The 55,415-nt window shown below is 62.9% G+C and carries 57 protein-coding genes, 2 tRNA genes and 1 pseudogene (1 of these 60 running past the window's edge); 32 read left to right on the forward strand and 28 right to left on the reverse strand.

Annotated features, from left to right (window positions below):
* From CHR90_RS03970 to CHR90_RS03985, 5 genes and pseudogenes are all read right to left on the reverse strand, one after another.
* Positions 1-1,369 (reverse strand): AAA family ATPase (locus CHR90_RS03970; protein WP_094407692.1); only part of this gene is annotated, 1,369 nt, incomplete at its 3' end.
* A 301-nt stretch (positions 1,370-1,670) separates the two neighbouring features.
* Positions 1,671-3,950, reverse strand: coding sequence for an NACHT domain-containing protein (locus tag CHR90_RS03975; RefSeq protein WP_094407693.1), 2,280 nt, complete (start codon positions 3,948-3,950; stop codon positions 1,671-1,673).
* 120 nt (positions 3,951-4,070) lie between these two features.
* A pseudogene (locus CHR90_RS19600) lies at positions 4,071-4,347 on the reverse strand (hypothetical protein); the annotation flags it as partial.
* Between the two features lie 78 nt (positions 4,348-4,425).
* Positions 4,426-4,501: transfer RNA gene (locus tag CHR90_RS03980), tRNA-Ala, on the reverse strand.
* A gap of 186 nt (positions 4,502-4,687) precedes the next feature.
* Positions 4,688-5,389: a glutathione S-transferase N-terminal domain-containing protein gene (locus CHR90_RS03985; protein WP_094407694.1), complete on the reverse strand. Its 702-nt coding sequence runs from the start codon at positions 5,387-5,389 to the stop codon at positions 4,688-4,690.
* A gap of 171 nt (positions 5,390-5,560) precedes the next feature.
* On the opposite strand from CHR90_RS03985, the gene CHR90_RS03990 reads away from it, so the two are divergent.
* From CHR90_RS03990 to CHR90_RS04025, 8 genes are all read left to right on the forward strand, one after another.
* Positions 5,561-5,857, forward strand: coding sequence for a YggT family protein (locus CHR90_RS03990; protein ID WP_094407695.1), 297 nt, complete (start codon positions 5,561-5,563; stop codon positions 5,855-5,857).
* Positions 5,854-6,180 (forward strand): DUF167 domain-containing protein, encoded by a 327-nt coding sequence (locus CHR90_RS03995; protein WP_212668606.1) that lies wholly within the window; start codon positions 5,854-5,856, stop codon positions 6,178-6,180. The genes CHR90_RS03990 and CHR90_RS03995 overlap by 4 nt, the downstream gene beginning before the upstream one ends.
* Positions 6,177-7,046: a bifunctional methylenetetrahydrofolate dehydrogenase/methenyltetrahydrofolate cyclohydrolase FolD gene (gene folD, locus CHR90_RS04000; protein WP_094407696.1), complete on the forward strand. Its 870-nt coding sequence runs from the start codon at positions 6,177-6,179 to the stop codon at positions 7,044-7,046. The genes CHR90_RS03995 and folD overlap by 4 nt, the downstream gene beginning before the upstream one ends.
* A gap of 35 nt (positions 7,047-7,081) precedes the next feature.
* Positions 7,082-7,951, forward strand: a complete 870-nt coding sequence (locus CHR90_RS04005; RefSeq protein ID WP_094407697.1) for a PfkB family carbohydrate kinase — start codon at positions 7,082-7,084, stop codon at positions 7,949-7,951.
* 1 nt (position 7,952) lies between these two features.
* Entirely contained in the window at positions 7,953-8,882 is a 930-nt protein-coding gene (locus tag CHR90_RS04010) for a pseudouridine-5'-phosphate glycosidase (protein ID WP_094407698.1), read from the forward strand.
* 80 nt (positions 8,883-8,962) lie between these two features.
* Positions 8,963-9,364 (forward strand): hypothetical protein, encoded by a 402-nt coding sequence (locus CHR90_RS04015; protein WP_094407699.1) that lies wholly within the window; start codon positions 8,963-8,965, stop codon positions 9,362-9,364.
* A gap of 87 nt (positions 9,365-9,451) precedes the next feature.
* Complete coding sequence (locus CHR90_RS04020; protein WP_094407700.1) at positions 9,452-10,180, forward strand: Bax inhibitor-1/YccA family protein; 729 nt, start codon at positions 9,452-9,454, stop codon at positions 10,178-10,180.
* 76 nt (positions 10,181-10,256) lie between these two features.
* A complete protein-coding gene (locus CHR90_RS04025) occupies positions 10,257-10,670 on the forward strand; it encodes a hypothetical protein (protein ID WP_094407701.1) in 414 nt (137 codons plus the stop codon).
* Between the two features lie 4 nt (positions 10,671-10,674).
* Here the strand turns inward: CHR90_RS04025 and CHR90_RS04030 are convergent, their stop codons facing one another.
* Positions 10,675-11,538, reverse strand: coding sequence for a LysR family transcriptional regulator (locus CHR90_RS04030; RefSeq protein WP_170941282.1), 864 nt, complete (start codon positions 11,536-11,538; stop codon positions 10,675-10,677).
* Positions 11,539-11,651: 113 nt separating this feature from the next.
* Between CHR90_RS04030 and CHR90_RS04035 the strand changes: the two genes are divergently transcribed.
* Entirely contained in the window at positions 11,652-12,617 is a 966-nt protein-coding gene (locus tag CHR90_RS04035) for a carbon-nitrogen hydrolase family protein (protein ID WP_094407703.1), read from the forward strand.
* Here CHR90_RS04035 and CHR90_RS04040 read toward each other — a convergent pair.
* On the reverse strand, positions 12,601-13,158 hold the full coding sequence (locus CHR90_RS04040; RefSeq protein ID WP_094407704.1) for a cysteine hydrolase family protein: 558 nt from the start codon (positions 13,156-13,158) through the stop codon (positions 12,601-12,603). The genes CHR90_RS04035 and CHR90_RS04040 overlap by 17 nt on opposite strands.
* A 99-nt stretch (positions 13,159-13,257) precedes the next feature.
* Between CHR90_RS04040 and CHR90_RS04045 the strand changes: the two genes are divergently transcribed.
* From CHR90_RS04045 to chrA, 7 genes are all read left to right on the forward strand, one after another.
* The gene (locus CHR90_RS04045; protein ID WP_094407705.1) at positions 13,258-14,187 is read left to right on the forward strand and encodes a GlxA family transcriptional regulator; all 930 of its coding nucleotides are present in this window, start codon (positions 13,258-13,260) and stop codon (positions 14,185-14,187) included.
* 120 nt (positions 14,188-14,307) lie between these two features.
* Positions 14,308-15,705: a surface lipoprotein assembly modifier gene (locus CHR90_RS04050; protein ID WP_141210863.1), complete on the forward strand. Its 1,398-nt coding sequence runs from the start codon at positions 14,308-14,310 to the stop codon at positions 15,703-15,705.
* Between the two features lie 27 nt (positions 15,706-15,732).
* Positions 15,733-16,572 carry a FecR family protein gene (locus CHR90_RS04055; RefSeq protein WP_094407707.1) on the forward strand — a complete coding sequence of 280 codons (840 nt, stop codon included), beginning with the start codon at positions 15,733-15,735 and terminating at the stop codon, positions 16,570-16,572.
* Between the two features lie 44 nt (positions 16,573-16,616).
* Entirely contained in the window at positions 16,617-17,648 is a 1,032-nt protein-coding gene (locus CHR90_RS04060; RefSeq protein ID WP_094407708.1) for a glycosyltransferase, read from the forward strand.
* Positions 17,635-18,624: a hypothetical protein gene (locus tag CHR90_RS04065; protein ID WP_094407709.1), complete on the forward strand. Its 990-nt coding sequence runs from the start codon at positions 17,635-17,637 to the stop codon at positions 18,622-18,624. The genes CHR90_RS04060 and CHR90_RS04065 overlap by 14 nt, the downstream gene beginning before the upstream one ends.
* A 124-nt stretch (positions 18,625-18,748) precedes the next feature.
* On the forward strand, positions 18,749-19,597 hold the full coding sequence (locus CHR90_RS04070) for a chromate resistance protein ChrB domain-containing protein (RefSeq protein WP_094407710.1): 849 nt from the start codon (positions 18,749-18,751) through the stop codon (positions 19,595-19,597).
* Positions 19,594-20,949, forward strand: coding sequence for a chromate efflux transporter (gene chrA / locus CHR90_RS04075; protein WP_094407711.1), 1,356 nt, complete (start codon positions 19,594-19,596; stop codon positions 20,947-20,949). The genes CHR90_RS04070 and chrA overlap by 4 nt, the downstream gene beginning before the upstream one ends.
* A gap of 3 nt (positions 20,950-20,952) precedes the next feature.
* On the opposite strand, the gene CHR90_RS04080 is transcribed toward chrA, so the two are convergent.
* The gene (locus tag CHR90_RS04080; RefSeq protein WP_094407801.1) at positions 20,953-21,390 is read right to left on the reverse strand and encodes an Lrp/AsnC family transcriptional regulator; all 438 of its coding nucleotides are present in this window, start codon (positions 21,388-21,390) and stop codon (positions 20,953-20,955) included.
* 122 nt (positions 21,391-21,512) lie between these two features.
* Here CHR90_RS04080 and CHR90_RS04085 point away from each other — a divergent pair, with 122 nt between their 5' ends.
* Together CHR90_RS04085 and CHR90_RS04090 are read left to right on the forward strand one after the other, a co-directional pair.
* Positions 21,513-22,739 (forward strand): MFS transporter, encoded by a 1,227-nt coding sequence (locus CHR90_RS04085; protein ID WP_094407712.1) that lies wholly within the window; start codon positions 21,513-21,515, stop codon positions 22,737-22,739.
* Positions 22,740-23,075: 336 nt separating this feature from the next.
* Positions 23,076-23,273, forward strand: coding sequence for a hypothetical protein (locus CHR90_RS04090; protein ID WP_094407713.1), 198 nt, complete (start codon positions 23,076-23,078; stop codon positions 23,271-23,273).
* 31 nt (positions 23,274-23,304) lie between these two features.
* Here CHR90_RS04090 and CHR90_RS04095 read toward each other — a convergent pair whose 3' ends face one another.
* Positions 23,305-23,973, reverse strand: a complete 669-nt coding sequence (locus CHR90_RS04095; protein WP_094407714.1) for a sulfite oxidase-like oxidoreductase — start codon at positions 23,971-23,973, stop codon at positions 23,305-23,307.
* Positions 23,974-24,035: 62 nt separating this feature from the next.
* Here CHR90_RS04095 and CHR90_RS04100 point away from each other — a divergent pair, with 62 nt between their 5' ends.
* Positions 24,036-24,707: a LysE family translocator gene (locus tag CHR90_RS04100; protein ID WP_170941283.1), complete on the forward strand. Its 672-nt coding sequence runs from the start codon at positions 24,036-24,038 to the stop codon at positions 24,705-24,707.
* Here CHR90_RS04100 and CHR90_RS04105 read toward each other — a convergent pair whose 3' ends face one another.
* Positions 24,708-25,439 (reverse strand): substrate-binding periplasmic protein, encoded by a 732-nt coding sequence (locus CHR90_RS04105; RefSeq protein ID WP_170941284.1) that lies wholly within the window; start codon positions 25,437-25,439, stop codon positions 24,708-24,710.
* Between the two features lie 106 nt (positions 25,440-25,545).
* Entirely contained in the window at positions 25,546-26,166 is a 621-nt protein-coding gene (locus tag CHR90_RS04110; protein ID WP_094407717.1) for a regulatory protein RecX, read from the reverse strand.
* On the opposite strand from CHR90_RS04110, the gene CHR90_RS04115 reads away from it, so the two are divergent.
* The 4 genes from CHR90_RS04115 to CHR90_RS04130 all read left to right on the forward strand — a co-directional run bounded on the left by CHR90_RS04115 (position 26,165) and on the right by CHR90_RS04130 (position 30,205).
* Positions 26,165-26,974, forward strand: a complete 810-nt coding sequence (locus tag CHR90_RS04115; protein WP_094407718.1) for an ABC transporter permease — start codon at positions 26,165-26,167, stop codon at positions 26,972-26,974. The genes CHR90_RS04110 and CHR90_RS04115 overlap by 2 nt on opposite strands.
* Positions 26,975-27,138: 164 nt before the next feature.
* On the forward strand, positions 27,139-28,317 hold the full coding sequence (locus CHR90_RS04120) for an aspartate aminotransferase family protein (protein ID WP_212668607.1): 1,179 nt from the start codon (positions 27,139-27,141) through the stop codon (positions 28,315-28,317).
* A 5-nt stretch (positions 28,318-28,322) separates the two neighbouring features.
* Positions 28,323-29,231: an ornithine carbamoyltransferase gene (argF, locus tag CHR90_RS04125; protein WP_094407720.1), complete on the forward strand. Its 909-nt coding sequence runs from the start codon at positions 28,323-28,325 to the stop codon at positions 29,229-29,231.
* Positions 29,228-30,205: an Hsp33 family molecular chaperone HslO gene (locus CHR90_RS04130; protein WP_094407721.1), complete on the forward strand. Its 978-nt coding sequence runs from the start codon at positions 29,228-29,230 to the stop codon at positions 30,203-30,205. Before argF ends, CHR90_RS04130 begins: the two co-directional genes overlap by 4 nt.
* 14 nt (positions 30,206-30,219) lie before the next feature.
* Here CHR90_RS04130 and CHR90_RS04135 read toward each other — a convergent pair whose 3' ends face one another.
* The gene (locus CHR90_RS04135; protein WP_212668608.1) at positions 30,220-30,804 is read right to left on the reverse strand and encodes an NAD(P)H-dependent oxidoreductase; all 585 of its coding nucleotides are present in this window, start codon (positions 30,802-30,804) and stop codon (positions 30,220-30,222) included.
* Between the two features lie 62 nt (positions 30,805-30,866).
* On the opposite strand from CHR90_RS04135, the gene CHR90_RS04140 reads away from it, so the two are divergent.
* Positions 30,867-31,559, forward strand: a complete 693-nt coding sequence (locus tag CHR90_RS04140) for a TetR/AcrR family transcriptional regulator (RefSeq protein WP_094407722.1) — start codon at positions 30,867-30,869, stop codon at positions 31,557-31,559.
* Here CHR90_RS04140 and CHR90_RS04145 read toward each other — a convergent pair.
* Both CHR90_RS04145 and CHR90_RS04150 read right to left on the reverse strand, forming a co-directional pair.
* A complete protein-coding gene (locus CHR90_RS04145) occupies positions 31,556-32,038 on the reverse strand; it encodes a peroxiredoxin (protein ID WP_094407803.1) in 483 nt (160 codons plus the stop codon). The genes CHR90_RS04140 and CHR90_RS04145 overlap by 4 nt on opposite strands.
* Positions 32,039-32,134: 96 nt before the next feature.
* Positions 32,135-34,195, reverse strand: a complete 2,061-nt coding sequence (locus tag CHR90_RS04150; RefSeq protein ID WP_094407723.1) for a protein-disulfide reductase DsbD family protein — start codon at positions 34,193-34,195, stop codon at positions 32,135-32,137.
* 49 nt (positions 34,196-34,244) lie between these two features.
* Between CHR90_RS04150 and CHR90_RS04155 the strand changes: the two genes are divergently transcribed.
* Positions 34,245-34,808: a YqgE/AlgH family protein gene (locus CHR90_RS04155; protein ID WP_094407724.1), complete on the forward strand. Its 564-nt coding sequence runs from the start codon at positions 34,245-34,247 to the stop codon at positions 34,806-34,808.
* A 21-nt stretch (positions 34,809-34,829) separates the two neighbouring features.
* Here CHR90_RS04155 and CHR90_RS04160 read toward each other — a convergent pair whose 3' ends face one another.
* A complete protein-coding gene (locus CHR90_RS04160; RefSeq protein WP_094407725.1) occupies positions 34,830-35,543 on the reverse strand; it encodes a ribonuclease activity regulator RraA in 714 nt (237 codons plus the stop codon).
* Between the two features lie 27 nt (positions 35,544-35,570).
* The gene (gene araD, locus CHR90_RS04165; RefSeq protein ID WP_094407726.1) at positions 35,571-37,304 is read right to left on the reverse strand and encodes an L-arabinonate dehydratase; all 1,734 of its coding nucleotides are present in this window, start codon (positions 37,302-37,304) and stop codon (positions 35,571-35,573) included.
* 243 nt (positions 37,305-37,547) lie between these two features.
* Here araD and CHR90_RS04170 point away from each other — a divergent pair, with 243 nt between their 5' ends.
* Entirely contained in the window at positions 37,548-38,513 is a 966-nt protein-coding gene (locus CHR90_RS04170) for a ketopantoate reductase family protein (protein ID WP_094407727.1), read from the forward strand.
* 3 nt (positions 38,514-38,516) lie between these two features.
* Here CHR90_RS04170 and CHR90_RS04175 read toward each other — a convergent pair whose 3' ends face one another.
* Together CHR90_RS04175 and CHR90_RS04180 are read right to left on the reverse strand one after the other, a co-directional pair.
* Positions 38,517-39,185, reverse strand: a complete 669-nt coding sequence (locus CHR90_RS04175) for a GNAT family N-acetyltransferase (RefSeq protein WP_094407728.1) — start codon at positions 39,183-39,185, stop codon at positions 38,517-38,519.
* 32 nt (positions 39,186-39,217) lie between these two features.
* A complete protein-coding gene (locus CHR90_RS04180) occupies positions 39,218-40,114 on the reverse strand; it encodes a LysR family transcriptional regulator (RefSeq protein WP_094407729.1) in 897 nt (298 codons plus the stop codon).
* Between the two features lie 150 nt (positions 40,115-40,264).
* Here CHR90_RS04180 and CHR90_RS04185 point away from each other — a divergent pair, with 150 nt between their 5' ends.
* The 4 genes from CHR90_RS04185 (at position 40,265) to CHR90_RS04200 (ending at position 44,593) form a co-directional block, all read left to right on the forward strand.
* Positions 40,265-41,548 (forward strand): NAD(P)/FAD-dependent oxidoreductase, encoded by a 1,284-nt coding sequence (locus CHR90_RS04185; RefSeq protein ID WP_094407730.1) that lies wholly within the window; start codon positions 40,265-40,267, stop codon positions 41,546-41,548.
* A 133-nt stretch (positions 41,549-41,681) separates the two neighbouring features.
* Entirely contained in the window at positions 41,682-43,223 is a 1,542-nt protein-coding gene (gene amaB / locus CHR90_RS04190; protein ID WP_094407731.1) for an L-piperidine-6-carboxylate dehydrogenase, read from the forward strand.
* Positions 43,224-43,367: 144 nt separating this feature from the next.
* Positions 43,368-44,135, forward strand: a complete 768-nt coding sequence (locus CHR90_RS04195; protein WP_170941285.1) for a PAAR domain-containing protein — start codon at positions 43,368-43,370, stop codon at positions 44,133-44,135.
* The gene (locus CHR90_RS04200) at positions 44,132-44,593 is read left to right on the forward strand and encodes a hypothetical protein (protein ID WP_094407733.1); all 462 of its coding nucleotides are present in this window, start codon (positions 44,132-44,134) and stop codon (positions 44,591-44,593) included. The genes CHR90_RS04195 and CHR90_RS04200 overlap by 4 nt, the downstream gene beginning before the upstream one ends.
* A 6-nt stretch (positions 44,594-44,599) precedes the next feature.
* On the opposite strand, the gene smc is transcribed toward CHR90_RS04200, so the two are convergent.
* Positions 44,600-48,136: a chromosome segregation protein SMC gene (smc, locus tag CHR90_RS04205; protein ID WP_094407734.1), complete on the reverse strand. Its 3,537-nt coding sequence runs from the start codon at positions 48,134-48,136 to the stop codon at positions 44,600-44,602.
* Between the two features lie 165 nt (positions 48,137-48,301).
* Here smc and glpD point away from each other — a divergent pair, with 165 nt between their 5' ends.
* On the forward strand, positions 48,302-49,840 hold the full coding sequence (gene glpD, locus CHR90_RS04210) for a glycerol-3-phosphate dehydrogenase (RefSeq protein WP_094407735.1): 1,539 nt from the start codon (positions 48,302-48,304) through the stop codon (positions 49,838-49,840).
* 2 nt (positions 49,841-49,842) lie between these two features.
* Here glpD and CHR90_RS04215 read toward each other — a convergent pair whose 3' ends face one another.
* Genes CHR90_RS04215 through trxA form a run of 4 tightly spaced genes read right to left on the reverse strand, consistent with a single transcriptional unit; the run spans position 49,843 to position 52,003 of the window.
* The gene (locus CHR90_RS04215) at positions 49,843-50,202 is read right to left on the reverse strand and encodes a gamma-butyrobetaine hydroxylase family protein (protein ID WP_094407736.1); all 360 of its coding nucleotides are present in this window, start codon (positions 50,200-50,202) and stop codon (positions 49,843-49,845) included.
* Positions 50,199-50,399 (reverse strand): Trm112 family protein, encoded by a 201-nt coding sequence (locus CHR90_RS04220; RefSeq protein ID WP_094407737.1) that lies wholly within the window; start codon positions 50,397-50,399, stop codon positions 50,199-50,201. The genes CHR90_RS04215 and CHR90_RS04220 overlap by 4 nt, the downstream gene beginning before the upstream one ends.
* Before the next feature lie 13 nt (positions 50,400-50,412).
* Positions 50,413-51,078 carry an LON peptidase substrate-binding domain-containing protein gene (locus tag CHR90_RS04225; protein ID WP_094407738.1) on the reverse strand — a complete coding sequence of 222 codons (666 nt, stop codon included), beginning with the start codon at positions 51,076-51,078 and terminating at the stop codon, positions 50,413-50,415.
* Between the two features lie 4 nt (positions 51,079-51,082).
* Positions 51,083-52,003, reverse strand: a complete 921-nt coding sequence (trxA, locus tag CHR90_RS04230) for a thioredoxin (RefSeq protein WP_094407739.1) — start codon at positions 52,001-52,003, stop codon at positions 51,083-51,085.
* A gap of 198 nt (positions 52,004-52,201) precedes the next feature.
* Here trxA and CHR90_RS04235 point away from each other — a divergent pair.
* Positions 52,202-52,276, forward strand: a tRNA-Gly gene (locus tag CHR90_RS04235).
* 54 nt (positions 52,277-52,330) lie between these two features.
* Here CHR90_RS04235 and CHR90_RS19900 read toward each other — a convergent pair.
* The 5 genes in view from CHR90_RS19900 to CHR90_RS04260 are tightly spaced (at most 53 nt apart) and all read right to left on the reverse strand, a layout consistent with a single transcriptional unit that may run on beyond the window.
* Positions 52,331-52,750 (reverse strand): PIN-like domain-containing protein, encoded by a 420-nt coding sequence (locus CHR90_RS19900; RefSeq protein WP_094407740.1) that lies wholly within the window; start codon positions 52,748-52,750, stop codon positions 52,331-52,333.
* Positions 52,747-53,442 (reverse strand): hypothetical protein, encoded by a 696-nt coding sequence (locus CHR90_RS04245; protein ID WP_094407741.1) that lies wholly within the window; start codon positions 53,440-53,442, stop codon positions 52,747-52,749. Before CHR90_RS04245 ends, CHR90_RS19900 begins: the two co-directional genes overlap by 4 nt.
* A gap of 53 nt (positions 53,443-53,495) precedes the next feature.
* Complete coding sequence (gene trhO, locus CHR90_RS04250; RefSeq protein ID WP_094407742.1) at positions 53,496-54,239, reverse strand: oxygen-dependent tRNA uridine(34) hydroxylase TrhO; 744 nt, start codon at positions 54,237-54,239, stop codon at positions 53,496-53,498.
* Positions 54,236-54,844: a TetR/AcrR family transcriptional regulator gene (locus tag CHR90_RS04255; protein ID WP_094407743.1), complete on the reverse strand. Its 609-nt coding sequence runs from the start codon at positions 54,842-54,844 to the stop codon at positions 54,236-54,238. The genes trhO and CHR90_RS04255 overlap by 4 nt, the downstream gene beginning before the upstream one ends.
* Positions 54,845-54,853: 9 nt before the next feature.
* On the reverse strand, positions 54,854-55,415 hold the 3' portion of the coding sequence (locus CHR90_RS04260) for an aldo/keto reductase (RefSeq protein ID WP_094407744.1). Its footprint extends 449 nt past the window's final position; 562 of the gene's 1,011 nt are visible here — the last part of the coding sequence; its start codon lies beyond the right edge, outside the window; its stop codon occupies positions 54,854-54,856.

The following is a 55,415-nucleotide window of genomic DNA, read 5'->3' on the forward strand; positions in this document are numbered from 1 at the left end:
TTCTCTCGCTACGGCAAAACGCACGGTAATTCGAGGTGACCATCTGATAGAGTGCCGCCTTATCGATGGAGTTAATCGTCGCGATCAGTCGCCAATGTGGGCCTGGCGCAAACTCATGCTCTCGCGACATTGGCTTGCTCTCCGGCAGGATCACATATTGCGGGCTTGCCTGGTCCTCGATATTCAACCGGTAGGGCAGTGTGGTTTGTTGCCCGCTCAGGACCGTGAACAATGGGCCGATCACCTTGTCAATGTCGCACCGGTTCAGCTCATCGATGATGAGGGGCCGGTCGAAGCGACGCAAGAGGACACCGGGAATGAAAGCGACCCCACCATTCCCCACCGGCTGATATCCCCCAATGATATCCTGCGAGCTCCAATCAGAAGAGCCTGTAACCAAGGTCCATTTGCCACCGGTCAGGATGGTTGCAATCCAGCGGGCGAGCGTCGTCTTACCCGTTCCAGGAGGACCATAAAGCATGATATGCCGCTTTCCAGACTTCAGAGCAGCATTGATCTGGCGATAGACTGTTGGATCGATCCCAAGAAGATCGATGTTCTCCGGAATCTCCAAGAACGCGGGTGGGATGATCTCTTCCTCATCGTCATTGTCCGCTTCATCCGCTACCGCCACAACTGCCTTAGCCTTTACCGGCCCTGCTGCCGCCCAGGCATCTGCGACCATCTTCTTCAGCCGGGCTAGTTCTGTTTGTTGCGTCAGGTCATAGACTGGGATCAGTCCCGCAGCCTGCCCTACAGGCGCGACCCTGATGTCCGCTGCAAGTGCATTAATTACCTCTCCATAGGTAATCGTACGCTCTATTCCTTCTTCCATAACTTTTATCTTCATTGCTCGTGGTTTAAGGCCGAGCAGCCCGCAACCGATATAGCCTAAGGCTTCGCCCTTGAACCGCATCGCGCCCGTCGACGGATCGAAGTTCAACGGTTCAGCTGAGGATCCTTGTGGAGTCGCGCCATGAAAGATGAACAGCGCATGAACCTCAAAGCTGTTGTTCTGGACGAAATCCCCTGGCGCCTGCCTGATTAGCGGCACCAGCCGGAAGACAACACCTGCCTTGTCTTGTTGCGCCGTATTGATCGCGCCTAGATTGGTAGCAAAGCCCGCAGGGTTTTGAGCGCGTAAGCCCTGTGGCCCCTGAATGATCTGGTAGAGCCATCGAGGAGGCTTGTTTGCTGAGTAATTCGGTTCTCTCCAGTATCCCGCCTCAAGATCGAAATCATGACGTGCACCAAGGCCGTCTTTCGTCTTGAAACCGCATTGTGAAAACTGAAGCCCCTTATCTTTCAGGAAAATCTTTAACCAACTAAAGAAGTCATCCTCAAAATTGCTCAAGCTATCACTGATCATAGGAACCTACTAGTTCTAGAGTTTCATTACTGACCAGCGAATGACATTATCGCTGTCGGGTGCCTGCGTCCATCCACTTGAAGTAGCAAACAAAGTTTTCAGAGCGAAATTTGACAGCATGCCGAGTCGGCTTCAGACGTAACTCATATGTAAAGTGGGTTATCGAGACTATTAAAGATCTACACCCCGCTCACCAACCAGAGTCCGCTGATAGCTGCCGTAGATACAACGGTACGTATTGGAACACCGCTTCAAGCCCAGCCAATAAAACTTGGCACCATTAAAAATAATTGCAAATATTTCATGATATTGTCGCCGCCTCTTTTAGAGCCCTCGATGATGAGGCTCCCATAGATTGAATAATTTCAACCGCCTCCCCTCTTTTTCCTCGGGCAGTAGAATATATAATTCTCCCTTTCCTTGAATTTGCAACAATAAATTGATGTCTTAACAATATATCTATAATATCTGGAACAATCATTTTTGATCTTTGGTCAAGACCCCGATAGAGAGCACTCTCTAACCTTCCTGCTCCACCTTGTAAAAATAACTTTCTTAAAGTCACAATGAGAACCCTCATTCCTATTGGCAGATCAGCCCCCATAACTTGATTATTAACCCTGTAATCATCATCATCATATTCCCCAACGTCACAATTTTTAAATTGCTCTAATTCTAACTCGGTGTCAGATCTGCGCCCTTCAATCCTTCCTATAATACAATTTGAGAATGAAATGTTTTTATTTGTGCTTTCTGCCATGGGTAAGTTAATTTTATTTATGATACTATCAGTAAATAGAATTTTGTGATTGCCCAATTCATTATCGGATAAATCAATTTCCGAGACTGAAACCCCACTGAAAGTAAGCGATTCAGTCAGTGGGCACAGATGCTGTGCAGCAGAAAAAATATCAAAAGCTAATTGACCATAACCAAGAGAGAGTGCCCGTTGAAGAGATGAAATTATGACGCCACAATGGATTTTTTCCCTTACAAAAAGTGCTGCCAATGCCTCTATTCCAATACTACTCATTGGGCTGCTTAAATACTCGAAGCCATACTGCTTCGTATAATCCTCAAAAGGCATCTTGGTATAGCTCAGAGTTGCAAATGAACTGCATACATTCATAAAATCATTATCAATAAAAGATCTATTTACCACGTTATCTTGAGCAACACCAAGACCAGGTAAGCGCAAAAGAAGATTTCTCTCATCCTCCATTACACTATATCCCGTTACATGAGAAAAAATCTCTTCCATTTTTTGCGGAGAGAAGCTGATCTGATTATCAGGAGCATGCCTAGCCTGAATGCTAAGTGCCCCTAGGAAAATAATTAATGCATCCTTATCCACACCCTCAAGCTGCTCACTCTCTCGCACAGCAATCATCTCAATCAATGATAACCACGCCGCGCCCCTTGGGAAGTCACCAGAATAATTGATATCTTCTACCGAAGAGAGCAATCCTTTCTTTTCCAAATATGTCAGTAACAAAGGGCGCGTTGGAAACCACTCGGGGATTACTCCGTTATATTTTTTCCGCTTAAGAAATTCTGTTGTTTGCTCTTCATCAAACGAATGCACACGTAGTATTGAAAATTGTGGATCTGCAACGCCAAGCGCTTCTCGAAGTTCAGATAAAGAATCAAAATACCCATCACGTCCAGAAATTATAATCCCACTACCCTTAGGTGTTTCCTTAATAAGTTTACGAACCACCGAATGGGCGGTTTTTCTATACTCTCTTAGGCGACGAATATCTCCGGTCCAACCACGAGTGGATAACTCGTCGAATCCATCAATAAGGAGATCAACATATCCAGCATTCCATGCCGCGACTAAATTTTGAGGAGATGTCGCATTGGCACGTGCATGCCTCTCTAATAATTCCACTGGGTCTATCTGCCCCAAATGCTCTCGCAGATTTATCGCAATTGGCGTTCTAAAATGCCTTTTACCTCTAACTTCAGCAACAAGACGATGAAAAAGATGACGAAGAATCATACTTTTTCCAACACCATATTCGGCCACCAAAACAAATCTCTCGCCACCTAATATTTTTGCGCTAAGGTCCTTAAAATCTATCAAACTGCCCCCCTCAACCAGTGATATTGTTGGCTCAACAAAATCCGATAAAGGTATATCATAATTATTATCGATATGATCGTAGACACTGCCAAATCTCTTCTTCTCCCTATTGTTAATATACAGCAATGAGTCAAATAGATATGATCTTAATTCGTCAAAACTGATTATTTTTGTTGTTTTATGATACTTTTTTTCTTTAATAATATTTTTTTGATCGGGAGTAGGCTCATGGAGAGTGACCAAAATACCCTGAGCTAAATGTCCCAAGCTTCTATATTTATTAACTAATTCGTGTGTCTTCTTTCCATCTTCCTCAGCTTTTTCTTTTTTTCTGAGTATCGTTGCCTCTATTACCGTATACACTTGGCCATTCCAAAACACACCGTCCCGCTCTCTGCCATCGATCAACTCACTACCATACCCCATACCATGCGAGTATAAGTTGCGCGCAATGTTGCGAACCTGATCTTCAAATTCTGGTCCCGTCACCATCGTTCAACTCCCGATAGGCCTCCCAACCACAAAAACGTGTCAGGGGATAAAATCTTCATATACTTACCACTAAATTAACTTCGCCATCAATGGCATCTTACGAGAGTCCGTTCGAGAATGTCATGGGTGGGTGATTCTTTGGATGATGAGGTTTCCCATGGCCAGAAAGATCATGGCCTCGGACACATCCAATCGCAGTTCGCAATCGCGGACCAAACGGCAGCATCCGGTTAACCAGACTATGCTCCGTTCCACGACCCCGCGTCGTATTACAGCGGTCGTACGCCCCATCGGCGAAGAGATGCTCAATCCGCGGCCAGCGCTTGCGGATAGCCTTAAGGATCGGTATGGCTCCGGCGCTGTCGGAAATAACCGATCCAGATGCACCAACCAGTATTTTAGCCTACCCTGTAGCTAAACTGTAGCTACAAAACAAAAACAGCCTAGCCATTCCTGGCTAAGCTGTTGAAATCTTTGGTGGAGCCGATGAGAGTCGAACTCACGACCTCTGCAGTGCGATTGCAGCGCTCTCCCAACTGAGCTACGGCCCCATTGGCGGGCGGTATGCCCGTTTAGGCGGGGGCTGTCAAGCCCTCTATCGTGCGGGGATTTCGAGGCCGCGCTGCACGGCGGGGCGGGCGAGACCGCGTTCCAGCCACGCCGGAACGGCCGNCCCAACTGAGCTACGGCCCCATTGGCGGGCGGTATGCCCGTTTAGGCGGGGGCTGTCAAGCCCTCTATCGTGCGGGGATTTCGAGGCCGCGCTGCACGGCGGGGCGGGCGAGACCGCGTTCCAGCCACGCCGGAACGGCCGTCAGTTTCGCGTAATGCACCAGCTCGCCCGCGCCATAGAAACCGATGAGATTGCGCACCCAGCCGAGCAGGGCGATATCGGCGATGGTATAATCGTCGCCCATGATCCAATCGCGCCCGGTCAAGCGGGTTTCGAGGACGCCGAGCAGCCGTTCGCTTTCGGCGCGGTAGCGTTCCAGCGGGCGCTTGTCTTCATACTCGCGGCCCGCAAACTTATGGAAAAAGCCGAGCTGGCCGAACATCGGGCCGACGGCGGCCATTTGGAAGAACACCCATTGCAGGGTTTCATAGCGCGCCACCGGGTCGGTCGAAAGGAACTGGCCGGTCTTTTCGGCCAGATAGACCAGAATCGCGCCCGATTCGAACAGCGCCAGCGGTTTGCTGCCCGGCCCGTTGGGATCGAGGATCGCCGGAATTTTGCCGTTGGGATTGAGGGATAGAAACTCCGGCCCCCAGGTTTCGTTCTGGCCGATATTAACGCTATGCGCCTCGTAAGGCAGGCCGGTTTCTTCGAGCAGGATCGAGACCTTCACGCCGTTCGGCGTCGGCCAAGAATAAAGTTGCAGCCGGTCGGGGTGCTGGGCGGGCCAACGCTGGGTGATCGGGAAGGCGGACAAATCGGCCATCGGGCGTTCCTCCAAAAACTGAACAGCGTTAAGGTAGGCAGAGGCCGGTCAATCTGCAATGGGCTTGTCGATCACCCCCCTGCACCACCTTGAAGGGCGGGCGGCGCATCGCTAGCTTCAGGGCATCGGACGGCCCGCCGTTCCCCGGATGCGCACAGGAGATGCGACAGGATGCATGTTTCCCCTTTTGCTTGGCTGATCAGCACGGCGATCAATCTTCTGTTCTGGGTCATTCTGATCAATGCGGTTTTAAGTTGGCTGATTGCCTTCAATGTGGTGAACACGCGCAATCAACTGGTCGCCACAATCTGGGATCTGACCAACCGGCTGATCAACCCGCTGCTGCGGCCCATCCGCTCGGTGCTGCCGACGTTCAACGGTGTCGATCTGTCGCCGCTGGTGCTGCTGGTCCTGCTGCAATTCGTTGAACGGTTGATGTTTGCCTACGTCTATCCGCTGCTGCCGTGAGCGGCGCGCTGCCGCTGACCCCAACCCCGGACGGGCTGGTGCTGACCGTCCGGGTCACGCCGAAATCGGCGAAAGAAGCGCTGGAGGCGGTGCGGATCGAAAGCGATGGCCGCCCGGTTTTGACCGTGCGGCTGACCGCCCCGCCGGTGGAAGGGGCGGCCAATGCCGCCCTGGTGGCCTTCCTCGCCAAACATTGGCGCATACCCAAACGCTCAATCCGGCTCTTGTCTGGCGAAACAGCGCGGGTAAAACGTCTCGCCATTGAGGCCGACGCGGCGCTGGCCCGGCGGATCACCGAGGAAATAGGAGCGCTCGCCCCATGACCGACACGCTTGCCCGCCGGATCGACGGCAAAGCCTTTGCCGCCGGATTGCGCGCCCGCTTGGCCGCCGAAATTCCCAGCCTGGGGTTCCAGCCCGGTCTTGCGGTGGTGCTGGTCGGGGAAGACCCGGCCAGTCAGGTCTATGTGCGCAACAAGGCGCAACAGACGGTCGAAGTCGGCATGCGCTCTTTCGAGCATAAACTACCCGCCGAGACGACCGAGGCCGAGGTGCTGGCCCTGGTCGCCACGCTGAACGCCGATCCCGCCGTTGATGGTATTCTGGTGCAACTGCCGCTGCCCAAGCATATCGACGCCGATAAGGTGCTGCTGACCATCGACCCGGCGAAGGATGTCGATGGCTTCCACCCGGTCAATGCCGGGCGGCTGGCGACAGGGGCGAATGCCCTGGTGCCCTGCACGCCGCTTGGGTGCTTGATGCTGCTGCAAGACCTGCACGGCAGCCTCGCCGGGATGGAGGCGGTGATCGTTGGCCGCTCCAACATCGTCGGCAAGCCGATGGCGCAACTGCTGTTAAAGGCCGATTGCACCGTCACTATCGCCCATTCGCGCAGCCGCGACCTGCCTGCGCTCTGCCGCCGCGCCGATATTCTGGTTGCCGCCGTCGGCCGCCCGGAGATGATTCGCGGCGATTGGATCAAGCCGGGCGCCACTGTTATCGACGTTGGCATCAACCGCCTGCCGCCCGACGCCTCGGGCAAAAGCCGTCTGGTCGGTGATGTCGCTTTTGCCGAGGCGGAAACGGTAGCGGGGGCGATTACGCCGGTCCCCGGCGGCGTCGGGCCGATGACGATTGCCTGTTTGCTTCACAATACCGTCACGGCGGCAAAGGCCCGGCGCGGGGTATAATCCCCCGCTTTTAAGCCAAATAAAGGATAGGCGGGATGGCGGAGCTTTTGTGCATCGGCGGGTTGGTCTGGGATACGATTGCCACCGCCCGGCAAGCCATCGTCTCCGGCACCTCGAACCCGGTAACGGCCAGCCATTCCGCCGGGGGCGTGGCGCGCAATGTCGCCGTTCTGGCGGCGCGGGCGGGCCTGCTGACGGAACTCGTCAGCCTGATCGGCCAGGATGCGGAGGGGGAAGCGCTACTGCGCGATCTCGCGGCCGACCATATCCAGACCCGGCTGATCACCCCGCACCGTAGCCTGCCGACCGCCAATTATGCCGCGCTGTTGAACTCGGACGGCAGCCTGCACGTCGCCTGGGCCGATATGGACGTGCTGGAAGCGATGGACGAAGCCTTCTTCGCGCCGCTGATGGTGGCGCTATCGGCCACGCCCCTATGGTTCGTCGATGCTAATTTGACCTCAACAGCCTTGAATTATCTTGCGACCCGCCGCCCAACGGGAACGCTGCTGGCGGCGGATGCCGTCTCGGTGGTGAAAGCCTCCCGGCTGAAACTCGCCATCCCCGCGCTTGATCTGCTGTTCTGTAACGGCGATGAAGCGCGGCTGCTCGCCGACCGCCCGACGACGACCGATCCGTTGCTGCTAGCCTGTGCCCTGCGCAACCGGGGCTGCCGGGCGGTGATCGTGACCGATGGTGCGCGGGGCGTTGCGCTGGCCGATGCGGATCACGAGCTTCAGATCCCGGCCCATCCCCTGCCCGGCCCCATCGTCGATGAAACCGGCGCGGGAGATTCGCTGGTGGCGGGCACGCTCGCCGGGCTGGTCCGGGGGTTGCCGCTGCCCGATGCCGTCGCCAATGGTCTGCGCCTCGCCGCCGAAACTTTGACCCATGTGGGAGTATAAGATGTCGTTACCCGCTGCTGTGCGCCTATTGCCCGAGGTTGCCGATGCCCTGGCCGATGGGCGGCCCGTCGTCGCCCTCGAAAGCACGATCATCGCGCACGGCATGCCCTATCCGCAGAATGTGGAAACGGCCCGCCGGGTTGAAGGCATCATCCGCGACGGCGGCGCCGTTCCGGCAACCATCGCCGTCATCGACGGCGCCCTTCAGGTGGGGCTCGATGCGCCCCTGCTGGAGCGGATCGGCACGGCACCGGACGTGCTGAAACTCTCGCGCCGCGACCTGCCGATTGCGCTCGCCACCCGCAAGCTGGGGGCGACGACCGTGGCGACCACGATGATCGGCGCGGCGTTGGCCGGGATTAAGATTTTCGTGACCGGCGGTATCGGCGGCGTCCATCGCGGGGCCGAGGATAGTTTCGATATTTCCGCCGATCTGACGGAACTCGGGCGCACCAACGTCGGCGTCGTCTGCGCCGGGGCCAAGTCGATCCTCGATCTGCCGAAAACGCTGGAAACCCTGGAAACCCTGGGCGTGCCGGTGATCGGCTATCAGACCGACCGGTTCCCGCCCTTCTACGCCCGGACCTCCGACCTGCCGGTCGATCATCGTGCCGAAACGGCACAGGAGATTGCGGCGATCTTGACGGCGAAATGGTCCCTGGGTCTCGACGGCGGCGCCGTCATCGCCAATCCGGCGCCGGAAGCGACGGCCCTGCCCCCCGCCGAGGTGGAGGCCTATATCGCCCAAGCCGTTGCCGAGGCGCGCGCCCAAGGCATCAAAGGCAAGGCCGAAACGCCCTTCTTGCTGAAGCGGATTGCCGAACTGTCCGGCGGGCGCTCGCTGGCGGCAAATATCGCTCTGGTTGAAAATAACGCGCGCCTGGGGGCCGCCGTCGCGGTCGCCTTGGCGGGACGCCGCGCTTTCGGGTAAGATAGCGGCGATATCTGCTGTCGTCGCAGCAGGCCGCCCCATCCCCCCGCATCAGCGGAGAGAAAGTTACCGTCGCCCGCATGTCCCCGCCCCCGACTGCCACGTCTGTTTCGACCCTAAGCGGCAATACGATCGCTATCGACCCGCAACTCGCCCTGTTCCTGCAACAGATGGCGAGCAAGGAGTTTGTGGCGGAAGATTTGGTTGCCTTGGCGCGAACGGTCTACGTGCATGTGCTGCTGCGGGCGCGCCAGTCGGCGGGCGGGCACCGGATGAGCCGGGAGTTGATCCTGGCCCTGACGGGGCGGGTGCTGACCCAGATGGTCGGTTTCTATCTGGATGCCGCCGATGTGTCGGATCTTCTCGACGAAGCTGACGGCACGGCCAGCGGGGGCGGGGAAGAAGAAGCCCCGTCCAACGACGATCCAATGGAGGCCCGGCGCAAGCGTTTGGCGGCGGCGAAGCAAAAATCTGGCGGCTGACGCTAGAAGACCATTGAATTTTCATAATTGCTTGCCAAAGTGGTGCTTGTCCCTGGCAGCTTTGCCAGGAATTTGACGGAGGGAACCATGTCTCAAGGTTGGCAAGCGCCGGGCTGGCAGTCGCCTTATGGCGCGCGGACGGTCGACCAGGCGGCGTATGACGCCGGCCTGCGCGCTTATATGCTGCGCATTTTCTCGTATATGGCGGGGGGTCTCGGTGTAACGGGCCTCGTGGCGCTGGCGGTTGCCAGCAGCCCGGCGCTGACCGCCGCAATCTTCGGCACCCCGCTGAAGTGGGTGGCCATGCTCGCCCCCATCGCGATGGTCTTCCTGTTCGCCGGGATGATCCACCGCATGTCGGCGGCGACGGCGCAACTGGTCTTCTGGGTCTATGCCGCGCTGATGGGCGTGTCGATGGCCAGCATCTTCCTGGTCTTCACCGGCCAGTCGATTGCCAAGGTCTTCTTCATCTCCGCCTCGGTCTTCCTGGCGGCGGCGCTTTACGGCTATACGACGAAAAAAGACCTCACCTCGATGGGCAGCTTCCTGTTCATGGGCGTGGTCGGCATCATGATCGCCGGTCTGGTGAATATCTTCCTCGCGTCCAGTGTGATGAGCATGATCATCTCGATGGTTGCCGTGGTGCTGTTCACCGGTCTGACCGCCTTCGACGCCCAGCGCCTGAAGGAAGAGTATGCCGAAGGCTATGGCCACGAGAGCGTGACGAAGATGGCGTTACTGGGGGCTTTGTCGCTCTACCTCAACTTCATCAACATCTTCACCTCGCTGCTCAATCTGATGGGCGACCGCGAGTAAGACGCGAAGGTTTCTTGACCTAACCGCAGCCCGGCGCGAGATTTCTCGCGCCGGGTTTTGTTTTTGGGGACAGGCGATGGGGGCAAGGGGCATTCTGATCGGGTTATTGGGGGCAGGGGTGGCGTTTAGCGCCCTCGCCCAAAACCCTGCGCAGAAGCCCACGCCCCCAAGCAAGGCCCCGCGCACCGCCGCTGACCAAAAGCCGCAGCCCTATCCGCTGAATAATTTTTACAAACCGCCCCCCACCCCTACCGAAGTGGGGCGGACGGTACGACCAACCGCCTACCGCTATGCCCCCTGCCTCGACGCCAAAGTGGCGCCGCTGGTCGGCCTGTCGCGGGAAGACGCGCTGAAAAAAGTGCGCGGTATGAACCTAATGCAGTTCCGCGTGCTCGCCCTCGAAAGCCCGGTCACTTACGAGCGGGTGCCGGAGCGGCTCACCCTGATCGTCACCGCCGCCGGAAAGGTTCAGCGCGCCTTCTGCCGCTAACCCCCTATTCCGCCGCCTGCTGGGCTGGCGCCGCCCGCGTGATAATTTCCCTAAGTGCCAATGCCACCGGGCCGAGTTCGGCGGGGTCATGGCAGAGCAGATGCAACCGGCGCCGCAGCGGCGGCATGATCCCCCGGCAGACGATCCCCGCCCGGTCGGACGCCACCGCCAGTTCCGGCATGATCGTCAGCCCCAGCCCGGCCCGCACCATGCTGAGCAGGGTCGCGTTATCGCGGACCATTGCCACAATCTCGGGCTGGCTGTTAGCCGCGACCAGCAGTTCTTGAATCAGGGTCTCGCAGCCCCCGCCGGAGAGGAGCATCCGCTGCCCTGTGAGACTGGCAAGGTCCAACCGCCCCGCCGCGACCAAAGGATGATCGGGCGGCAAGACCACTAAATACTCATCCTCGAAAATCGGTTCGGCGGTCAGATCGGGGTGCAGGCGGCTGGTAATGCCAAGATCGACCACGCCCGCCAGCAGCCAGCCCGTCACTTCCGGGTCGGTCCCCTCATACAGCGTCACGGTCACGCGCGGATGCGCCGCCCGCAACTCGCGTACCCAGCCTGGCAAAAGCTGAATCGCGGCACTCTGCACCACGCCTAAGCGCACGCTGCCCGTCAGCACCCGAACGCCTTGGCCGCATTGGGCCAACCGTTCGACGGCAGCGAGCATCAAACGGGCTTCGGCAAGCGCCGCTTCCCCCGCCGCCGTCAGCGTCACCCGCTCCCGCCCGCGCACCAGCAGACGGGCGCCGATCTGCTTCTCCAGCGCCGCCACCGCCTGACTAACCGCCGATTGCGACAGGCAGAGCGCCTCGGCCGCCGCCGTGAAGCCGCCAAGGTCGGCCACTGCTTGAAAGCAGCGCACTTGCGTCAGCCTGATATTAGGAAACATGATAGCCGACCATTATATTGATTAATTGGATCAATGATCGGTCTTTGCCTAGGCTCTCGCAAGTCCCTTTTTCTCAGGAGCCGCCGATGACCGCCCGCCCCGCCGATACGCTAACCGTTGGCCTTGCCCAGATCGCCCCGGTCTGGCTGAACCGCGACGCAACCACCGCCAAAATTGTCACCTGGATCGCCAAAGCGGCGGCGGCAGGCTGCGGGTTCGTGGTCTTCGGCGAAGCCCTGCTGCCCGGCTATCCCTTTTGGATCGAGCATACCGACGGCGCCGTTTTCGAATCCGATTTGCAGAAGGAATGCCACGCCCTCTACCTCGATCAAGCCGTCTGCATCGAGGCCGGGCACCTGCAACCGATCTGCGAGGCCGCCGCCCGCCACAAGATCGCGGTCATGGTCGGCACCATCGAACGGCCGCTCGATCGCGGCGGCCATAGCCTCTATTGCTCGCGGGTTCATATCGGGGCGGACGGCGCCATTGCCTCGGTCCATCGCAAACTGCAACCGACCTACGAGGAGCGGTTAAGCTGGTCGCCCGGCGATGGGCACGGGCTGCAAACCCATGCGGTCGGCCCCTTCACGGTCGGCGGGCTGAACTGCTGGGAAAATTGGATGCCGCTGTCGCGCGCCGCGCTCTATGCCTTGGGCGAGGATCTGCATGTCGCACTTTGGCCCGGCAATCAGCGCAATACCGATGTCACCAGCCCGTTTTTGGCGCGCGAAGGCCGATCTTATGTTCTGGCCGTTTCCGGCCTAATGCGGCGGGACGATGTGCCGAGCGATAGCCCCGTCGCCGCCATGCTGGCCCGCTGCCCGGACGTGATGGCGAACGGCGGCTCCTGCATCGCGGCGCCGGATGGTGGCTGGGTTATTCCCCCCGTCACGGATCGGGAAGAGCTGTTGGTCGCAACCCTCGACCATCGCCTCGTGCGGCGGGAGCGGCAGAACCTCGATCTTGCTGGGCATTACAGCCGCCCGGACGTGACCCGCCTGATCGTGAACCGCCGCCGTCAATCCCTCGCCGAGTTTACGGACGGGGCATAGCCAAAACCTCCGCCGCCGACACGACGCGCCCGAAGCCGAAGGCCAGCGCCGCCATATAGGCGGCCTGGACCTGCGCCGCTGGGATTGTTGTGCCGTTAAACGTCAGATCAAGCGTGGCGCAGGCGTCGTGAACGACCGTCACCCCGAAGCCAAGGTCGGCGGCGGCACGGGCGGTCGAATCGATGCAGTTCTGCGTCATCGACCCCAGAATAGTCAGCTCGCTAATCCCCTGCGCTGCCAGCAGCGCCTGCAAGCCGGTCTCGCGGAACGAATTGGCGAAATGCTTGACGATCACCGTCTCCTCCCCCACTGGCGCGACGCTGGGGTGAATGGCCGCGCCCGCGCTGCCGGGAACGAAGAACGGCGCGTTCGGGCGCAGAATTTCGTGCCGGATATGGATCACCGGCGCCCCATCGGCGCGAAAGGCGGCCAAAACTGCGGCAGCCCTCTCGGCGGCATCGGTCTGGCCGACCAGGGGCCAATTGCCGCCCGGGAAGTAATCATTCTGAATATCGACAATCAGTAACGCTTGGGTGCCCATCTGGCTCTCCTGTCCTTGGGGGTGAGGCTTGCCAGTCTATCGGCGGTCTGCCACGCTCGGAATTGGCGAAACCGACAGAATTCGGGCAAAATCCGACACATGACCGATCACATTACCGTGGGGCTGCTGGCCTATCCCGGCGCGCAGCAGGCTGCCTTGCTGGGGCTCAGCGATCTCTTTGCCCTCGCCAACCGCCGGGCGGATGCCCACGGCGCTACCGACCTGCCGCGCTTTGCTGTGAACGCCTGGGCCCCCGATAGCCCGCGCCCGGCCTATCTACTTGTGCCCCCCGCTTTAGGCGAGCCGCCGAGTGCTCAAGTCGCCGCCCCCTTGGTCGAACCGCTGCGCGCCCTGCACCGGGAGGGAACCGTGCTGGTCTCCGTCTGCGCCGGGGCGTTTTTGCTGGCGGAAACCGGGGTGCTGAACGGGCGGCGGGCGACGACCCATTGGGTCTATGATGCGCCCTTCGCCGCGCGCTTTCCCGCCGTGCGCCTCGATACCGGGAGGCTGCTGATCGACGACGGCGATGTGATCACGGCGGGCGGGCTGATGGCCTGGACTGACCTTGGCTTAACCCTGGTCGAACGCCACCTCGGCCCCGCGCTGATGCGGGAGGTGGCGCGCTACCTGCTGGTCGATCCACCAGGGCGGGAGCAGCGCACCTACGCCGCTTTTCTACCGCGCTTCGATCATGGCGACGCGGCGATTGTCAAAGCCCAGCATCAACTCCATCGCGATCCCGCCACACCCGGCCCAGCGCTGGCGACCGAAGCGGGGCTGGAAGACCGAACCTTCCTGCGCCGCTTCCGCCACGCAACCGGCCTAACCCCGACCGCCTACCGCCATGCGCTGCGGCTGGGCCAAGCCCAATTGTTGCTGGAGACGACCCGCCAGACGGTCGATCAGATTGCCTGGGCGATCGGGTATGACGATCCGGGGGCCTTCCGCCGGTTATTTCAAGCCCAATTGGGGCTTAGCCCGCGCGCCTACCGGCAAAAATTCGCGCGCCCCGCCGAAGGCAAAATGTAGAAAAACTAACTTGTCTAACCGCTTGCGGCAAAGCGCGAATGCCTCGTATAATGATAAAATATTTTTGACCTCCCGATTCCCTTCCGGGCGCGTCGCCCTACTGCCGAACAGGAACTGACCGTGCCCCGTCCTTCCTTTGACCCGCGCCGTTCGTCCTCTGCATCCGCAGCCCTCGCGGTTGGCGTTTTGGCGGGGCTCTGTGCCCTGCCCGCTTTGGCGCAAGCCCCCGATAATTCTGCTTTACAGCGGCAGATCGACGATGCGTTCCGGCAGGTTCTCAGCACGCCGGGGGATCTGCAGATCGGTCTTGCCTATGCGCGGCTGCAGGTCCAGGCGGGGAATTACGAGGGCGCTATCGCGGCGATGGAGCGTATGCTGCTTGTGCCGGACGCGCCCGCCTCGGTCCGATTGGAGCTGGGCATTCTTTATTTCCGGCTTGCCTCCTACGCGATGGCGGAAGCCTATCTGCGCCAAGCGGCGGCCGATCCGCGATTGCCGCCGGAGCAAAAAGATCTGGCCAATCGCATGTTGAAGGAAACCATCCGTCAGAATCAGCCAAACCGGCTGACGGGCTATGTCATGGCCGGGGTACGCGGGCAGACCAACCCAACCACCCGGACGGAAGAAGATTTTCTGAAGTCGGGCGGCGCCTTGGTGCCGCGCACGGCATCGCAAAAGCCGAAGAGCGATACGGATTTTCAGGTCATCGGGCGGCTCGAACATACCTGGGATCTGGAAACCCAGAATTCGGCGGAAATCGTTAGCACGCTGTTTGGCGTCGCCTCCCATTACTCGTCGGTATCCAGCTACACGCTGACGGCCAATCCGACCAAACCGCGCGATCTTCTGCTGGTTGAAGGCACGACCGGGCTGCGCTTTAAGCCCGCCCCCGCCGAAGCGTCGGGCTGGACGGTGCGCCCGCATCTGATCCTGGGGAATATTCTGCTCGACGGGCATCAATATGCCTATAGCGTCGGCGCGGGCCTTGAAACCAGCTATCAGGTGAGCGAGCGCTTGTTGCTGAATGCGGCCTATGAAGGCCGCAATTACACTTACGCCAGTCGGATCGACGTGAGCGAAGCCAAGGCCCAGGGCGGGTTCGAACATACGCTGCGGATGCGTGCCAGCTACGAACTTTTCCCCCGCAATATTTTGGTGGGCGAGCTGATTGGCCGCGACCATAATGCCGACCGGGATTATTTCGCCTACGTAAGTGGCGAGGCGCGCCTGTCCTATGTGGCGAGCTATGACAATCCCTTTGGCTGGGATAACCAATTGTGGACCAGCGTTCTATCGAGCGGGATTACGGAACGCCGCTATGATGGCGCTGACGCGAAGATCGACGCCGGTCGCCGCCGGAACGATACGGAATGGCGGACCAGTCTCAACACGACTATTCCGTTGAATGAGTCATGGTCGGTTTTGTTACAGGGGGAGTATACGAAAGCCTCCTCCAATCTACCGAATTATAACTATAGTAACACAAGCGGATTAGCGTCAATTATGTGGCGCTTTTGACGGATCGGGACAGGGGAGTTTAAGGTTATGACACCAGCAGATGCCAAGGATTGGTGGCTTGCCGCTGCGGCGCTGACCAGCACCCTGACTGCCGTTCCTAGCGCGCAGGCCGATACGACGCCGCCGACGGAAAAGGCCGGGGTGGTGAGCGGTTTGAAGCCCGACGTGCGCACCGCCAAGGGCGACCGGGTGCTCTATGTCGGCAGCGATATGTATCGCGGCGAAAAACTGGTCACGGGGCCGGAAGGGTCTTTGCACATTCTGTTCATGGACCAATCCTCCATCACCCTCGGCCCGAATTCGGAACTGACGATCGACGAGTTCGTCTACGATCCCAATGCGAAAAAGGGCAAAATCGGCGTCTCGCTTGCGGCCGGGCTGGCCCGTGTGGTCGGCGGCCATATCAGCAAAACCAATGAAACGACGGTTAAAACCGCCAGTGGTACGATTGGTATTCGCGGCGGGATTACGGTGGTCGAGACGCAAGGAAACCAGACGCAGTCCACTTTTCTGTTTGGTCAGCAGATGACCGCGACGAGCAACAACGGCACGACGACAACCGTGACCCGCCCAGGGTTTGGCATGTCCCTATCGGGCGGGAACCCACCATCGGCGCCGAACCGGTCAAACATCCAAACGCTGTCACGTACCATTTTGGGCGGAGACACGGGCTCATCAGGGTCCAACCCCAGCCCAGCCCCCGCGGGCAACCTCATCAGCACGGGCAACGGCGGTACGAGCCCCGGCGGACTATCGAATAACCGGCTTGTTGGCACCACTCAGAATCTCGGCATTGCTACGACAAGCGGCAGTAGCGAAGATAGCGTGAGGAACCTTTTGGTCACGCAAAATAACAACAACTCCTAACCGCCCCTCGTGCCGCACTGTTAGGATGGGTAGCGCTTAGGACCATGCGTATTCTCTTTGTTTCTACCTATCCTCATCTGCCCGATATTATTGGCGGCCTGCAAACTACCACCCATGACCTGTGCCGCGCGCTGGCGCTGATGGGGGCGGAGGCGGCGGTTCTGTGCGGGTTGAACGAACACCGCACGGCAGGTGCCGACCTGATCCCGCAGCGCGACGAGACGCTGGGCTATAGCGTTTTCCGCGTTGCCGATCCGGGCGAAGCCTTAGCAATGGTTGCCGCCCATTTCGATCCGACCGCCATTGTCGTGCAAAGCGGCACCGCGCTTGTGCCGATGGTCGTTCGCGCGCTGGAAACGGGCCGCCCGACCGCTGTTTACCTGCATAATGTGGAAACCCATCAGGTCGGCGGCATTTTGCAGCCCGATCCGGCGCTGCTCTATCTCGCCAATTCTGCCTTTACCGCCGCGCGCTGGAAAGCCCTTTATGGGATTGATTGCGCCGTCATTCCGCCTTTGGTCGAGGCCGATGACTATCGGGTGACCGAGACCGGCAATCAGGTGTTGTTCGTTAACCCGACCCCGATCAAGGGCGTCGAGATTCTGTTTGGCCTTGCCGCCGCCTGCCCGCAGTTCCGGTTTTTGGTCGCCGAAAGCTGGACGCTCGACCCGCGCTGGCGCACCCTCTGCCGTCGCCGCGCCGAGGCTTTGGGAAATATCGACTGGGTACCGCCCACGCGCGACATGCGCGCCCTATATCGCCGCGCCCGCTGCCTGCTGATGCCCAGCCTATGGGAGGAAGCTTTCGGCCGCACGGTGATCGAAGCACAAGTAAACGGCATTCCGGTTCTGGCCAGCAATCGCGGCGCCCTGCCCGATACGGTGGGCGCCGGGGGGCTGTTGGTCGATCCCCACGCGCCCATCGCCGTTTGGGCCGAGGCGCTGACCCGCATCATGGGCGACGATCATGCCGCCTTGTCCCAGGCCGCCGCCGAAAAAGCCTTTCTGGAAACCGCCGCAAATTCGGTAACGGTCGGCGATCTTCTGTCGCTGCTGGCGCGTCATGCCTTCCGATAGCCCGCCGCTGCGCCTACTGATTGCAACGCCGACCCGGCTGGGGACGCGGTTTACCGCCGCTCTCGCCGCGCTGTGCCCCAGCTTGGCCGAGCAGGGGATAACCGTCACCGTTCTAGAGGGCGGCACCGGCCCGATGCGGGCGGAGCGTACCGCCGCCCCCGGCTATACCCGCTATCGCAGCACCCAGCCCGCCGCCGATTGCGCCCTGCTGGCGGCGCTGGAAGCCCCGCACGCCGCGATCCTCTTGGGGGCGGACAGCCTATCGCTCGCCGCGCCCCTGCTGGCGGCGCATATCCCGGTTCTGTTACGGCAAGACGGCGATCAGCCGCCCGCGCTCGGTCCGCTGGCCGCCAATCGGCTGCTCGGCCTCGCAACAGGAACCGACTGGGAAGCGGAACGGCTGGCCGCCTCAACGCAAACCGCCGTCGCGGTTCTGCCGCTCGCGCTGCCGCCCCGGCTGCCCGTCGCCAAGGGCGGGCCTGCCGTGCTGATCCTTAGCGACCAAACCGCGACGGGCCTATACCTCGCGCTCGCCCTGGCCGCCGCACGCCCGGACATCCCCTTTCTGCTGCCCGAAACGGTCCCGGTTGTCGCGGCGACACTGCCCGACAATATTCGACTAGTGCGGGACGGCGAGACGCCGCCGCCGATCCGCTTAGCGCTTTTACCCCAGGGCAACGGCTGCCCGCCGTGGGCCGATCTCGCCGCCACTCTGTCGGCGGGGGTTCCAATTCTGGGGGGCGATGCCCCCTTGCTCGCTGCCGCTATCGGCCCGGCGGGCGTTAACCTTCCGCTGACCGCCGGGCTTCCCGCTTGGCTGGCCGCGCTCGATGGTCTGATGGGCCGGGCGCGCCCCACGGTTTCGGTCTGCCGCAGCCAGGGCGCCCGCCTGCTCCCCGACGCGGCGCCGCTCTGGGGCAAGGCGCTGCACGACGCCGTTCGCCGCAGCCGCGCGCTGATCGCCGGGACGCTCTAACCCGCCCCACAGGATTGACAGGGAAAGGCCGCCTATGGTTACTCTTGCGACAAGGGGTGTCGCGAGTACCCCGTGAGGCGGCAGCCGAAAGTCGCGTTTCTCCCTGACTTTCAAGGTGATTCCCATGCCGTCCACCACTGAAATCACCGCAGCCCAACTGGCGCGGTTGATTGGCCTTCCCAATGCCCCCATCCTGATCGACGTTCGCACGGACGAAGATTACGCCGCCGACCCGCGCCGGGTGCCGGGCAGTATCCGCCGCGCGCACCACAGCGTTGCCGACTGGGGCGGCGATTTTACCGGCCAATCGGTCGTCGTCATTTGCCAAAAGGGCCAAAAGCTGGCCCAAGGCACCGCTGCCTGGCTGCGCCACCAGGGCGCCACGGCGGAAACCCTGGAAGGCGGCTTCCTGGGGTGGCGCGACAGCGGGCAATTGCTGATTGATCCGCGCGCCTTGCCGCCCACCGATGCCGAGGGCCGTACCGTCTGGGTAACGCGCGCCCGCCCGAAGATCGACCGCATCGCCTGCCCCTGGCTGATCCGCCGCTTTATCGACCGCAACGCCGTCTTCCTCTTCGTCGGCGCTTCGGAGGTGGAAGCCGTGGCCGAACGGTTTAACGCCACGCCCTTTGATATCGAAAATAGCTTCTGGAGCCATCGCGGCGACCGTTGCACCTTCGATACGATGTTGGAGGAATTTGGCCTCACCTCCCCCGCCCTCGACCGGCTGGCGACCATCGTGCGCGGGGCGGATACCGCCGCGCTCGATCTGGCGCCGCAAGCCGCCGGACTGCTGGCCGCGTCCTTGGGGCTGTCGCGCATGTTCCGCGACGATCTGGCCCAACTCGACGCCAGCCTCATTCTCTATGACGCCTTTTACCGCTGGTGCCGCGACGCCGTGGGGGAAACCCATTCCTGGCCCAGCGACGCCCGCCCCTCCGCCCGCGCTACCTTGGAGTCTTCCGGTAAATGACCGCCGTTTCCTTCCGCGATGCCTTTTGGGTCTGGGCGCGCATCGCCGCGCTCAGCTTCGGCGGCCCGGCGGCGCAAATCGCCGTCATGCACCGTATTCTGGTCGACGAAAAACGCTGGATCGGCGAGACGCGGTTTCTGCACGCGCTGAACTACTGCATGTTGCTGCCGGGGCCGGAAGCCCAGCAGCTCGCCACCTATATCGGCTGGCTGATGCACCGCACCCCCGGCGGGCTGATGGCCGGGCTGCTGTTCATCTTCCCCGGCATGGTCGCCATTCTGGCCCTAAGCTGGCTCTATGTGCTGGCGGGCCATATCGGCGCGGTGGAAGGGCTGTTCTTCGGTCTGAAAGCCGCCGTGCTGGCCGTGGTGCTGCAAGCGGTGCAGCGGGTGGGTAAGAAAGCCCTGCGCAATCGCCCGCTCTGGGCGATGGCCGGGGCGTCGTTCATCGCCATTCATGCGTTCGACCTACCGTTTCCGCTGATCATCGTCGTCGCCGGGATCATCGGCTATCTCGGCGGCAAGCTGGGCTGGGCCGCCTTCGACCTGCACCAGTCCCACGGTTCGACTGGGCGCGGTCTGAGCGATGCCGACAGCCTGTTGGGCAACGGCGTACCCGATCACGCCAAACCCTCGCTGCGCTGGTCGCTGATCATCGCCGGGGCCTTCCTAACCCTTTGGCTGGGGCCGGTGCTGGCGCTGAATATCGTGCTGGGGCCGGATAATGTCTTCAGCACCATCGCCAGCTTCTTTTCGAAAATGGCCGTCGTCACCTTCGGCGGCGCCTATGCCGTGCTGGCCTATGTGGCGCAGGAAGCGGTGCAGACCTACGGTTGGCTTCAGCCCGGCGAAATGCTGGACGGGTTGGGCCTCGCCGAAACCACCCCTGGTCCGCTGATCATGGTAACGCAGTTCGTCGGCTTTCTGGGCGCCTGGCGCGCGCCGGGCAGCCTCGACCCACTGCTCGCCGCCACCCTGGGCGGGCTACTGACCACTTGGGTCACCTTCACCCCCTGCTTCCTGTGGATCTTCCTAGGCGCCCCCTATGTCGAAGCCCTGCGCGGTCAGAAAGCCCTGTCCGCCGCGCTGACTGCCATCACCGCCGCCGTCGTCGGCGTGATCCTAAACCTCGCCGTCTGGTTCGCCCTGCACGTGCTGTTCTGGAGCGTCCGCCCCTGGTCCGGCTACGGGCTGCACCTCGACCTGCCCGACCCCGGCAGCCTCGATCTGGGCGCCCTCGCCCTGACGCTGGCCGCCATCCTGCTGCTGTTCCGCTTCAAACGCGGCACGGGGGAAGTGCTGGCGGGCTGTGCAGTGGTGGGGGTTGTGGTGAAGCTGCTCGCCGGGATGTAAGGGTTACGGACTAATCCCCCGCTCCAGATACGTCCGCAGCACCACGAAACTCTCCGTCCGCCGCACCGCCCCGGTTTCGAACAGGCGGCGGAGGAGTTCTTCCAGCCCTGCCGCATCGCGGGTGCGGACTTTTAGAATGGCGGAGGAGGATCCGGCGACGCCGTGCATTTCTTCGACAGCCGGATCGGCCTCCGCCACGTCTTTCAGCACGTCCTTGGCATAGCCTTCGGTTTCGACATGAACGAAGGCGCAGAAGCTACGGTCCAGCGCCTCGGGGTCGAGATCGACTGTGGTGCGGCGGATCACCCCGCGCGCCTTTAGCTTCTTCACCCGGTCGTGCAGGGCCGGGGGCGAGAGGTGCAGGTGCGCCGCCATGTCGGCATAGGTGCGCGTCGCATCTTCGCGGAGAAAGCCGAGGATTTTTCGGTCGATGGGGTCCATAGCCGGTCCTTCCGAACGGGTTAGCCGAATGCCATTCGTATTTTGAATGCCATTCAGTTTATCCCTTTTCCAGCCGAATTTCATACGCCATCTTGAGTCTATTCCAGTTGGAGGAGACTTCCATGAGCAACGTCCTAGCGGCGGGCCTCGGCATCGCTTTGCCGTTTTTCAGCGGCGCGAAAACCCGGACGGGCCGCCCCGCCCCGTCGCTGAACCGCTCGGTCGCCGTGCTGATCGCCTGCGTCGCCCTGGTCGGGCTGCAAGCGCTGCTGGCCGCCCCGCTGGTGCCGGACATTGCCCAAGGCCTGGGGGCGAGCATCGCCGATATCGGTCAGGCGCTGGGTGCCTATGGCGCGATGGCCGCCCTATCCGCCTTATTCCTCGGGCCGCTGGCCGACCGGTTTAAGCGCGGGCAAGCCCTGGTGGCCGGGCTGATCGGCTTGATCGGCGGGCTGGCGCTCTGTGCGACTGCCGTCAATTGGATGATTTTTGCCGCCGGGCAAGCGCTGATGGGCGCGGCGGCGGGGGTGGTGCTGCCGACAGCCTATGCGTCGGCGGGCGATTTGGCCCCGGCTGAACGGCGTTCGGCGATTCTGGGGCGGGTGCTGCTCGGCTGGTCGGTGGCGCTGATCCTCGGCGTGCCGCTGGCGGGCCTGCTGGGGCAAGTGATCGGCTGGCGCGGGGTCTTCGCGGGTCTTGGGCTGCCGGTGCTGCTGGCGCTGCCGGTTGCTTTCGCTCTGCCCGACCCCCGCACCGAACGCGGCACGGGCCAGGGGCTAATGTCGCGCTTGGGAACCGCTGTGCGCGTGCCGGGCGTGCTGCCGATGCTGGCGGTTGGCTTCCTCAATATGACCGCCTTCTACGGCACCTATGCCTATCTGGGAACGGCGGTGCGCGCGGCGCTGCACGGCGGTTCGGCGGTCGGGGCGATCCCTGTGCTGGCCTATGGCACGGGCTTTACCATTACCGCCTTCATCAGCCCATTGATCGACCGGATCGGCCCGCGCCGGGTGCTGCCGGTCGCCGCGCTGGCGCTGATCGGCATCTTTCTAACCTTGCCGTCCGTCGTCGGCATTCTGCCCGCGCTAGTGGTGGTGATGGTCTGCTTCGGCTTCATTCAGCATCTGGTGCTGAACAGCTTCATCGGCTTGCTGTCGGTCCGCGGCGGGGCTCAGCGCGGCGTCGTCCTCGCCCTCAATACCGCAGGCACCTATATCGGCCTGATGATCGGCACCGCCAGCATGGGCCGGGTGCTGGACGCCGTGGGCTTTACCCCGGTGACGGCAACCAGCGCCGCCCTCATGGTGGTCGCGGGCGGGATCGCCCTGTGGGATCGGCGGCGCGCATAAAAAAACCCCGTCCCGGGGTGGGGACGGGGTGGAAGGGAAGGGTTCGAGCTGGGTCCGAGGACAACGCTCGCCGATGACCATATTGAGAATGACTCGCATTGGCAAGAATGATTTTGCGAGTCATTCGCATTTTCTCACCTAGCGTGGACTGACAGGTATTACGCAACGGACGATCTAGCGACCCGCAAAATCCCTGATAGGGTGCCCGGTTGCCGCCGGGGCCGAAAGCAGCGAGTCTTACACCGGTGTCTAGGGCGTTTTTACCAATTCATTAAATGCCCTAGTCCTGTGTTTTAAAGCGAATCTATCGCTGCCCAAAGGAAGGGGACTCTCCCAATGATCCGTCGCGCTATTGTGCTTGCCTTCGCCCTGCCCCTGCTGGCCGCTCCGCTGAGCGCCGTTGCCGCGACCCCGGTCGTGTCGGCCAAGACCACCGTTCAGTCGGCCGCCCCGGTCGTGAAGACCGACGTGTCGGCAAAGAAGAAGCCGCACAAGGCCAAGAAGCCGAAGAAGAAGCCGGCGACCGCTTCGTAAGCCCCCGCTGCGCGGGCAACACCGGTACGGCCTAGCGGTCGTACCGGTCCTCCTGCCACGGATTGCCTTCATTGTGATAGCCGCGGTTCTCCCAATAGCCAGGCGCATCCTTGGTTAAGAATTCGATCCGCGTCAGCCATTTGGCGGATTTCCAGAAGTAGAATTTCGGCACCACCAGCCGCACCGGCCCGCCATGCTCGCGGGTCAGGGGACTGCCCTCCCAAGAATGGGCCAGCACCACATCCTTCGCCCCGAAGTGATCAAGCCGAAGGTTCGTCGTATAGCCATCGGCGCTATGCAGCAGTACATGCCGGGCCGTTGGCAGCGGCTGCACGACACTGAGCAAGTGCCGGGCCGAGACACCGTCCCAACGGTTATCGAAGCGCGACCAAGCCGTAACGCAATGGATATCCGACAGAAACTTCTGCTGCGGTTGCGCCTGAAACTGCGCCCAATTCCAAAGCTGCGGCTGGGCAACCGCGCCGTCGATCCGCAGGCTCCACTCTTCCGGCGCGATGCGCGGCTGAATGCCAAGGTCGAGCACCGGCCAGTTCTTAACCTCATGCTGACCCGGCGGCAGGCGCTGGCGCAGCGGGTCGCCGCGCTGGCCGGTTAGCAGCCGCCCTTCTTTCGCCCATTCCTGTTTGCGGTCGATCAGCTTCGTGCGGATCGTGCCCCATAAACCATCGTCCTTGCTCATCCTCGCTCCTTTCGCCCCGCTGCCGATATGGGATGCCCCGCCCGGTTCGGCGAGGGGGGCAGATGCGGCGCCTTCGGCGCTTGCCCCGCGCGCCCGATTGTGGTTCGTCTCAGCCCATGGATTGGTTGCTGCTGCTCAAGGGGATTTTGATCGGCCTCACCGTATCGGCCCCCGTTGGGCCTGTCGCGGTGTTGTGCTTGCGTCGAACCCTGCACGTTGGCGCCGCTTCCGGCTATGCCAGCGCGGCGGGGGCCGTGGCGGCGGATATGATTTTCGGGACGATCGCCTGCTTTGGCGTTGCCGCCGTCGCGACCCTGCTGACCGAACAATCGACACCGCTGCGCCTGATTGGCGGGCTGCTGCTGCTGGGCATGGGGGTCAATTCCTGGCGCAGCCAGTCGGGCGATGATCTTAGCGATAGCCCGACGGCGCTGGCGAAAGCCTTCGGGTCGGCTTTTGCGCTGACGATCACCAATCCGATGACGATCTTCGCCTTCACCGGCCTGCTCGCTGCCTCCGACATCGTGAGCCATGACATGAGCCTTGAGGCGACCGTAACCGTCGTGCTGGGCATTCTGGTCGGCTGCGCCCTATGGTGGGGCGGGCTGGTCGTTATCGGCGTCGGGCTGCGGCGTTGGATGCGCCAGCATGACTTCCGCTGGCTGCATCATGTTTCCGGCGCCCTGCTGCTGATCTTTGGGATCGCAACCCTGGGGTCGATCCTGATCTTCTGATTATTCCCAGCCCTGCCCGATGCGGCGGGTGATCAGCGCTTCTGCCCAACCCTCGGCCACCATTGCCTGCACCGCTGTCACAACGGCACGGGTTAAGGGGACATCGGCCCGCACCTTCGGCACCTGAAGGCAGACTTCCGTTAAGGTTAGCAGCAGCCGGTCCCCCAGCAAGCCGGTGACATCGGTTTGCTGGGCATAATGCATCAGCATGACCGTCGATCCCGCCACGCCATCGAGCCGCCCGGCCGCTAACTTACGCAACATGGGCGGAAAATCGGTTTCGACCGAGCGCGGCACCGCCGGATCTTGATCAAAGCGCTCGCCATAGGTCACGCCACGGATAACGCCGATACCACCCGTCAGCCGGGCTAAATCCTCGTACTGCCTCAAGGTCAGTCCCTTGCGGGCATAGGCGACAATCGGCACGCGGAACAGGCAGGCGGGATAAGCGCTGAAGGCTTCGGCATCCTGCCGCCGGAAGGAAAGGGCAATATCAATCGTGTCGGCTTCGATCCGGCGCAGCAATCGGGCGTACGGCAGGGGTTCGATACGAAACTCGATGCCGACCCGCCGGGAAATCTCCTGAACAATCGCGCCGCTGATGCTGGGGGTTTCGGAATTTTCAACCTCCCCACCCCAGGGGGCAACATTGGTGATTCCCCACACCGGCGGCTCGGCCACCGCTGTCAACGGCGCCGCGATTAAGCTGCTGATCAGCGCGGTGAGGAGCATTTTTATAATCATTCTTAATTTTAGTCCAAATAATGCATCGTCTCCCACGATTAAGTACTACACCATAAACGCCATCGAATCGTTAAGATCGCTGGTTGGGCGACCTTTAATCGTCCTGATCTAGAAGATCATTATCTGAAGCCGCCCCCAGGACTTTCCGTGCAACGGAAAGCGAATGACCCGCGCGTAATAGCGCCGCCAAGTCTTTCTCGGCCCGCCGGGGATCGGTCGCCGTGGCGGTGCGGAACGGCCCCAAGCGCCGCCGTTTGGCATAGGCGCGGGCGGCGGTTAGGGCGATATCCTCCTCGGTCTCGGCGCGGGTTGCGGCCAAAACCGCCGTCACCGTTTCCCCCGCCACCCCTTTGGCCTTCAGCGTCTCGGCAATCAGGCGCGGGCTTTTGCCCTGGCGCAGCAGAGCGGCGACGCGGCCTTCGGCAAACCGGCTATCGTTTAGATAGCCGTAGTCCGCCGCCTTGCGGAGCACGGCCTCCCGCCGCTGGTCGGCCTCCTCCGGCGCGACCAGCCCCGCCGCCACCGCTGGGCGCAGCCGCCGGTCGAGCACTCGGCGCAGCATCTCGACGGAGGCGGAGAAGCGTTGCAGATAGCGCAGGCTAACCGCCCAGAGCCGCGCTGGGCTGACATCGGCGGGGCGCGCCGCCGCGCCTGGACGGGCTCGGGCGGCGGGTATAGGATCGCCGCCGCTGTGCGATGGGGGTGTTTGAGGCATGTCCGACCGTTTTTCCTTACCGCCGATGCCGTTGCCGCCGATGGGCGTCAATTGGCTCGGTCTCTGGACCCTGTACCTTAAGGAAGTCCGGCGCTTTCTCAATGTCTATACCCAGACGGTCGCGGCGCCGGTGGTGACGAGCTTTCTGTTTCTCGCGGTTTTCACCCTAGCGCTGGGGCGCGGGGCGGAGATTGTCGATGGCGTGCCCTACAGCCAATTCCTCGGGCCAGGGCTGATCATGATGGCGATGACCCAGAACGCCTTCGCCAATACCTCCTCCTCCCTCGTGATTTCGAAGGTTCAGGGCAATATCGTTGATCTGCTGATGCCGCCGCTCTCGCCCGCCGAGGTTACTCTGGCGATGACCGCCGCCGGGGTCACGCGCGGGTTGCTGGTCGGTCTTGTCACGGCGACGGCGATGGCGCCTTTCGTGACGCTAGCGCCCCAGCATGCTTTCTTCCTGCTGTTTCACGCGGTGATGGCCTGCACTATGCTGGCGCTGCTGGGCATGCTGGGCGGGCTTTGGTCGGAGAAGTTCGATCATATGGCGGCGATCACCAACTTCCTGATCAGCCCGCTCGCCTTCCTGTCGGGCACCTTCTACACCACGACGCGCCTGCCGCCCGATTGGCAGACCGTCGCGCACCTTAACCCCTTCTTTTATATGCTAGATGGCTTCCGCTATGGCTTTATCGACCATGCCGACGGCAGCTTAACGGTCGGGCTGATCGTGATGGTCGGCACCAATATTGCCCTATCTTATGCGGTCTACACCCTAATTCGGACGGGATATCGTCTGAAAAGCTAACCTTAAACAGCATAAAATTTTTGCTGGGCAGGTCTGCGGCGCGCGCGGCCTTATGCTCCGCCGCCGCGATTGACAGGGCAAGCCCCCCTCCCGATACTCGCTTCTTTTCCGCAACGGGCCGGGATGGCCGGTTTTCCGGGTGGAAAAGCATGGAGGGTATCGCCGTGATTCCGAGCCTGCTTCCCGTATTCAGCAGGATCAACCTTTCGTTCGAGAAGGGCGAAGGGGCCTATCTGTTCGGCTCGGACGGGCGACGATACCTCGATTTCGCCAGCGGCATCGCCGTGACGGCCCTGGGCCATGCCCATCCGCACCTAGTCGCCGCCCTAAAAGCGGCGGCGGAAAAGCCCTGGCATCTCTCCAATCTCTATGAAATTCCCGAACAGAAGCAGCTTGCCGACCGGCTGGTCGCCCATAGCTTTGCCGATACCGCCTTCTTCTGTAATTCCGGCGCCGAGACGCTGGAATGCGGCATTAAGATGGTCCGCAAGTATCATGCGGCGCGCGGGCAGGCGCAAAAGTACCGGATGATCAGCATCCAGGGCGCCTTCCACGGCCGCACCCTCGCGACCATCGCGGCGGGCGGGCAGGAAAAATATCTGGCGGGCTTCGGCCCGAAAGTCGATGGGTTCGATCAGGTTGCCTTTGGCAATCTCAACGAACTGCGCGCGGCGATCACCCCGGAAACTGCCGGGATCATGATTGAACCTGTGCAGGGCGAAGGCGGCGTGCGCGCCAATTCCGCCGACTATCTGCGCGCGCTGCGCCAGGTCGCCGACGAATTCGGCCTGCTACTGCTGTTCGACGAAGTGCAATGCGGCATGGGCCGGACCGGCACCCTGTTCGCCTATGAACAGGCCGATGTGGCGCCGGACGTGATGGCGCTGGCCAAGGGTCTCGGCGGCGGTTTCCCGGTTGGGGCCTGCCTTGCCTCGGAACGCGCCGCGTCGGGCATGACGGCGGGCGTGCATGGCACGACGTTCGGCGGCAATCCGCTGGCCATGTCGGTCGCCAATGCCGTGCTGGATGTGATGCTGGCACCAGGGTTCCTCGATCATGTCACCGCGATCAGCGAAAAGCTGCGGCACGGGCTGACGCGCATCGTCGCGGCCAACCCCGCCGTTTATGATGAAGTGCGCGGTCAGGGCCTGCTTAGCGGGCTGCGCTGCGTGGTGCCGAACGGCGAGGTGCAGACCCGTTTGCGCGAGCACGGCCTGCTGACCGTGGCGGCGGGCGACAATGTTGTGCGTCTATTGCCGCCGCTGACCATCGGCGATCAAGAAGTCACCGAAGCGCTGGCCGCGATCGAAGCGGTTGCCAGCGCCTGGGTAGCACAGGCGTAAGGTTCATGTCCGTGAAGCATTTTTTGGATCTCGATGGGATTCCCGCCGCCGAGCTGCGGGATATCCTGACCGATTCGGCCCGGATGAAGGCCGATTTGAAGGCGGGGAAGGGGACCGAACCGCGCTTGGCGGGCAAAACCCTGGCCATGCTGTTCGAAAAAGCCTCCACCCGCACGCGCGTATCGTTCGAAGTGGCAATGAAGCAGCTTGGCGGCATGACCGTCGTGCTGCGGCAGGAAGAAATGCAACTTAAGCGCGGCGAGACGATGGCCGATACGGCCAAAGTGCTATCGCGCTACGTCGATGCCATCATGATCCGTACCGGCCCGGCACAAAAGCTGGCCGATCTGGCCAAATTCGGTTCGGTTCCGGTGATCAACGGGCTGACCGATACGGGCCACCCCTGCCAAGTGATGGCGGATATTCTAACGTTCGAAGAACATCGCGGCCCAATCACCGGCAAATCGGTGGCCTGGATCGGCGATGCGAATAACGTCTGCATTTCCTGGGTCCATGCGGCGGCGAAATTCGGCTTCGAGCTGCGCATCGCCGCCCCCGGCGCCCTGGCGCCGAAACCGGACCTGCTGGACTGGGCCAAGCAACACGGCGCTACCGTGCGCGTCACCACCGAACCGCGCGCCGCCGTGGCCGGGGTTGACCTTGTGACGACCGACACCTGGGTCTCGATGGGCCAGGAGGTCGCCAACCGCAATTACCTACTGGCGCCTTATTCGGTCGATCAGGCACTGATGGCCTGCGCCAAGCCGGAGGCGGTCTTCCTGCACTGCCTGCCCGCCCATCGCGGCGAAGAGGTCACCGAAGAAGTGATCGACGGGCCGCAATCGCTGGTGTGGGACGAGGCGGAAAACCGCCTGCACGTCCAAAAAGGTATCCTCGCGTGGTGCCTCGCATGAGCGCGGGCCTCGCGGCAAACGATCCTGGGATTGCCGACGATCAAACGCTGCCGTTCTTTCTGCGCAACGCCACTGTACGCGGGCGCCTCGTCCGCCTCGGGCCGAGCTTCGATACCATCGTCACGCGCCACGGCTATCCCGAACCGGTCGCGGCGCTGCTGGGCGAGGCGTTGGCCGTCGCGGCGGCACTGGCAGGCGCGCTGAAGTTCGAAGGCGTCTTCACCCTGCAAGCCAAGGGCGACGGCGCTGTGCGCATGCTGGTGGCCGATGTCACCCACGCTGGGCATATGCGCGGCTATGCCCAGGTGGATGACGATAAGCTGCCAAAAGGCCCGGTCGCGGGGGCGGAGCGGGTTTCGGCCCTGTTGGGAAAAGGCTATCTGGCCTTCACCGTCGATCAGGGCGCGGATATGGACCGCTATCAAGGCATCGTCGAGCTACAGCCCGGCGGGCTGGACGAAAGCGTGCGCCATTATTTCCGCCAGTCGGAGCAGATCGATACCGGCCTGAAACTCGCCGCCCAACGCACGGCGCGCGGCTGGCGGGCGGGGGCTTTGTTGCTGCAACGGCTGCCGAAAGAGGGCGGTACCGATCTTGCCCGCACGCTGCTGGCCGACCCGGATTCAGAGGCCGCCGCCCAAGCCTCGGCGGACGAATGGGATCATCTGATGGCGCTGACCGGCACCGTGTCGGACATCGAACTCACCGATCCGCAGCTTGCGTCCGACGATCTCTTGTTCCGGTTGTTCCATGAGGAAGAGGGGGCGCGCCTCGGCGATCCCCATCGGCTTCAGGATAAATGTCGCTGCTCGCGGGGCCGGGTTGCCCGCGTGCTGCTGTCGCTGCCGGTTGAGGATCGCGAGCATTTGCGCGTCGATGGCGTTGTTTCCGCCACCTGCGAGTTCTGCTCCACCCGCTATCTGTTCGATGATGCCGCGCTTGAGCGGCTGCCGGAGATTGGGGAGGAGCCGTAAGGCTCTCCCTTGGCTCAAGCCCCCGCGCGACCCAGGGCGGCGGCCGTCTGAAGCCACGCCTGCCGCTGGTCGGGCGTTGAACTGCGCAGCGGCGCGAGATAGCTGAAGCGGACCGGGGCAAAGCCGCAGAACCCCAGAATCTGGCCCTTCAGTTGCCGCAGCAGCGGCTTACCGTAGACCCAGCGAAAGAAGAAGCCGGGGGTATCGGCGGTGACGATCACCCGCGCCGAGCGGCCCGCCAGCAGCCTGTCCCACCACGGGCTATCCGTGCGGTAACGGAAGGCAAAGCCGGGCAGCAGCACGGCATCGAATAAGGCTTTCAGTTTAGCGGGAACGCCGCCCCACCACATGGGCGTGACGATCACCCAATGGTCGCAGGCCGCGATCTGCGCTTGCAGGGTCAAGACCCAATCCGGCGCCGTCCCCTGGCGCTTGAAATCCCCGTAGTCCGGCACCTCTAGGCCTACGGGCAGGGTGCTAAGGGCGACCTCCGTCACCGTGTGCCCCGCCTGTTTTGCCGCCTCGGCATAGGCACTGGCCAGCGCCTCGCTGAAACTCCCCGCCCGGGGATGACCACAGAGGACCAAAATTTTCGCCATGATCGCCTCGTTCGGGGAGAAATCCCCTCGTGTTACCAATGGTCACTTTGTAAAATGATTATGTGACCAATGGCAACTTAAAAAGCGATCCGTCCCCGCGCCGCAAAAGTGCTGGGCAGTTTCATCACGGCGATCTGGCCTCGGCCCTGCTCGACGCGGCCGCCGCGCTGATCGCCGACCGGCGGGCGCCAGAGTTTTCATTGCGGGAAGTCGCTGAACGGGTTGGCGTTAGCCATACTGCCGCCTATCGGCATTTTGCGGCCAAGAATGATCTGCTGGCCGCCCTGGCGGCGCGGGCGTTCCGGCACCTACAGCGCGATATGCAGATAATCCGTGCAGCGGGCGGCCCGGCGGACCAGACCCTCGCCGCTCTCGGGCACGATTACGTGCGCTTCGCCCAAAGCCAGCCGGGCGCCTACCGAATTATGTTTCACGGGGATCTCTGCGCTGGGGGACAGCATCCCGCCTTAGCGCAAGCGGCCTATGAGGCCTATGCCGAGATGGCAGGGGTCGTTGCGGATGGGCAGCGCACTGGCTGTTTTCGCACCGACCGCAGCGCCGATGAGCTTGCGACCGCGCTATGGTCGGCCCAGCACGGCTATACGCTGCTGCTGCTGGATGGGCAAATCGCCGAAGGAGCCTTATCGGAGGGAACGCCGGGCCTTGATGCCGCCCCGCCCGCCGACCGCGCCCTGCTGACCGAGATGATGCTGGCGGGACTGAGGGCCAAGCCCCCAGCCCCGCCCAGCGCTTAGAGCTGGTTCAGCACGTAATCGGCGCTGGAGACCTCGAACTGGCCCGCCGCTTCGACGTTGAGAACCTTCACAACGCCGTCTTCCGCCACTAGGGCGAAGCGCTTGCTGCGGATGCCCATGCCATAGGCGGTGAAATCGGCATCCAGGCCCATCGCCTTGGCAAAATCGGCATTGCCGTCGGCCAGCAGCAGCACCTTATCGCCCGCTTCCTGGGCCTTACCCCAGGCCCCCATGACGAAGGCATCATTGACCGAAATACAGGCGATGGTATCGACGCCCTTGGCGGCCAGATCATCGTGCTTGTCGATGAAACCGGGCAGATGCTTGGCCGAGCAGGTCGGGGTGAAGGCGCCCGGCAGGCCGAACAGCACGACCTTCTTACCGGCGAAAATCTCCGCCGTGCTGATTTCCTTCGGGCCTTCCGCCGTCATGGTCTTGAGGGTGACGAGGGGGATTTTATCGCCGACAGAAACGCTCATGATCATCCTCTTTCGATTAAACAAACGGTTTCGGTAGTACCACTCTGCACCCATAGCGCGACAGGCCCATGACGGCATAGGGGTTTCGGGTGGGGGTCAGGATTTTCCCCCGGCGCGGCGCAAGGCTTCCTGCACGCTATCGAGCGTTAGCAATTCGGGCAGCAGCAGCCCCTCCGGCGCGCCGGGGCCATAAACGATGTTGAAGGGAATGCCATAGCGCCCGTGGCGGTTTAGGAAGGCGGCAATCGCCGGGTTCGGGCGCGTCCAATCGGCGCGCAAGGCCAGCGTGCTGGGGGCGGCGAGGGCGCGGCGCACCGTGTCACGATCCAGCACTGCCAGCTTGTTCGCCTTACAGGTCAGGCACCAATCGGCAGTAATATCGAGGAAGATAACCGTGCCCTCCGCCCGCGCCGCGTCCAGCGTGTCCGGCGACCAGGGCTGCCACAGGGTATCGTGGAGCGCGACCGGCGCGGGGGGCGGCGCCCAGCGGGCGGCCAGACTGGGCAGGGCGGCAATGCCGATCAGCCCCGCAACCGCCGCCGCCGCAACCCCGCGCCGCAACCCGATCATCGCGCCAAGCAAGGCGAGGGCGAGAAATCCCACCGCTGCCAGCGCCAGCGGATCGACCAGTGCCGCCAGCACCGTCAGCAGCCAGCCGCCCGTCGCAAGCAGCGCCAGACCGAAGCCACGCTTCACCCACAGCATCCAAGCGCCCGGCTTCGGCAGGAAGCGCACCCAGCCCGGAAAAACCGCCAGCAGCAGGAACGGCGCGGCAAACCCAAGCGCCAAGGCGCCAAAAATCGCAAAAATCGCCGCCGGTCCCTGCGCCAACGCAAAGCCTACTGCGGTGCCGACGAAGGGGGCCGAACAGGGGGTGGCCAGCAGCGTTGCGACCATCCCCGACAGGAAGGATTCGCCCCGGCTGCCGCGCCCGATGCCGCCCGCCCAGGAACTGACCGCGACGGGCAAAGCGATCTCGCGCCCCCCAAGCAGCGATCCCGCGAACAGCGCCAGCACGCCGACCATCCCGGCAAGGAACCAGGGTTGCTGGAACTGAATGCCCCAACCCACGGCACCGCCCGCCAGTTTCAGCGCGCTGGCCGCGCCCGCAAGCACCAGGAAACTGACCAGAATCCCCGCCGCCGCCGCCAGCAAATCGCCGCGCACCGCCGCCGTCGCCCGCCCGCCACTGCCGACCAACCCCAAGAGCTTTAACGACAGCACCGGCAGCACACAGGGCATAAGGTTGAGGATCAGCCCCCCCAGCAGCGCGAGGCCCAGCATCACGGCCCAGTTTCCGGCGGGCGCCGCCGCCAGGACCGGGGTTATCGGAAACTCCGCCCGCCGCTCGCCCGCCACCAGGGTTCCGGTCAGCCCGGCTTTTAGGATTTCTTCGGCGGAGGCGCCTTTCAGCGGCATCTCCAGGCTCAGACGGCTGGCGCTGCCGCTCATATCCGGGCGCGGCGCGGTCAGGCTGGCGGGGCCTTCGAGAAAGAGATCAAGCCCCGCGCGCTCGGTCGCCGTCAGCGGCGTTGCAAAGGCGAGGGTGAGGCGCAGCCGGTCACCGCTGATCGCGGCATCCTCGACCGTCATCCCGGCGGCGTCGGCGCTCCCCGGCAGCAGGGCGAGGCCCTCGGCGATCCGCGCGGCGTCCAGCGCCGGGCCGCCCGGCCCCGGCGGCAGGGTCAACGCCAGATCGGCGCGATAGGGCACGCAAATCTCGGCACAGGCGAGGTAATCGACGCCCAGTTTCAGCGGCAGCGCTTGCCCGGCATCCAGCAGTTTCGCCTCGATGGGCAGTACCAGCGCCTGTTCGTAGGCGAAGGTTTCGATGCCCAATAGCACCGCGCGTTTTGGGGCCGGATAGCGCAAATCGGCGTAAATCAGGTTTTGGCTGCCGGTCCAATCGAGCGTCGGCGGCAATCCGGCTTCCCCCGGCGTGCGCCAATAGCCATGCCAGCCAGGGGCGAAGCGGAACTCCAACGCCAGGGTTACCCGGTCGGTCCCGCCGATGGCGTCCGTGGCCGTCAGCAGGCGCACGGCAGCATTACCGTCGCCGATCCAGTCGGTCGCCGCCGCCCGCGCCGCCGCTACCGGCAGAAGGCACAGCAGCAGAACCGCACAAAAGCGCTTCACAATCGCCAGGGGGTATCCCATCTTAACCCTATTACGCTGAACCCTTGTGCCTGGATGATGTAAGCCCACCGTGAGCGAATCCCAATACCTGACCGGTCAATTCCTGATCGCCATGCCGCAATTGACGGAAAAACCCTTCGCGCGGTCGCTGATCTATCTCTGCGCCCATAATGCCGACGGGGCAATGGGGCTGATCGTCAACCAGCGCGCCGGGACGATGAAATTCCAGGATGTGTTTAGCCAATTGGAAGTCGAAGCCGCCGCCGATATTGGCGATGCGCGGGTGCATTTCGGCGGGCCGGTGGAGCCGCGCCGGGGCTTCGTGCTGCACTCGACCGACCGGTTGGAAGAAAGCTCGATGATCGTGGCCGAAGACGTGGCCCTCACCTCGACCATCGATATTCTGCGCGCCATCGCCGAAGGCCAAGGCCCGCGCCGGGCGATGCTGGCCTTGGGGTATGCCGGATGGAGCGCCGGGCAACTGGATAAGGAAATCCAGAGCAATTCCTGGCTATCGGTAGAACCCGACGACGCGCTGCTGTTCGACGCCGACCTCGATACCAAATGGCACCGGGCGATTGCCAAGCTCGGGGTGGATATTACGATGCTCTCCAGTGAGGCAGGGCACGCCTGAGGGCGGACCCCGCCGCTGTGCTTACCGCCCCTTCGCCGCTCGCCAGGTTGCGAATTCAGCCTTATGCCGCTCTTCCGTCGCCGGATACAGGCCTAGGATCGTATGCCCGCCGAGGACTTTTTCGGTGACGAAATCCTCATAAGCCGTCATTTCAACGGCCTCGTCGGCCACCGCATCGGCGAGTGCGGCGGGGATGATCACCACGCCCTCGCCATCACCCACCACCACATCGCCCGGCCAGACCGGCACGTCGCCGCACCCGATGGGCACGTTGATATCGAGCGCCTGATGATGGGTGAGGTTGGTCGGGGCCGAGGGGCGGTTGTGGTAGGCGGGAATATCGAGATCGGCGATCTCCGGGCTATCGCGGAAGCCGCCATCCGTCACCACGCCCGCCACGCCGCGCACTTGAAGCCGCGTGACCAGGATCGACCCGGCCGAAGCGGCCCGCGGGTCTTTGCGGCTGTCGATCACCAGCACCGATCCCGGCGGGCATTCTTCCACCGCCTTGCGCTGCGGGTGGGCGTGGTCGAGGAAGACAGAGACGGGGTTCAAATCCTCCCGCGCCGGGATATAGCGCAGGGTGAAGGCCTCGCCGACCATCACCTTGCCCTTAAATTTGATCGGGCGCACGTCTTGGATGAACTGATTGCGCAGGCCGCGCTTAAACAAAATGGTGCAGAGCGTGGCGGTGCTGATGGTGGACAGCTTCGCGCGCGTGGCGTCGGACAGCATGGGATGGTTCCTTATGGGATTTGTTGATTAGAAGATCACGGGTTCGGACACCGGCGCGCCGAAATCGGTGCGTAGGAAGTCGAAGTCGCAGCCTTCGTGCGCCTGCTGGATATGTTGGGAGAACATCCAGCCGTAGCCACGTTCGTAGCGCGGGGTAGGGGCGGGCAGGGCGGCCCGGCGGCGCAGCAACTCGTCTTCCGGCACGTCGAGATGGATGGTGCGGCCCGGAATATCGACGGCGATGCGGTCCCCCGTCTTCACCAGGGCCAGCGGCCCGCCGACATAGCTTTCCGGCGAAACGTGCAGAATACAGGCGCCGTAGCTGGTGCCGCTCATCCGCGCGTCGGAGATGCGCACCATGTCGCGCACGCCCTGCTTCACCAGCTTCTTCGGGATCGGGATCATCCCCCATTCCGGCATCCCCGGCCCGCCCAGCGGCCCGGCGTTGCGCAGCACCAGCACGGTATCGGGCGTCACGTCGAGATCGTCGCGGTCGATCTGCTCTTTCAACGCCGGGTAATCGTCGAAGACCAGCGCCGGGCCGGTGTGGCGCAGCAGATGCGGTTCGGCGGCGGACGGTTTCACCACGCAGCCATTGGGGGCGAGATTGCCGCGCAACACCGCCAGCGCCCCTTCGGCATAGATGGGATTATCGAGCGGGCGGATCACATCGTCGTTATAGACTTCCGCCCCCTCCAGCTCCTCCGCCCAGGTCCGGCCCGAGGCGGTGATCTGCGTCAGGTCGAGGAAGGGTTTCAGCCGCGTCATCAGCCCCAGGAAGCCGCCCGCGTAGTAGAAATCTTCCATCAGATATTTTTCGCCGCTGGGGCGGATATTGGCGATCACCGGCACCTTGCGGCTGGCGGCGTCGAAATCATCAAGGCTGATCGCGTGCCCCGCCCGCCGCGCCATCGCCAGCAGATGAATGACGGCATTGGTCGAACAGCCCATCGCCATTGCCACCGTAATCGCATTGCGGAAGGCGGCTTCGGTTTGGATTTTGGCGGGGGTCAAATCTTCCCACACCATTTCCACCGCCCGGCGCCCGGCGGCGGCGCACATGCGGATGTGGTTGGAGTCGGCAGCGGGGATGGAGGAGGCGCCCGGTAGGGTCATGCCGATGGCTTCGGCCAGCGCCGTCATGGTGGAGGCGGTGCCCATCGTCATGCAGACACCGTAGGAGCGGGCGATACCCACTTCCATCTCGCCCCAATCCTTATCGGTGATGTTCCCGGCGCGGCGCTCGTCCCAATATTTGAAGGCGTCGGAGCCGGACCCCAGCACCTTGCCGTGCCAATTGCCGCGCAGCATCGGCCCTGCCGGAACATAGACCGACGGCAGCCCGGCGCTGGTGGCGCCCAGCAGCAGGCCCGGCGTCGTCTTATCGCAGCCGCCCATCAGCACCGCCCCATCGACTGGGTGGGAGCGCAGCAGTTCTTCGGTCTCCATCGCCAAGAAATTGCGGTAGAGCATCGAGGTTGGCTTGACCTTGCCTTCCGACAGGGAAATCGCCGGAAGTTCGACCGGGAAGCCGCCCGCCTGCAAAATCCCGCGCTTCACATCCTCCACCCGCTGCTTGAAATGGGCGTGGCAATAGTTGAAGTCGGACCATGTGTTGATGATGGCGATAACGGGCTTGCCGATATAATCCTCGGCGGAATAGCCCATCTGGTTCATGCGCGAGCGATGGCCGAAGGAACGGAAATCATCGGGCGCGAACCAGCGCGCACTACGGAACTGGTCGGGGGTTTTGCGGGTCATGGGAACACCTGGCGTTTCGGGGGCGGGCGGCGTTGTCCGCAGCCCTATTTTGTTGTCTGACAAATTTACTAGAACCCGGTCTTCTGGGGAGCGTCAAGGCCGAAAAGCAGCACCGCCCGCGTGAAAGATTTGTCAATTGCTCCAGCCCCGCAGCGAACACATGGGACCGTCCCGCCGTCGCCGCTGGACAGGCGCTCGAAAGGGCAGGAAAGCTGTCAAAAATCGACTTACGGGGGAAACGCTATGAAAATCACGATCCTCGGCGCCGGGGCCATCGGCGGGAATATCGCGGCACATCTGGCGCGCGGCGGGCTGGAGGTTTCGGTCGTCGCGCGCGGCGCCCATCTGGCGGCCATCCAAGCGAACGGCCTGCGCTTCACCAGCCCCTCCGCCGATTTCACCGTGCGGCTGCGCGCCACCGACCGGCCGGAGGACTTGGGGCCGCAGGATCTGGTCATCGCCACCGCCAAGGCCCACAGCCTGCCCGCCGCCGTGCCGGGCTTGAAAGCCCTGCTAGGGCCGGACACCCCAGTGATCTATGGTATTAACGGCGTTCCCTGGTGGTATTTCCACGGTCACCCGAACCCGACCTGGGCGGAAAAGCGCATCGACCGGCTGGACCCGGACGGCGGTCTGTGGGACGGGGTCGGCGTGGATCGCACCATCGGCTGCGTGCTGACCTCGCCCATGACCGTCACGGCGCCGGGCGTCGTTCACTGCAATTGGGACAAGAGCAGCTTCATGCTCGGCGAACCCACGGGCGGGCTGACGCCGCGCCTCACCGGCTTGGTCGACGCGCTGAAACCGGCGCTAGACGGCGTTGGCGCCACGCCTGACATTCGCACGGCCGTCTGGAGCAAGATCATCCTCAATCTTGCGGGGTCGTCGATTGGCGTGCTGTCGGCCTCCACCGCCGGGGATATTCCCGCCCGCCCGGAACTGAAAGACCTTTATAGGAAGATCCTCGAAGAAGGCGCCGCCGTTGCCGCCGGGCTGGGCGTTACTGTCTCCGCCGATTTCGATGGGCGCATGGCGGCGATGATGGGCACCACCCACCGCGCCTCGATGCTGCAAGACCTCGAAGCCGGGCGCCCGTTGGAACTCGATGCCCAGTTCGATGCCGTGCGCGACCTCGCGCGCTTGGCGGGGGTGCCGACGCCGGTGCTGGATATCTTGGTGCCGCTGCTGCGGATGCGGGCGCGGCAGTAGGGTTCAGTCCCTAACCGAGAGTCGCTGCCGCTGCTGGCCGGTTCCGTCGAAATTGGCGGGATCGAGCCAGCGGCCATAGGCGGCGGCCAAGCGCGGCCATTCGCCGTCGATGATCGAAAACCACGCCGTATCGCGGTTGGCGCCCTTGGCGACCATATGCTGACGGAAAATCCCTTCGAAGGTGAAGCCAAAGCGTTCGGCGGCGCGCTTAGACGGTTCATTGCCGTTATGGCATTTCCATTCGAAGCGGCGATAGCCAAGCGTTTCGAAAGCGTAACGGGCAAAGAGAAACAAAGCTTCCGTCGCCACCCGGCTGCGGGCGATAGCAGGCCCCCAGTGGATGCTGCCAATCTCGATAACGCCATGCGTGGGATCGATGCGCATCAGCGCCTGCCGTCCTTCCGCTTTGCCGGTGGCCTTGTCGATGACGGCGAAGAACAACGGATCGTCGCTGGCGGCAACCTTGACCAACCACGCATCGAAATCCGCACGGTTAGACGGAACTGTTTCGAAAAGGTAACGGAACCGATCCGCCGCCCCTGGCGCGATGGCGGCGGCATAGAGATCATCGCCATGACGGGCCGGGTCGAGTGGCTCCAGCCGGGCATACAGCCCATCGAGCGGAACCCGCTGCGGGCGCGGCACGCCCTGCCATTGGCTAAGATCGGTCACGGTCCATCCTTTCGAAAATCGCCCAAAAACTCTTATCGATCCGCCGCCGTTTCGGCCAGCAGCCAGTCACGGAAGGCGGCGAGCGGCGGATAATCGGCGCGGTCGGCGGGCCAAGCGAGATAATAGGCCTCGGCGCTTTGCAGCGGCAAATCGAGCGCCCGCACCAAATCGCCGCGCGCTAACTCCTCGGTGATCAAAAACTCCGGCAGCAACCCAATCCCCAGCCCGGCGATAGCTGCTTGCGCCGCCGTGGCGAACTGATCGAACAGCATGCCGTGGACCGGCAGCGGCGGCACGCCATAGGCATCCAGCCAGCGTTCCCAGGCATCGGGACGGGTGGTGAGATGCAGCAGCGGCGCCTTGCGCAGATCGGCGGGCGCGCGAAAATCATAGGCCTCGCGCAGGCCGGGGCCACAGGCGGGCACCACGGTTTCCCGGCGCAGTAACGCCGTTTCCGCGCCCGGCCAATCTGGCCCGCCGAAGTGGATGGCGGCATCGACCGGCTCTAACCGAAAATCGAAGGGGTTGAGACGGGTCAGCAGGTTCAGCGTAATCCCCGGATGGCGGGACAGAAACCCCGGCAGGCGCGGCGCCAACCAGCGGGTGCCGAAGGTCGGCAGGATCGCCAGCGTCAGCGTGCCGCCGAAGGGATTGGCGCGCAGGTTCAGCGAGGCGCTGCTAATCCGGTGCAGCGCCTCGCGGATCTCCCGCGCATAGGCCGCGCCGCCCAGGGTAAGCCGGATGGTTTGGCGTTCGCGGTGGAACAGCTCCACCTCTAACTGTTCTTCCAACGCTTTGATCTGGCGGCTGACGGCGCTTTGGGTCAGCGCCAATTCCTTCGCCGCCGCCGTGATGCTGCCGGTACGCGCCGCCGCTTCGAAGGCGGAGAGCAAGGGAAGGGACGGCAGAAAGCGGCGGGGTCCGGGCATCTCATTCCTAATCAGAATGACCTCTTGACTAAGACTTAATAGGCATCCCGGCTAAGCGCAAGCTATGAGCTGATTTACGCTCTCTCACCCCTCCCCGCCGTGCTTACATTCCGACCGAATAGGAATGATGAGACGGCAAGATGGTCTGCCATGCTGAACAATCCCCAATCCCACGGCCTGTGGGAAATGACCGCCGCCCCGGCCCCGGCCACCGCCTCGCTGACGGGCGGGATCGACGCCGATGTCGTTATCGTTGGCGGCGGCTATACAGGCCTATCCGCCGCCCTGCATCTGGCGGAAGGCGGGGCGAAAGTCGCGCTGCTGGAAGCGGTGGAGATCGGTTTCGGCGGGGCAGGGCGCAATGTCGGCCTTGTGAATGCCGGTATGTGGGTGATGCCGAAGGCGCTGATCGATACGCTGGGCGAGGATTATGGCAATCGGCTGCTCGATGCCCTCGGCAACGGCCCGCGCCAAGTTTTCACCCTGATCGAGCGGCTTGGCATCGCCTGCGAGGCCGAACCGCATGGCACCCTGCATTGTGCCGTTGGGGCAGCAGGGCTGAAGGAACTCGAAGACCGCGCCGCCCAATGGCAAGCGCGCGGCGCCCCGGTCGAACTGCTGGGGGCCGACGAAACCCGGCGTAAGGTCGGTGGCGGCACCTATACCGGGTCGCTGCTGGATAAGCGCGCTGGAACCATCCAACCGTTGGCCTATGCGCGCGGCTTGGCCCATGCCGCCGTTACGGCCGGGGCGCAGATTTTCACGGGCAGCCCCGTGCTGGCGATCGAAGAAACCGGCAGCCGTTGGGAAGTGCGCACCGCGACCGGCTGGGTGAAAGCCAATTGGGTGATCGTCGCCACCGATGCCTATAGCCACGGCCCTTGGGCGGCGCTGCGCGAAGAACAGGTCTATCTGCCCTATTTCAACTTCGCCACCCGCCCACTGTCGCCCGCGATGCAGAAGCAGATTCTGCCCGAACGGCAAGGCGCCTGGGACACCAAGGAAGTGCTGACCTCCTTCCGCTTCGACCGCGCCGGGCGGCTGGTTTTCGGCAGCGTCGGTGCGCTGGCCGGGGCGGGGGAGGCGATCCACCGCGCCTGGGCGATCCGGTCGCTGCACCGACTGTTCCCGGACATCGGCCCGGTGGCGTTTGACGCCGCCTGGTACGGGATGATCGGCATGACGTCCGACAATCTGCCGCGTTTGCATAGCCTGTGCCGCAACATCATCGCGTTTAGCGGCTATAACGGGCGCGGCATTTCCCCCGGTACCGTCTTCGGCGAACGGCTGGCGGCGCATATTCTCGGCAAAGTCTCCCAAGCCGATCTGCCGCTACCTATCTCCGCTTTTGAAAACCGACCCTTCCGCCGCCTGCGCGAACGCTATTACCAGCATGGCGCCGAACTGGTTCACCTGACCGAAGCGCGGTTTTAAGCCTAACATCATTCCAACTTGGCATGATGTCGTGCGCGGGCGCCGCTGGTCTGGCCCGTCGAAGAATGATTGACTGCCCCATCTCTTAAGCCCGAGTGACCCGCGCACTCCCCGCTGCCCCGAGGAAAGAATAATGTCGAACACGTCTGTTTCCGTCGCTGCCGAGGTTCCGGCCCTGCTCGAAAGCCTGGGGGTCGCGCGCGATAGCTTTACCGGTGGCACCCTGACGGTCCGCTCGCCGATCACCGGCGAACTGATTGCGGCGGTGAAGGAAGATACCGCAGCGGTCGCCAAGGCCGCCATCGACAAGGCCCATGAAGCCTTCAAGGCGTGGCGCCTGGTTCCGGCCCCGAAGCGCGGCGAGCTGATGCGCCTACTGGGCGAAGAGCTGCGCACCCATAAGCAGGCGCTGGGCCGCCTTGTGTCGCTGGAAGTCGGTAAGATCACCTCCGAAGGCTTGGGCGAAGTCCAGGAAATGATCGACATTTGCGATTTCGCCGTCGGCCTGTCGCGCCAGCTTTACGGCCTGACCATTGCCACCGAACGGTCGGAACACCGGATGATGGAAACCTGGCACCCGCTGGGCGTCACCGGCATCATCTCCGCCTTCAACTTCCCCGTCGCGGTTTGGTCGTGGAATGCGGCGCTGGCCTTCGTCTGCGGTAATTCCTGCGTTTGGAAGCCCTCGGAAAAGACCCCGCTGACCGCGCTCGCCACCCACGCGCTGTTCGATAAGGCTTTGGCCCGCTTCAAGGCCGAAGGCGGCACGGCACCGGAGGGTCTCTCCGCCCTCATCATCGGCGGGCGCGAGATTGGCGAGCTGTTGGTCGATCATCCGAAGGTGCCGCTGGTCTCCGCCACCGGCTCCACCGCGATGGGCCGCGCCGTTGGGCCGAAGCTGGCCGCGCGCTTTGCCCGCGCCATTCTGGAACTCGGCGGCAATAACGCCGCGATCATCGCGCCGACCGCCGACCTCGACCTGACCTTACGCGGCGTCGCCTTCGCCGCGATGGGCACCGCCGGGCAGCGCTGCACCACCCTGCGCCGCCTCTTCGTCCACGACAGCATTTATGATGCCTTCGTACCGCGCCTGAAGAAGGCCTACGAAAGCGTGCCGGTCGGCAATCCGCTGACCCAAGGAACCCTCGTCGGCCCGCTGATCGACAAGGGCGCCTTCGACGCCATGCAGCGCGCGCTGACCGAGGCGAAGGCCGCGGGCGGCACCGTGCAGGGCGGCGAGCGGGTGAATGAGGCGGCGGGCGCCGACGCCTATTACGTCCGCCCGGCCCTGGTGGAAATGGGCAGCCAGACCGGCCCCGTGCTGCACGAAACCTTCGCGCCGATCCTCTATGTGATGCGCTATAGCGATTTCGACGCGGTGCTGGACCTGCATAACGACGTGCCGCAGGGCCTCTCGTCCTCGATTTTCACCAATGACCTGCGCGAAGCCGAGGCGTTCCTGTCGGCACGCGGCTCCGACTGCGGTATCGCCAACGTCAACATCGGCCCGTCGGGTGCCGAAATCGGCGGCGCCTTCGGCGGCGAAAAGGAAACCGGCGGCGGGCGCGAATCCGGCTCGGATTCATGGAAAGCCTATATGCGCCGTGCCACCAACACGGTGAACTACGGCCGCACCCTGCCGCTGGCCCAGGGCGTGAAGTTCGACGTGGCGTAAGCTGCGGGAACCATCAGCGTTTTTGGAAGGACCGTCCCGCGATGGGCGGTCCTTTTCTTTTGCTCAAAACAAATATTCCCGTTTTGTTCTTGATTCTCAATGCAATCTAGAATAGTTTTAGGGGCCGCTATCCAAGAGGCTCCCATGACCGAAAATTGCATTGCCCGTACCGGAGATCTTCACTTCTGCCCTTTGCCGGGACATGGGGTGACGCCCATCGTGACCGGCGAACCCTGGGTAACCGTTGCGGGCCAAAGCGTCGCCTGTACCGACGATGAAACCGGCTGCGGCGCCGCGCTGATCGGCAGTGCTGGCTTCTTCCAGATCAACGGCCGCCCGGTCGTCCGCCGAGGGGACAGTTCCAGCCATGCCGGGGTAGTGGTCGACGGGGCGGAATTTTTTGTTATCGCAGATAAGACAGGGCTATTTTTGCACGCGGGGCTAGGATCAGGGCAGCTTAGTCCGCCAGAACAGTTTGTTGTCGACCATTGGGAAGATGCAAAAAAAATTGCGACTCAGCTTAATACAACCCCTACGATCATTCTCGGAATTGCTGCTGCAGAGAGTGGATGGGGAAAGAGTGATACAGCAAAAGATAATAATTTCTTTGGCCTCCATGCTCCACAGCGCTATCAAGTTGATTGGCGATTGAACCGCCCCCAAGGTGGGAAGGGGGCGATTAAACTTCCTATCTTTTCAACTTTCTACGACTCTGGACGAGCATTTGCCGAAGGCAATGGTAGGCATATCCAGGGCGAAACAGATCCGTTGAAAGTGGGAACCATCCTTCAAGAAAAGGGCCGGTTCGGTATTGACACGTCTACGGGTAGCAATGTTCCGACCTACGCCACATTCATTGCCGGTCGAATCGGTGATGTTGGCCGACGGGTCAGCAAGTTAGGCTTGCAATGACAGCAACTAAGATACTGCGTCTTATTGCCCTTTTGCTGGTCTTGCTCCCACTCTTCGCCCAGGCTGCGGAGCGTTACGCCTTCCCCAAGGCCGACCTTGCCCGGATGATCAATCTCTTTGCCCGCGACGTCGCTAACCCCCGCTATTACGCGCTTGATGGGTCGCTGGACAGTCCACAAGCCTTAACGACAGATGCAGGCGAGACGGCGGAATATGTCGCTTTCAACCTGATCCCCAGCGTCAAGGGCGCGCGGGGGTTTGGGCCAACCTATTTTATGAATATCGTCAGCGGTCAGGTATTTCGCCTTGATATTGGCTGCACGGAACAGACCTCGCCGCGCCTGACGGCCTATCTCAACCGCTATCGAGCGCGGCATCCGATTCCCGCTGAGACTTTGGCCAAGCATCAGGCCCACTTTCAGAAACTACTGGCCGGTGCCGATATTTGCAGCAAATAGGAGGAGTTACCCCCGCAACCCCGGCAGTTCCGGCGTTCCGCCGTCGCGCGGCGGGAAGCGGAGTTTTTCGGCACGGCTGAGGTCCACTGAGACCAACTGGCTCACCCCCCGTTCGGCCATCGTCACACCGTAGAGTCGGTCCATGCGCGCCATGGTCAGGCGGTGGTGGGTGACGCAGAGGAAACGGGTGCCGCTTTCCGTGGCGATATGGTCGAGCAAGCCGCAGAAACGGTCGACGTTCGCGTCGTCCAGCGGTGCGTCCACTTCGTCGAGCACGCAGATCGGCGAGGGGTTGGTCAGGAAGACGGCGAAGATCAGCGACAGGGCGGTCAGCGCCTGCTCGCCGCCCGACAGCAGCGAGAGGGTTTGCAGCTTTTTGCCGGGCGGGGAGGCCATGATTTCGAGGCCCGCCGCCAACGGATCGTCGCTTTCGGTCAGTTGCAGATGGGCGCGGCCACCGCCGAACAGGCGCACGAACAATTCTTCAAAATAGCCGTTCACCTTCTGGAAGGACGCCAGCAGCCGTTCCCGCCCCTCGCGGTTGATGCTGGCGATGGCGCCGCGCAGCCGGTCGATGGCTTGGGTCAGATCGTCCTTTTCGGCGGTCAGCGTTTCGATTTGGGCGACGATCTCCGCCAGTTCCTGATCGGCGCGCAGGTTGACCGGCCCCAGCGCCTCGCGCTCCGCCGACAGTTTTTCGAGGCGGCTGGCGGCGCTGTGGGCGGCTTGCGCCACCGCCTGCGGGGCGAGATCGGGGTCGAGCGCCGCCTGGGCCACCACCTCGTCCGGGCGGCAATCGAGCCGTTCACGGATCCGGTCAGCCACGGCCTGGGCGTCGCGGATGGCGGCGTCCTGGGCGGCTTCGGCGCGAATCCGGCCTTCGCGCGCGCTGGCCGCCGCCCCTTCGGCCTCCTTCAGGCGCCGGGTCGCCTCGCTCGCCGCGCGGTCGGCAGCGGCCAGCGTGTCACCCACGGCGCGGCGCTTGGCTTCGGCGGCCTCGATCTGCGCCAACAGCGCATCGCGCCGGTCGGCGAGATCGTCGGGCGCCTGGGCCAGTTCCGCCGCTTCGGCATCCGCTGCCGCCTGCCGGGCGGCAAGATCGGCCAAGACCGCCGCCGAATTTTGGGCCCGCCGCTGCCAATCGGCCTGTTCGCGCGCCACTTGGGCCTGCCGCGCCCCGCGCGTCAGGGCGTCGCGCTTCAACCGGTCGGCCTCGCTGCGCAGGGTTTGCGCCTGGGCGCGCTGGCTGGTCGCCTCCGCCCGCGCCTCGGCCAAGGCTGCCAGCAAGGGTTCGGAGGAACCAAGCGCCGCCCGTTCGGCTTCGGACGCGCGTTGATCGGCCTCCAGCGCCGTCGCGTCCGCCGTCAGCCGGTCGAGCGTCGTGGTCAGGGCATTGCGCTTGGCTTCTGCCGCCGACAGCAGCGCCGACTGGCGCCGGTAGCTATCCTGCATCGCGGCGGCGTGATCGGCGGCGGCTTTGACCTGTGCCCGCGCCCCGGTTTCCGCCTCGCGCGCCCGGGCCAGCGCCTCCGCTGTGCGGGCCTGCCGTTCTTCGGCGAACATTTCTTCTTCTTCCAGCCCGGCGATTTCATCGTCGAGGCGGGTCAGGTGATTGCGCCGCTCCAGCCGCAAGGCCGCCCGGCTGGGGGCACCCGCCGCCGCGCGGAACCCGTCCCAGCGCACAAGATCGCCCGCCGGGGTCACCAGCCGCTGCCCAACGCTAAGGTGCGGCCAGAGCGCCAGCGCCGTTTCGAGATCGGCAACCACCCCAACCGCCATCAGCCGCCGCGCCAGCGCCTCCGGCCCGCCGACATAGGCGCTGAGGGGCCGCGCGCCATCGGGCAGCGAATCGGGCCGGGTCAAGCGGCGGCCTTCCGGCTGCTGCCAAAAGGTGCTGGCGCCGCGCGGATTATCGGCCAGCCGGGCGGGGGCTTGCAGATCATCCCCCAAAGCTGCCGCTAAGGCCGCTTCATACCCCGGTTCGACCGTCAGCGCGTCGATCACCGGGTCTTTCACCCCCGGCGGCAGATCGGCGGCCAGGGCGGCGGCGATGCCCGCCTGTTCCGCCGTCAAGCGCGCCCGCCGCGCCGCCACCGCCTGCACCATGCGCGCCGCCTCCGCTTCCGCTTCCTGGGCGCGGCGCTGCGCTTCCTCCGCCTGGGTCAGCCGGGTGCGGGCATCATCTTCCGCCGCCAGCACGGTTTCGAGCTGGGCTTCCAGCTCCTCCGCATCGGGCAGGGTACCGAGTTCGGCATCAATCGTGGCGAGATCGCCGCGCAGCTTGTCTTGCTCCGCCGATAGGCGCGCACGGCGGGCGGAAAGATCGTTGAGGTGCCGTTCCAGCGTCGCCCGACGGGCATCGGTGGTGGCGAGGGTTTCCGTCGCCGCCTGCACCGCCGCTTCGGCGCGTTCGAGCGAGGCTTCTTGCTCGGCCAAGAGCTCCAGCGTTTCACCCAGGCGTTCTGCGTCCAGCGCGGCGGTTTCGGCCAGGGCTTCGGCTTCTTCGGTCAGGCGGGCGAGGGCGGCGTCGGCATCCCCGGCCAGGTTCGCCTCGCGCTCCTGGTCACGGGCCAGCAGGGCGAGCCGTTCTTGCAGCGCGCGGGTTTGATCGACCAGCCGTTGCGCCTCGCCATCAAGCGCGCCCTGGGCGGCGTGCAGCCGGTGCAAAGCGGCGGCGGCTTCCGCATCGGCCTCGCGCAGGGTTGGCAGTTGCTCGCGCAGCTCGATTTCCAACACCGTGAGTTCGGCGACTTTCTCCAGCGATTCCGCGACCTTCAATTCCGCCGCGCGCAGGGCTTCCGCCGCTTTGCTGCGCCCGAGCTTGGCATCGAGCCAACGGATGGCCAGCAGCACGGTTTCCGCCGCGCGAATCGCATCCGACAGTTGGCGATATTTGGCCGCCTGGGCCGCCTGACCTTCCAAGCCGTCGCGCTGTTTGGCCAGCGTGCCGAGAATATCGTCGATGCGCGCCAGATTGGTTTCGGCGGCGGTCAGGCGCTGTTCCGCTTCTTTGCGCCGCGCCTGCAAACCGCCGATCCCCGCCGCATCTTCCAAAATTGCCCGCCGCTCGAAGGGCCGGGCGTTGATCATCGCCGCAACGCGCCCCTGGCTGACAAGGGAGGGGGAGTTCGCCCCGGTCGCCGCATCGGCAAACAGCATCTGCACGTCGCGCGCCCGCGACTCCCGGCCATTCACCCGATATTGAGAGCCTTGGCCGCGGTCGATGCGGCGGCTGACCTCTAATTCGCTCGCGTCGTTAAAGGCGGTCGGGGCACGGCGGGCGGCATTATCGATCAGCAGTTGGACTTCGGCGTGATTACGCGCCGGGCGGCTGGTGGTGCCGCCGAAAATCACATCGTCCATTTCGCCGCCGCGCATCTGGCGGGCCGAGGTTTCGCCCATCACCCAGCGCAGCGCTTCGACGAGGTTCGACTTGCCGCAGCCATTGGGGCCGACAACCCCGGTCAGCCCCGGCTCGATCAAAAGATCGGTCGGCTCGACGAAGGATTTGAACCCGGCGAGGCGCAAGCGCGTGAACTGCATGGGCGGAGGTTTTCCCGGTTCAGCGGCAAAAGGCAAGAGGCGCGACGCAACGGCCGCCCTTCTGCAAGGCTGCCCTGCGGACACTTTTAGAAACGAAACTTGAAACGAAATTTCATAGCGCTATTATGATGTTGAAACGCGCAAAACGAATTTATGAGCTTCGCTATGACCGCCGCCCCCGCCCCCATCGCTTGTGATCTTTTGGTCGTGGGAGGTGGCATCAATGGCACCGGGATCGCCCGCGATGCCGTGGGTCGGGGGCTGAGCACCGTGCTGTGCGAGGCCGGAGATTTGGCGCGCGCCACTTCCTCCGCCTCCTCCAAACTCATTCACGGCGGCTTGCGCTACCTTGAATATTACGAGTTCCGGCTGGTGCGCGAAGCCTTGAGCGAGCGGGAAGTGCTGCTGCGCGCTGCGCCGCACATCATCTGGCCGCTGCGCTTCGTGCTGCCCCATAACCCCGGCCTACGCCCGGCCTGGATGATCCGCCTTGGCCTGTTCCTCTACGATCATCTCGGCGGGCGGAAGCTCTTACCTGCCTCCGAAGGCGTGCGCCTGCGCCGCCACCGCTACGGCAAGGGTACGAAAGCCGCGCTCGACAAGGCTTTCGTCTATTCTGACTGCTGGGTGCAAGACGCGCGCCTCGTTGTCCTCAACGCCCTGGATGCGCAGGAGCGCGGGGCGCAGATCTTGCCCCATACCCGCTTGATCCACGCTGAACGGATCGGCAGACGCTGGGAGGCCACGCTTGAACGGGCGGACGGCACGCGCCTAACCGTCTCCGCCGCCGCCATCGCCAATGCCGCCGGTCCCTGGGTGTCGGACGTGCTGAACGAGCGCCTGGGCCGCAAGACCGATAAGCGCGTGCGCCTGATCAAAGGCAGCCATATCGTCGTGCCGAAGCTACACGCGGGCGACCAAGCCTTCATTCTGCAGAACGCCGACCGGCGCATCGTGTTCGTCATTCCCTACGAGGGCGACTATTCGCTGATCGGCACCACCGACCATGATTATCAGGGCGACCCGGCCCAAGTGGCAATTACGCCAGAGGAAACCGATTATCTCTGCGCTATCGCCAATGCGCATTTCGAGAAGCAGATTTCGGCGGCGGATGTCGTCTGGTCCTATAGCGGCGTCCGCCCGCTGTACGATGACGCCGCTGCCAATGCCTCCGCCGTGACGCGCGACTATACGCTCGATCTGGATGCCCCCGCCGGGGCGGCGCCGCTGCTGTCCGTCTTTGGTGGCAAGATCACCACCTATCGCTGCCTGGCGCTGGAGGCGGTGGACGATCTGCTGACCGCCCTCGGCCAACCCGTTAATGCCGGTCTGGGCCGGAACTGGACCGCCGCCGCGCCCTTGCCCGGCGGGGATATTCCCAATGCCGATTTCGACGGTTTCTTGCGCCAGCTTGAGGCGGAATACCCCTTCTTGCCACCAGACCTCGCCCGCCGCTACGCCCGCGCCTACGGCACCCGCAGCCGCCGCATGCTCGGCCCGGCGCAGAGCCTCGACGCTATAGGCGCAGACCTGGGGGATGGGGTGTATGAAGCCGAACTCCGCTATCTGCGCGCCGTGGAATGGGCGCAAACGGCGGAAGATGTGCTGTGGCGCCGCTCGAAGCTGGGGCTGCATGTCTCGGCCCGCACGCAGATGGCGGTGGTGGATTGGTTTAAAGGAAGCGCACAAGCGCTATCGGCTTAGGGCTACCGCTTCAACCCCGCCGCCGAAATCTTCGCGAGATAGGCCTGCCAAAGCTGCGGCTCCGACAGGTGCAACTCCAGCAGGTAGCGCCAGGAATAAATCCCGGTATCGTGCCCATCGTCGAAAGTCAGGCGAATGGCGTAATTGCCGATGGGGTCGATATGCCGAATCCCCACCCCAGATTTACCGGGCACGAGCTGCTTCTGGTCGGCGCTATGGCCTTGGACTTCGGCCGAGGGGCTTTCGACGCGCAAATATTCGGCCGATAGGGCAATCACCCGCCCGTCGTCGTAAGTAACGGTCAGGCTGCGGCGGTCGGGGGCCAGCAGAATATCGGTCGGCCAGGGCAGCGCGTCGGTCACGGGGTATCGTCCAGATGGCGGGCTTCATCGACCAGCATGATCGGAATCCCATCGCGGATGGGGAAGGCGAGCCCGGCGGCGTCGGAAATCAACTCCGCCCGCTCCCGGTCCAGGCGCAGCGGGCCTTTGGTGACCGGGCAGACGAGGATTTCCAGCAGTTTCGGGTCTACGCCCAGGGTATCGGCAACCGAACTCATGGCAGCGTTCCTTTCAATGGCGAAGGCCAAGGTCGGACCCTGGCAAATCCTTATCCATCATCGCCATTTCGATCAGGGCGATCATGGTGGAGGCGCGGTCTTCCGTATCGGCGCTTTCCAGCAAAGCCTGCTTTTCGCCGGGCGTGAAGGGGCAGACCATCGCCAGGGTGGTGATCAGCACATCGTCCGGCGCCTGTTCGATCGAACTCCAGTCTGCCGCGACGCCGTGGTGCTTAAGATAGCCCCTGAGGCCCGCGAGCAGCCGTTTGCGGTCGAAATCCTGCGGCCCGGTTTCGGTAAGATCGCTGGTAAAAGGCCGCCAGTCGATGCGCATCGGCCGATAGCCTTTGCGCAGCGGCAACTCCTCCACCACCGCAAAGCGCGAAACACCGGTGAGGGTGATGAGATAGCGCCCGTCCGCCGTTTCTTCGAAGGCGGTAAGCCGACCGGCGCAGCCAATACGATACAGATCCGGCTCGCGCGACCGATCATCGGGGTCCAGCGGCTGGATCATGCCGATTAAGCGGTCGGGCGTGCCCAAACACTCTTCCACCATCGCCCGATAGCGCGGCTCGAAGATATTCAGCGGCAACCGCCCACCGGGTAGCAGCAGCACCCCCGTCAGCGGGAAAACCGGGATCGTCTCCGGCAGGGTTTCGGGCGTCCAGCCGATGGTCATCGGCTTATTTGAACAGCAGCGACGACAAACGCCGCCGGGTCGAAACGCTCACCGGATCGGTAAAGCCGAAGGCTTCCAACAGCTTCAATAACTGCTTGCGCGCCGCTTCCTCGTTCCAGGTGCGGTCGCGCTTGATGCTTTCGAGCAAATGATCGACGGCGCCTTGCTTATCGCCCTCGGCATAAAGCAGCAGCGCCAGATCATAGCGCGCCTCGTGATCATCAGGGTTGGCGGCAACCCGCCCCTCAAGATCGGCCCGCCCGCCCAACTCTGCGGTCTGTTCCGCAAGATCAATGGCCGATTTCAGCGCCAGGGTTTCGGCGTGATTGGCTTTGTCCTTCGGTACTTGCGCCAGCACCTGCTTGGCCACGTCAAGCTGCCCCGCCTGAACGGCGATCCGCCCCATGCCCGCAATCGCCTCGATATTCTCGGGATCGACTTGCAGGATTTGACCGTAGATGGCCTGGGCCGTCATCGGGTCGCCCGCCGCCAGTGCCTCCTTCGCCTGGGCAATCGCCTCGGCAATCTGCGCGGCGGGGTCGTTCTCCGCGGCCAGCGCCGCGAGCTTCTTCACCCATTCTTTGACTTGGCTTTCGGGCAGCGCGCCCTGGAAAGCATCGACCGGGCGACCGTCGAAGAACGCATAGACCGTCGGGATCGACTGGATGCGCATCTGCGCCGCGAGCTGCTGGTTTTCATCGACGTTGATCTTGACCATGCGCACGGCGCCCTTGGTCGCCGCAACGGCCTTTTCCAAAATCGGCCCTAGCGTCTTGCACGGGCCGCACCAGGGCGCCCAAAAATCGACGACGATCACCGCCTCGCGCGATGCCTCCATCACGTCCTGCACGAAGGTGGCCGTGGTGACATCCTTCACCGCCGCAGCGGGGGCGGGGGCTGTGGGGGAGCCGAACAGCGACTGCATGGAAAAAGCCTCTCGATCTCGCGTCCAAACCGGATATGCCCCTTGATGTGGCATGCGCGCCGCCGCGACGCAAGGCTTGCCGATACCGGCCCGCCGTTCTTAAGGAAGCCAAGCGAAAAACCGCTTGCAGGATTTCTGTCACACGCTATAGTCCGCCTCACCAGCGAACGACGCTTACGCGATGATCGCAGGCCCGATGCGGGAATAGCTCAGTGGTAGAGCATCACGTTGCCAACGTGAGGGTCGAGGGTTCGAATCCCTTTTCCCGCTCCAAATTTTCAAAGACCCTGCCAGTGATGGTGGGGTTTTTGCTGTTATTCAGGCACATTAAAATGGAAGCGAAGACAGCCTGGGGTTTCGGTTAACCGGCAGTTCGTGCAATGCTGGTGGTGCAACAATAGAAACCACCTGCATTATACTAGGCCAGTGCCAAAGCAGTAACGAAGCCTGCTGATTCATGGGTAATTTCGCATATCCGCGAGCAAGAACAAAACCATGTAGCCCCGAGGACCGGAGCGCTATACGCTCAGGTTTGTTTTTGCGCAACCGATCATCAGCCGTAATGAATATCCAAGTGTCTATTTGAATCTTTAGATAGGCGAGCCACTCAACATCTTGCGAATGGCGACCGCGTGGAAGATCAGTCAAATCTTTGAGATGATAGGCGCGGTGCCCGTCGCGTTGAATGAAAGCATCTAGGGTCGACGCCAAGACCGGAGCGGTACAATTGTCGAATAAAAGCTTCACGCCGCAGTCCGCTGCTCTAACCCGGCTTCGAAAGCCAGTGCGCGCCGAACTGCTGCCTCTGAGACATCATAGTCCCGTGCAGCCTGCTGGATACCATCCCGCTCTCCCGCCATTGCCAAAATCGCCGTCGGCACGCTGGACTCAGCATCAATTGGTTGCCCGAAAGCACGCCTGGGATCGACAAGGATTTGGTTTTTACGGCCATCGGGCCACCATTGAGCGGGATGCCCTTTATCGTCGAGATCAACAGTTTTCAGCAGCGGTTCGATAATCTGCTTAAACTCATACTGCCCAGCAAATAGATTGAGTAGATGTTCACGCTCTCCCGCCTCGGGCTCCTCAGCGGCGATTCGTAAGAAGATACTGCGGCCATCGGTCTGAAATCGTTCGGTTGAAAGCGGATAAATTTCGCCCATAACTGTTCGGGCTTTTTGAATAGCCACCCGTACTTTCTGCGCCGAAAGCCCCATCCCAATCAACTTATCGGCCACACGGATTTCCATGAGGTCGCGGAAGCCCAAGTACAGAGAACCATCGTCCAGTGTAACTTCCGGGTGCCAGAGAGCCGGATAGGCTCTATCGCCGACACTATGGCCTCGCAGCCAACGAGAAATCTTCTGGGGGGTGATCCTAAGCAATCGCCCCGCTTCCGTTGGCGTATACAGGCCGATGCTCAACAGATCGCCCATCATCCCCTCATTCCCAGCTTGCCCTAATTGAGTCAGGCTAAGAACAAATTGTCAACTTATTCGGATTCCGGAACGGATATATCTCCTACCACCTCCAGCCCATGCCCCAAGGCCACGCGCTCGTCGAACACAAAGCAGCCGCCGTGCCATAGGCTTTGGTCGGCAGGGATGCGTTCGAGGTAGGCAAGGATGCCGCCGTCGAGGTGATAAACTTCCTCGAACCCTTCTTTCAGCATAAAGGCCGTCGCCTTTTCGCAGCGGATGCCGCCGGTGCAGAACATGGCGATTTTCTTGTGCTTGGCGGGATCGAGCTGCTCGCGCACATAGGCGGGGAATTCGGTAAAACTCACCGTGCCGGGATCAACGGCCCGCGCAAAACTGCCCATCTGCACTTCAAAGCTATTGCGCGTATCGATGACCAGCACGTCGGGATCGGCAATCAGCGCGTTCCAAGCGTCGGGCGCAACATAGGTGCCGACCTGCCGGTTGGGGTCGAGGCCCGGCACGCCGAAGCTGACGATTTCGCGCTTTACTTTGATCTTCAGGCGCGCAAAAGGCATCTCAGCGGCGGCGGAGCGCTTCCATGGCAGGGCATCCAGCCCGGCTTCGCGCTGGATGGCCGCCAGCATTGCCTGCAGGGCCGCTTCCGGTGCCGCAAGGGTGCCGTTGAGCCCCTCTTGCGCCAGCAGCAGGGTTCCGCGCACGCCCAGGTCTTCGGCAATCGGGCGTAGCCGGTCGCGCAGAGCGGCGGGGTCGCTCAGCGGAAAAAAACGGTAGAGGGCGGCAACGGCGATGCTCATGCCAAGGCTCCCGAGGTTAAACCGGCAATGACCAGCGCCAGTACGGCGCGCAGCTTGCGATGTTCTGGCCCATCGTTAGTGGCAACGATCATATCCGGGTGGCGAAAGGGAAGGGTGGCATCCAGCACCGCCTGCGCGGCGGCATCGAGGTCTTGAAAGCGAAACAGGCCCGCGTCGCGGCCTTCCGCCAGCATCGCGCGCACTTGCTCGGCCAACCAAGCAAGATGCCGGTCGATCACCTCCGGCACTTGGTGCAGGAGGGCCTGATAGGTGGCGAAAAGTTCTGGGTCACCCGCGACTTTTGCCAACTTCTGATCGGCAAGGCAGGTGAACCAGGCAATCAGTTTTTCCGGCGGCGTCCCCGGTCCGGTGACGATAGCGGTCAGCGGCGCATGGGCCCGTGCCAGCCAGCGGTCAACCACGGCAGCGCGCAACGCCTCCTTACTGGCGAAAACGCGATAGATATTGCCGTGGCTCATATTGAGGTGCCGCGCGACATCCACCACGCTGGTTTTCGCGGGGCCATAGCGGCGCAGCATCTCCTCGGCAGCGGTCAGAATCCGCTCGCGCAGGTCCGGCGGGGGGATGTCGGGGCTTGTCGTCATCCTCGTGGTTTAGGCGACGCTCCGCTCGCTGTCCAGCATCCGCATCTGCGCGTCAGCATAGCGCGTGCCGGCAACCGCCTCGGCGGGTAGGGCGGCTTCGATGCGGGCAAGATCGTCGGGCGATAGGGTCAGGGTGAGGGCACCGAGCGCTTCGGTCAGCCGCACCCGTTTGCGGGCGCCCACCAACGGGACGATGAAATCGCCGCGCGACAGCACCCAGGCAATCGCGACTTGGGCGACGGTGGCGTCGAGGGTCGCCGCGACCGCCGCCAATTGCGCTACCAGCGCGCGGTTACGGTCGAGGTTTTCGCCCTGAAAGCGCGGCGAGTGACTGCGGTAATCATTCAGCGCCAAGCTGCCCAGAGTTGGCGGAGTGGTGCTGATCAGACCACGCCCGAGCACACCATAGGCGGTAAGGCCGATCCCAAGCTCCACCAAGGTCGGCAAGATTGCCGCTTCCGGGGTGCGGCTCATCAACGAATATTCGATCTGAAGCTGGGCGACCGGATGGATGGCGTGGGCCCGGCGGATCGTCTCCGGCCCCATTTCGGACAGGCCGAGGTGACGGACA

This window comes from Elstera cyanobacteriorum (assembly GCF_002251735.1).
Lineage (GTDB): Bacteria > Pseudomonadota > Alphaproteobacteria > Elsterales > Elsteraceae > Elstera > Elstera cyanobacteriorum.

Excerpts from the sequence above, each read along its gene's own strand:
- CHR90_RS04040 (WP_094407704.1), bottom strand. The coding sequence starts at position 13,158 with ATGGGCACCCAAGCGTTACTGATTGTCGATATTCAGAATGATTACTTC.
- CHR90_RS03985 (WP_094407694.1), bottom strand. The coding sequence starts at position 5,389 with ATGGCCGATTTGTCCGCCTTCCCGATCACCCAGCGTTGGCCCGCCCAG.
- CHR90_RS04255 (WP_094407743.1), bottom strand. The coding sequence starts at position 54,844 with ATGACGACAAGCCCCGACATCCCCCCGCCGGACCTGCGCGAGCGGATT.
- CHR90_RS04065 (WP_094407709.1), top strand. The coding sequence starts at position 17,635 with ATGCCTTCCGATAGCCCGCCGCTGCGCCTACTGATTGCAACGCCGACC.
- araD (WP_094407726.1), bottom strand. The coding sequence starts at position 37,304 with ATGACCCGCAAAACCCCCGACCAGTTCCGTAGTGCGCGCTGGTTCGCG.
- CHR90_RS03975 (WP_094407693.1), bottom strand. The coding sequence starts at position 3,950 with ATGGTGACGGGACCAGAATTTGAAGATCAGGTTCGCAACATTGCGCGC.
- CHR90_RS04070 (WP_094407710.1), top strand. The coding sequence starts at position 18,749 with ATGCCGTCCACCACTGAAATCACCGCAGCCCAACTGGCGCGGTTGATT.
- argF (WP_094407720.1), top strand. The coding sequence starts at position 28,323 with ATGTCCGTGAAGCATTTTTTGGATCTCGATGGGATTCCCGCCGCCGAG.
- CHR90_RS04035 (WP_094407703.1), top strand. The coding sequence starts at position 11,652 with ATGACCGCCCGCCCCGCCGATACGCTAACCGTTGGCCTTGCCCAGATC.
- CHR90_RS04180 (WP_094407729.1), bottom strand. The coding sequence starts at position 40,114 with ATGCCCGGACCCCGCCGCTTTCTGCCGTCCCTTCCCTTGCTCTCCGCC.
- CHR90_RS04090 (WP_094407713.1), top strand. The coding sequence starts at position 23,076 with ATGATCCGTCGCGCTATTGTGCTTGCCTTCGCCCTGCCCCTGCTGGCC.
- CHR90_RS04150 (WP_094407723.1), bottom strand. The coding sequence starts at position 34,195 with ATGGGATACCCCCTGGCGATTGTGAAGCGCTTTTGTGCGGTTCTGCTG.
- CHR90_RS04135 (WP_212668608.1), bottom strand. The coding sequence starts at position 30,804 with ATGGCGAAAATTTTGGTCCTCTGTGGTCATCCCCGGGCGGGGAGTTTC.
- CHR90_RS04045 (WP_094407705.1), top strand. The coding sequence starts at position 13,258 with ATGACCGATCACATTACCGTGGGGCTGCTGGCCTATCCCGGCGCGCAG.
- CHR90_RS04100 (WP_170941283.1), top strand. The coding sequence starts at position 24,036 with ATGCGGCGCCTTCGGCGCTTGCCCCGCGCGCCCGATTGTGGTTCGTCT.
- CHR90_RS04160 (WP_094407725.1), bottom strand. The coding sequence starts at position 35,543 with ATGCTGTCCGACGCCACGCGCGCGAAGCTGTCCACCATCAGCACCGCC.
- CHR90_RS04115 (WP_094407718.1), top strand. The coding sequence starts at position 26,165 with ATGTCCGACCGTTTTTCCTTACCGCCGATGCCGTTGCCGCCGATGGGC.
- CHR90_RS04025 (WP_094407701.1), top strand. The coding sequence starts at position 10,257 with ATGGGGGCAAGGGGCATTCTGATCGGGTTATTGGGGGCAGGGGTGGCG.
- CHR90_RS04095 (WP_094407714.1), bottom strand. The coding sequence starts at position 23,973 with ATGAGCAAGGACGATGGTTTATGGGGCACGATCCGCACGAAGCTGATC.
- CHR90_RS04130 (WP_094407721.1), top strand. The coding sequence starts at position 29,228 with ATGAGCGCGGGCCTCGCGGCAAACGATCCTGGGATTGCCGACGATCAA.
- CHR90_RS04055 (WP_094407707.1), top strand. The coding sequence starts at position 15,733 with ATGACACCAGCAGATGCCAAGGATTGGTGGCTTGCCGCTGCGGCGCTG.
- CHR90_RS04105 (WP_170941284.1), bottom strand. The coding sequence starts at position 25,439 with ATGCTCCTCACCGCGCTGATCAGCAGCTTAATCGCGGCGCCGTTGACA.
- CHR90_RS04080 (WP_094407801.1), bottom strand. The coding sequence starts at position 21,390 with ATGGACCCCATCGACCGAAAAATCCTCGGCTTTCTCCGCGAAGATGCG.
- CHR90_RS04005 (WP_094407697.1), top strand. The coding sequence starts at position 7,082 with ATGGCGGAGCTTTTGTGCATCGGCGGGTTGGTCTGGGATACGATTGCC.
- CHR90_RS04020 (WP_094407700.1), top strand. The coding sequence starts at position 9,452 with ATGTCTCAAGGTTGGCAAGCGCCGGGCTGGCAGTCGCCTTATGGCGCG.
- trxA (WP_094407739.1), bottom strand. The coding sequence starts at position 52,003 with ATGCAGTCGCTGTTCGGCTCCCCCACAGCCCCCGCCCCCGCTGCGGCG.
- CHR90_RS04185 (WP_094407730.1), top strand. The coding sequence starts at position 40,265 with ATGCTGAACAATCCCCAATCCCACGGCCTGTGGGAAATGACCGCCGCC.
- CHR90_RS04085 (WP_094407712.1), top strand. The coding sequence starts at position 21,513 with ATGAGCAACGTCCTAGCGGCGGGCCTCGGCATCGCTTTGCCGTTTTTC.
- CHR90_RS04220 (WP_094407737.1), bottom strand. The coding sequence starts at position 50,399 with ATGAGTTCGGTTGCCGATACCCTGGGCGTAGACCCGAAACTGCTGGAA.
- CHR90_RS04010 (WP_094407698.1), top strand. The coding sequence starts at position 7,953 with ATGTCGTTACCCGCTGCTGTGCGCCTATTGCCCGAGGTTGCCGATGCC.
- CHR90_RS04110 (WP_094407717.1), bottom strand. The coding sequence starts at position 26,166 with ATGCCTCAAACACCCCCATCGCACAGCGGCGGCGATCCTATACCCGCC.
- amaB (WP_094407731.1), top strand. The coding sequence starts at position 41,682 with ATGTCGAACACGTCTGTTTCCGTCGCTGCCGAGGTTCCGGCCCTGCTC.
- CHR90_RS04200 (WP_094407733.1), top strand. The coding sequence starts at position 44,132 with ATGACAGCAACTAAGATACTGCGTCTTATTGCCCTTTTGCTGGTCTTG.
- CHR90_RS04015 (WP_094407699.1), top strand. The coding sequence starts at position 8,963 with ATGTCCCCGCCCCCGACTGCCACGTCTGTTTCGACCCTAAGCGGCAAT.
- CHR90_RS04245 (WP_094407741.1), bottom strand. The coding sequence starts at position 53,442 with ATGATGGGCGATCTGTTGAGCATCGGCCTGTATACGCCAACGGAAGCG.
- chrA (WP_094407711.1), top strand. The coding sequence starts at position 19,594 with ATGACCGCCGTTTCCTTCCGCGATGCCTTTTGGGTCTGGGCGCGCATC.
- CHR90_RS04225 (WP_094407738.1), bottom strand. The coding sequence starts at position 51,078 with ATGACCATCGGCTGGACGCCCGAAACCCTGCCGGAGACGATCCCGGTT.
- CHR90_RS03990 (WP_094407695.1), top strand. The coding sequence starts at position 5,561 with ATGCATGTTTCCCCTTTTGCTTGGCTGATCAGCACGGCGATCAATCTT.
- CHR90_RS04060 (WP_094407708.1), top strand. The coding sequence starts at position 16,617 with ATGCGTATTCTCTTTGTTTCTACCTATCCTCATCTGCCCGATATTATT.
- trhO (WP_094407742.1), bottom strand. The coding sequence starts at position 54,239 with ATGAGCATCGCCGTTGCCGCCCTCTACCGTTTTTTTCCGCTGAGCGAC.
- smc (WP_094407734.1), bottom strand. The coding sequence starts at position 48,136 with ATGCAGTTCACGCGCTTGCGCCTCGCCGGGTTCAAATCCTTCGTCGAG.
- CHR90_RS04145 (WP_094407803.1), bottom strand. The coding sequence starts at position 32,038 with ATGAGCGTTTCTGTCGGCGATAAAATCCCCCTCGTCACCCTCAAGACC.
- CHR90_RS04195 (WP_170941285.1), top strand. The coding sequence starts at position 43,368 with ATGACCGAAAATTGCATTGCCCGTACCGGAGATCTTCACTTCTGCCCT.
- folD (WP_094407696.1), top strand. The coding sequence starts at position 6,177 with ATGACCGACACGCTTGCCCGCCGGATCGACGGCAAAGCCTTTGCCGCC.
- CHR90_RS04170 (WP_094407727.1), top strand. The coding sequence starts at position 37,548 with ATGAAAATCACGATCCTCGGCGCCGGGGCCATCGGCGGGAATATCGCG.
- glpD (WP_094407735.1), top strand. The coding sequence starts at position 48,302 with ATGACCGCCGCCCCCGCCCCCATCGCTTGTGATCTTTTGGTCGTGGGA.